Source organism: Saccharothrix sp. ST-888 (assembly GCF_000955975.1).
In the GTDB taxonomy this organism is placed as follows: domain Bacteria; phylum Actinomycetota; class Actinomycetes; order Streptomycetales; family Streptomycetaceae; genus Kitasatospora.
This window is the reverse complement of record NZ_JYJF01000005.1, coordinates 1-57,671: the sequence shown is the minus strand read 5'-3', so window position 1 is coordinate 57,671 and position 57,671 is coordinate 1. Positions and strand designations below refer to the sequence as shown.

At 71.6% G+C, this 57,671-nt stretch carries 44 protein-coding genes and 5 pseudogenes (1 of these 49 running past the window's edge); 23 read left to right on the top strand and 26 right to left on the bottom strand.

Annotation, left to right across the window (positions count from 1 at the left end):
* Positions 1 to 147 (bottom strand): annotated as a pseudogene (locus UK12_RS44930) (polysaccharide deacetylase family protein) (its annotated part extends 162 nt beyond the left edge of the window); the annotation flags it as partial.
* On the bottom strand, positions 144 to 776 hold the full coding sequence (locus UK12_RS42965) for an acetate uptake transporter (protein WP_045299610.1): 633 nt from the start codon (positions 774 to 776) through the stop codon (positions 144 to 146). The pseudogene UK12_RS44930 and the gene UK12_RS42965, both read right to left, overlap by 4 nt.
* A 524-nt stretch (positions 777 to 1,300) precedes the next feature.
* On the opposite strand from UK12_RS42965, the gene UK12_RS04180 reads away from it, so the two are divergent.
* Entirely contained in the window at positions 1,301 to 1,624 is a 324-nt protein-coding gene (locus UK12_RS04180) for a hypothetical protein (RefSeq protein ID WP_045299607.1), read from the top strand.
* Between the two features lie 69 nt (positions 1,625 to 1,693).
* On the opposite strand, the gene UK12_RS04175 is transcribed toward UK12_RS04180, so the two are convergent.
* The 3 genes and pseudogenes from UK12_RS04175 to UK12_RS42955 all read right to left on the bottom strand — a co-directional run.
* Positions 1,694 to 2,380 (bottom strand): methyltransferase domain-containing protein, encoded by a 687-nt coding sequence (locus UK12_RS04175; protein ID WP_045299605.1) that lies wholly within the window; start codon positions 2,378 to 2,380, stop codon positions 1,694 to 1,696.
* The gene (locus UK12_RS42960) at positions 2,380 to 3,090 is read right to left on the bottom strand and encodes a TIGR04282 family arsenosugar biosynthesis glycosyltransferase (RefSeq protein WP_231591038.1); all 711 of its coding nucleotides are present in this window, start codon (positions 3,088 to 3,090) and stop codon (positions 2,380 to 2,382) included. Before UK12_RS42960 ends, UK12_RS04175 begins: the two co-directional genes overlap by 1 nt.
* Positions 3,073 to 3,705, bottom strand: a pseudogene (locus tag UK12_RS42955) (glycosyltransferase family 2 protein); the annotation flags it as partial. The pseudogene UK12_RS42955 and the gene UK12_RS42960, both read right to left, overlap by 18 nt.
* Before the next feature lie 358 nt (positions 3,706 to 4,063).
* Between UK12_RS42955 and UK12_RS04165 the strand changes: the two are divergent.
* Both UK12_RS04165 and UK12_RS04160 read left to right on the top strand, forming a co-directional pair.
* Positions 4,064 to 4,768: pseudogene (locus tag UK12_RS04165) on the top strand (response regulator transcription factor); the annotation flags it as partial.
* Positions 4,769 to 4,851: 83 nt separating this feature from the next.
* Positions 4,852 to 6,003 carry a sensor histidine kinase gene (locus UK12_RS04160; RefSeq protein WP_045299603.1) on the top strand — a complete coding sequence of 384 codons (1,152 nt, stop codon included), beginning with the start codon at positions 4,852 to 4,854 and terminating at the stop codon, positions 6,001 to 6,003.
* A 60-nt stretch (positions 6,004 to 6,063) separates the two neighbouring features.
* Here the strand turns inward: UK12_RS04160 and UK12_RS04155 are convergent, their stop codons facing one another.
* From UK12_RS04155 to UK12_RS04145, 3 genes are all read right to left on the bottom strand, one after another.
* Positions 6,064 to 8,853: a penicillin acylase family protein gene (locus UK12_RS04155; protein ID WP_045299601.1), complete on the bottom strand. Its 2,790-nt coding sequence runs from the start codon at positions 8,851 to 8,853 to the stop codon at positions 6,064 to 6,066.
* A 144-nt stretch (positions 8,854 to 8,997) separates the two neighbouring features.
* On the bottom strand, positions 8,998 to 9,408 hold the full coding sequence (locus UK12_RS04150) for a ribosomal maturation YjgA family protein (RefSeq protein ID WP_045299599.1): 411 nt from the start codon (positions 9,406 to 9,408) through the stop codon (positions 8,998 to 9,000).
* Between the two features lie 75 nt (positions 9,409 to 9,483).
* The gene (locus UK12_RS04145; protein WP_045299597.1) at positions 9,484 to 10,218 is read right to left on the bottom strand and encodes a GNAT family N-acetyltransferase; all 735 of its coding nucleotides are present in this window, start codon (positions 10,216 to 10,218) and stop codon (positions 9,484 to 9,486) included.
* Here UK12_RS04145 and UK12_RS04140 point away from each other — a divergent pair.
* Both UK12_RS04140 and UK12_RS04135 read left to right on the top strand, forming a co-directional pair.
* Positions 10,217 to 10,504 carry a helix-turn-helix domain-containing protein gene (locus UK12_RS04140; protein ID WP_045299595.1) on the top strand — a complete coding sequence of 96 codons (288 nt, stop codon included), beginning with the start codon at positions 10,217 to 10,219 and terminating at the stop codon, positions 10,502 to 10,504. The two genes, UK12_RS04145 and UK12_RS04140, sit on opposite strands and share 2 nt — an antisense overlap.
* 352 nt (positions 10,505 to 10,856) lie before the next feature.
* On the top strand, positions 10,857 to 11,342 hold the full coding sequence (locus tag UK12_RS04135) for a CAP family protein (RefSeq protein WP_197084546.1): 486 nt from the start codon (positions 10,857 to 10,859) through the stop codon (positions 11,340 to 11,342).
* Positions 11,343 to 12,901: 1,559 nt separating this feature from the next.
* On the opposite strand, the gene UK12_RS04130 is transcribed toward UK12_RS04135, so the two are convergent.
* Together UK12_RS04130 and UK12_RS39365 are read right to left on the bottom strand one after the other, a co-directional pair.
* A complete protein-coding gene (locus tag UK12_RS04130) occupies positions 12,902 to 13,402 on the bottom strand; it encodes an IPT/TIG domain-containing protein (protein WP_052681513.1) in 501 nt (166 codons plus the stop codon).
* 187 nt (positions 13,403 to 13,589) lie between these two features.
* Positions 13,590 to 13,739 (bottom strand): hypothetical protein, encoded by a 150-nt coding sequence (locus UK12_RS39365; protein ID WP_156178523.1) that lies wholly within the window; start codon positions 13,737 to 13,739, stop codon positions 13,590 to 13,592.
* Positions 13,740 to 14,227: 488 nt separating this feature from the next.
* On the opposite strand from UK12_RS39365, the gene UK12_RS04125 reads away from it, so the two are divergent.
* The 6 genes from UK12_RS04125 (at position 14,228) to UK12_RS04105 (ending at position 25,510) form a co-directional block, all read left to right on the top strand.
* Positions 14,228 to 14,446, top strand: a complete 219-nt coding sequence (locus UK12_RS04125; RefSeq protein ID WP_156178522.1) for a DUF5988 family protein — start codon at positions 14,228 to 14,230, stop codon at positions 14,444 to 14,446.
* 393 nt (positions 14,447 to 14,839) lie between these two features.
* Entirely contained in the window at positions 14,840 to 16,126 is a 1,287-nt protein-coding gene (locus UK12_RS04120; protein WP_045299591.1) for a beta-ketoacyl synthase N-terminal-like domain-containing protein, read from the top strand.
* 247 nt (positions 16,127 to 16,373) lie between these two features.
* Positions 16,374 to 22,742 (top strand): type I polyketide synthase, encoded by a 6,369-nt coding sequence (locus UK12_RS04115; protein ID WP_197084544.1) that lies wholly within the window; start codon positions 16,374 to 16,376, stop codon positions 22,740 to 22,742.
* A gap of 148 nt (positions 22,743 to 22,890) precedes the next feature.
* Positions 22,891 to 23,520 (top strand): ATP-binding protein, encoded by a 630-nt coding sequence (locus tag UK12_RS44925; protein WP_082119279.1) that lies wholly within the window; start codon positions 22,891 to 22,893, stop codon positions 23,518 to 23,520.
* A gap of 140 nt (positions 23,521 to 23,660) precedes the next feature.
* Positions 23,661 to 24,959 (top strand): Mu transposase domain-containing protein, encoded by a 1,299-nt coding sequence (locus UK12_RS04110; protein ID WP_045299589.1) that lies wholly within the window; start codon positions 23,661 to 23,663, stop codon positions 24,957 to 24,959.
* Between the two features lie 329 nt (positions 24,960 to 25,288).
* Positions 25,289 to 25,510, top strand: coding sequence for a hypothetical protein (locus UK12_RS04105; RefSeq protein WP_197084542.1), 222 nt, complete (start codon positions 25,289 to 25,291; stop codon positions 25,508 to 25,510).
* A 10-nt stretch (positions 25,511 to 25,520) separates the two neighbouring features.
* Here the strand turns inward: UK12_RS04105 and UK12_RS04100 are convergent, their stop codons facing one another.
* The gene (locus tag UK12_RS04100) at positions 25,521 to 26,057 is read right to left on the bottom strand and encodes a hypothetical protein (protein ID WP_052681507.1); all 537 of its coding nucleotides are present in this window, start codon (positions 26,055 to 26,057) and stop codon (positions 25,521 to 25,523) included.
* Positions 26,058 to 26,316: 259 nt separating this feature from the next.
* Between UK12_RS04100 and UK12_RS04095 the strand changes: the two genes are divergently transcribed.
* The 3 genes from UK12_RS04095 to UK12_RS04085 all read left to right on the top strand — a co-directional run bounded on the left by UK12_RS04095 (position 26,317) and on the right by UK12_RS04085 (position 29,858).
* On the top strand, positions 26,317 to 27,750 hold the full coding sequence (locus UK12_RS04095) for an alkaline phosphatase family protein (protein WP_045299585.1): 1,434 nt from the start codon (positions 26,317 to 26,319) through the stop codon (positions 27,748 to 27,750).
* Positions 27,751 to 27,790: 40 nt separating this feature from the next.
* Positions 27,791 to 27,958 (top strand): hypothetical protein, encoded by a 168-nt coding sequence (locus UK12_RS39360; RefSeq protein ID WP_156178521.1) that lies wholly within the window; start codon positions 27,791 to 27,793, stop codon positions 27,956 to 27,958.
* A gap of 172 nt (positions 27,959 to 28,130) precedes the next feature.
* Entirely contained in the window at positions 28,131 to 29,858 is a 1,728-nt protein-coding gene (locus tag UK12_RS04085; RefSeq protein WP_045299582.1) for a GAF domain-containing sensor histidine kinase, read from the top strand.
* Positions 29,859 to 29,903: 45 nt separating this feature from the next.
* On the opposite strand, the gene UK12_RS04080 is transcribed toward UK12_RS04085, so the two are convergent.
* Together UK12_RS04080 and UK12_RS04075 are read right to left on the bottom strand one after the other, a co-directional pair.
* Positions 29,904 to 30,293, bottom strand: a complete 390-nt coding sequence (locus UK12_RS04080; protein WP_045299580.1) for a pyridoxamine 5'-phosphate oxidase family protein — start codon at positions 30,291 to 30,293, stop codon at positions 29,904 to 29,906.
* A 100-nt stretch (positions 30,294 to 30,393) separates the two neighbouring features.
* Positions 30,394 to 31,131 (bottom strand): response regulator, encoded by a 738-nt coding sequence (locus UK12_RS04075; protein ID WP_045299579.1) that lies wholly within the window; start codon positions 31,129 to 31,131, stop codon positions 30,394 to 30,396.
* Between the two features lie 761 nt (positions 31,132 to 31,892).
* Between UK12_RS04075 and UK12_RS04070 the strand changes: the two genes are divergently transcribed.
* A complete protein-coding gene (locus tag UK12_RS04070; RefSeq protein ID WP_045299577.1) occupies positions 31,893 to 33,863 on the top strand; it encodes an APC family permease in 1,971 nt (656 codons plus the stop codon).
* A 53-nt stretch (positions 33,864 to 33,916) separates the two neighbouring features.
* On the opposite strand, the gene UK12_RS04065 is transcribed toward UK12_RS04070, so the two are convergent.
* Together UK12_RS04065 and UK12_RS04060 are read right to left on the bottom strand one after the other, a co-directional pair.
* The gene (locus UK12_RS04065; RefSeq protein WP_197084541.1) at positions 33,917 to 35,017 is read right to left on the bottom strand and encodes a PP2C family protein-serine/threonine phosphatase; all 1,101 of its coding nucleotides are present in this window, start codon (positions 35,015 to 35,017) and stop codon (positions 33,917 to 33,919) included.
* A gap of 201 nt (positions 35,018 to 35,218) precedes the next feature.
* Positions 35,219 to 36,172, bottom strand: a complete 954-nt coding sequence (locus UK12_RS04060; protein ID WP_045299575.1) for a pseudouridine synthase — start codon at positions 36,170 to 36,172, stop codon at positions 35,219 to 35,221.
* Positions 36,173 to 36,351: 179 nt separating this feature from the next.
* Here UK12_RS04060 and UK12_RS04055 point away from each other — a divergent pair, with 179 nt between their 5' ends.
* Positions 36,352 to 36,828, top strand: coding sequence for a hypothetical protein (locus UK12_RS04055; protein ID WP_197084540.1), 477 nt, complete (start codon positions 36,352 to 36,354; stop codon positions 36,826 to 36,828).
* A 98-nt stretch (positions 36,829 to 36,926) separates the two neighbouring features.
* Here the strand turns inward: UK12_RS04055 and UK12_RS04050 are convergent, their stop codons facing one another.
* Complete coding sequence (locus UK12_RS04050) at positions 36,927 to 38,456, bottom strand: helix-turn-helix domain-containing protein (RefSeq protein ID WP_045299718.1); 1,530 nt, start codon at positions 38,454 to 38,456, stop codon at positions 36,927 to 36,929.
* 105 nt (positions 38,457 to 38,561) lie between these two features.
* On the opposite strand from UK12_RS04050, the gene UK12_RS04045 reads away from it, so the two are divergent.
* Together UK12_RS04045 and UK12_RS04040 are read left to right on the top strand one after the other, a co-directional pair.
* Complete coding sequence (locus UK12_RS04045; protein ID WP_045299570.1) at positions 38,562 to 39,767, top strand: cytochrome P450 family protein; 1,206 nt, start codon at positions 38,562 to 38,564, stop codon at positions 39,765 to 39,767.
* Between the two features lie 73 nt (positions 39,768 to 39,840).
* A complete protein-coding gene (locus UK12_RS04040; protein ID WP_045299568.1) occupies positions 39,841 to 40,533 on the top strand; it encodes a YoaK family protein in 693 nt (230 codons plus the stop codon).
* 257 nt (positions 40,534 to 40,790) lie between these two features.
* Here the strand turns inward: UK12_RS04040 and UK12_RS04035 are convergent, their stop codons facing one another.
* The 6 genes from UK12_RS04035 to UK12_RS04010 form a co-directional block, all read right to left on the bottom strand.
* Positions 40,791 to 41,771: a helix-turn-helix transcriptional regulator gene (locus tag UK12_RS04035; protein WP_231591031.1), complete on the bottom strand. Its 981-nt coding sequence runs from the start codon at positions 41,769 to 41,771 to the stop codon at positions 40,791 to 40,793.
* A 59-nt stretch (positions 41,772 to 41,830) separates the two neighbouring features.
* Positions 41,831 to 42,718: a YhjD/YihY/BrkB family envelope integrity protein gene (locus UK12_RS04030; RefSeq protein ID WP_156178520.1), complete on the bottom strand. Its 888-nt coding sequence runs from the start codon at positions 42,716 to 42,718 to the stop codon at positions 41,831 to 41,833.
* Positions 42,719 to 42,900: 182 nt separating this feature from the next.
* Positions 42,901 to 44,157, bottom strand: coding sequence for a threonine--tRNA ligase (thrS, locus tag UK12_RS04025; protein WP_269431988.1), 1,257 nt, complete (start codon positions 44,155 to 44,157; stop codon positions 42,901 to 42,903).
* A gap of 198 nt (positions 44,158 to 44,355) precedes the next feature.
* Complete coding sequence (locus tag UK12_RS04020; protein WP_045299564.1) at positions 44,356 to 45,870, bottom strand: YfcC family protein; 1,515 nt, start codon at positions 45,868 to 45,870, stop codon at positions 44,356 to 44,358.
* A 200-nt stretch (positions 45,871 to 46,070) separates the two neighbouring features.
* Positions 46,071 to 47,714, bottom strand: coding sequence for a S53 family peptidase (locus UK12_RS44290; protein ID WP_045299563.1), 1,644 nt, complete (start codon positions 47,712 to 47,714; stop codon positions 46,071 to 46,073).
* Between the two features lie 197 nt (positions 47,715 to 47,911).
* Positions 47,912 to 48,805 carry an N-acetylmuramic acid 6-phosphate etherase gene (locus tag UK12_RS04010; RefSeq protein ID WP_231591030.1) on the bottom strand — a complete coding sequence of 298 codons (894 nt, stop codon included), beginning with the start codon at positions 48,803 to 48,805 and terminating at the stop codon, positions 47,912 to 47,914.
* Between the two features lie 247 nt (positions 48,806 to 49,052).
* Here UK12_RS04010 and UK12_RS04005 point away from each other — a divergent pair, with 247 nt between their 5' ends.
* Complete coding sequence (locus tag UK12_RS04005; protein WP_045299559.1) at positions 49,053 to 50,255, top strand: M20 metallopeptidase family protein; 1,203 nt, start codon at positions 49,053 to 49,055, stop codon at positions 50,253 to 50,255.
* Positions 50,256 to 50,299: 44 nt separating this feature from the next.
* Here the strand turns inward: UK12_RS04005 and UK12_RS04000 are convergent, their stop codons facing one another.
* Positions 50,300 to 50,743 carry an ASCH domain-containing protein gene (locus tag UK12_RS04000; protein ID WP_045299556.1) on the bottom strand — a complete coding sequence of 148 codons (444 nt, stop codon included), beginning with the start codon at positions 50,741 to 50,743 and terminating at the stop codon, positions 50,300 to 50,302.
* A 152-nt stretch (positions 50,744 to 50,895) separates the two neighbouring features.
* Between UK12_RS04000 and UK12_RS03995 the strand changes: the two genes are divergently transcribed.
* The 3 genes from UK12_RS03995 to UK12_RS03985 all read left to right on the top strand — a co-directional run bounded on the left by UK12_RS03995 (position 50,896) and on the right by UK12_RS03985 (position 53,616).
* Positions 50,896 to 51,093: a hypothetical protein gene (locus tag UK12_RS03995; protein WP_045299554.1), complete on the top strand. Its 198-nt coding sequence runs from the start codon at positions 50,896 to 50,898 to the stop codon at positions 51,091 to 51,093.
* A 76-nt stretch (positions 51,094 to 51,169) separates the two neighbouring features.
* Positions 51,170 to 52,051 carry an NAD(P)-dependent oxidoreductase gene (locus tag UK12_RS03990; protein WP_045299552.1) on the top strand — a complete coding sequence of 294 codons (882 nt, stop codon included), beginning with the start codon at positions 51,170 to 51,172 and terminating at the stop codon, positions 52,049 to 52,051.
* A gap of 320 nt (positions 52,052 to 52,371) precedes the next feature.
* Positions 52,372 to 53,616, top strand: a complete 1,245-nt coding sequence (locus UK12_RS03985; protein WP_231591029.1) for a C39 family peptidase — start codon at positions 52,372 to 52,374, stop codon at positions 53,614 to 53,616.
* Between the two features lie 118 nt (positions 53,617 to 53,734).
* On the opposite strand, the pseudogene UK12_RS44920 reads toward UK12_RS03985, so the two are convergent.
* Both UK12_RS44920 and UK12_RS39355 read right to left on the bottom strand, forming a co-directional pair.
* Positions 53,735 to 53,872, bottom strand: a pseudogene (locus tag UK12_RS44920) (tyrosine-type recombinase/integrase); the annotation flags it as partial.
* Positions 53,812 to 54,696, bottom strand: coding sequence for a tyrosine-type recombinase/integrase (locus tag UK12_RS39355; RefSeq protein ID WP_156178519.1), 885 nt, complete (start codon positions 54,694 to 54,696; stop codon positions 53,812 to 53,814). The gene UK12_RS39355 and the pseudogene UK12_RS44920, both read right to left, overlap by 61 nt.
* A 225-nt stretch (positions 54,697 to 54,921) precedes the next feature.
* On the opposite strand from UK12_RS39355, the gene UK12_RS03975 reads away from it, so the two are divergent.
* On the top strand, positions 54,922 to 56,796 hold the full coding sequence (locus UK12_RS03975) for an IS4 family transposase (protein WP_082119278.1): 1,875 nt from the start codon (positions 54,922 to 54,924) through the stop codon (positions 56,794 to 56,796).
* Between the two features lie 34 nt (positions 56,797 to 56,830).
* On the opposite strand, the pseudogene UK12_RS03970 reads toward UK12_RS03975, so the two are convergent.
* Positions 56,831 to 57,671, bottom strand: a pseudogene (locus UK12_RS03970) (IS256 family transposase); the annotation flags it as partial.

The window sequence follows — 57,671 nt, the reverse complement described above, 5'->3', positions numbered from 1 at the left end:
GGTGTGGTTGCCCGGGGTGTGCCCGTCATCGGCGACCCGGCGTACGACGGAGGGGTACTTGGCGACATTGGTCTGGCGCCCCGTCCGGCAGCCCGTCGGCTCCGAAACGCGTACGGGCTGCCCGGTACGGGCCCGCCGGAGGGTCAGTCCAGTGGCCAGATCGGCAGCACCGTCCGCTTCCAGGTGTTGTTGGTGACCATGGCGAAGGCGGCGTACCAGGCGACCAGCGCCGTCACCAGGCCGACCCAGCCGCCGATCCTGGTCCAGGTCGTCGACTGCGTGAACGCGCTGATGGTCAGGAACAGGAAGGTCAGGGTCAGGGTGACGAAGACGCCGAGGACGGCGCCGTTGGTACGGGTTGCGGCCACCGTCATGTAGGCGGTGAAGAGGGTCCACGCCAGCAGGAACAGGCCGGTGGCCTGGTACAGCTGAGGCTCCAGCAGCAGGTGCGGCACCACGCCGCCGACGTACCCCCAGTACGCGAGCCAGAAGGCGCCGAGGGAGGCGAACGCGGTGGCGGCGAAGGTGTTGCCCCGGCGGAACTCCCACATTCCGGCGAGCACTTGCACGATTCCGCCGTAGAAGAAGGCCACCGGCAGCACCACGTAGCCGACCCGCTCGTTGATCAGCCCGGCGTTGAACCAGCTGAGCACGAAGGTGGTCATGGCGAGGGCCGCCAGGCCCAGGGAACCCGGATCCGCCGTGGCGGAGGGCGGGGCCGGGGCGGTGACCGGCGGGGCGACGGGCTCAGAACCCGTCCGGTCGGCGTCTGCCACGATGACTCCTTTCCGCAGCACGGACGCCCACTGCCCAGTCGGACCGTCGGCCGGTGTCGAGCTGGGGCGGACGCGGCGCTGAGGGCGATACGGAGGTCGGGCTTCGGCGGCCACCGGAGGTGGTGGACGCCGGCAGGACCACCGTCCTTCAGGGTAGATCGGACGATCGTGGACCGCTCGACGGACGACCGTGCGGCGCAGGACCGTTGAGCGCTGCTCGGGGGAAAGGCGGTCCGGCGGGAGGGGGATGACGCTGCGCGCGGGCACGGCCGCCACGGGCCGGGTGGTCGGCCGAGCGGTCCGGTCGCGGGTGAAGTCGACGTGCTGACAAAGCCGTTGACCGTGGAGCTCCGGGCCGCTGTGGACGGCCGCCGTTTCGGCCGCCGAGCGGGGGGAAACCCGCCATTCCGCCGGGGAGGGAATACCGCGCCGCACGGGGGCGGGCCAGCATGTGGACATGACAGGAAGTGCCGGTGCCGTCGGACAGGCGGTGTCGGTCCGTTCCGCCGGAAGGAGAACACGTCATGCTCAGCCTCGACAAGATCCTGGGGACGGCGACTGCGGCGCTGGTGCTCGCCGTCGTCCCGGCTCTCTCCGCCGTCGCCGCGCCCGCCGCCGGGACGGCGGACACCCGCCTTGCGGGCTGTATCACCTGGCTCGACAGTGCAGGTCCCGCCGGAGCCGGCCGGGGCCATGCGAAGTGTGCCGGGATGGGCGTCTACGTCAGGGCCACCGTGCACTGTGCGGACGGCAGTTCGGCCACCAGCGGATGGCGGTGGGAGTACAACAAGGCCGAGTGTCCCACCGCCGTGAAGGCGCGCAGCGTCTCCTACCAGACCAAGAAGTAGCCCGCCCGCCCCCGTCTCCGCCGTCACGGCCGAGCAGGTTGGGGGTTGGGGCCCGTCATTGGACTATCGTCATCGCGCCCGTCCGCGCCCATGGCCGGGGCCGTGGTCGCGGGCGAGTGTCAGGAAGCAGCGTCCGTGCGAGGTCCAGCGCTCCCGCTCGGTCAGGCCGGTGCGGGCTGCCCGGTGGGCGGTGGCGTCGGCGCCCAGGCGGGCCCAGGGGAAGGGCGGGCCGCACCGGCCGGCGGGTCCCTCCACCCGGACGGTCACCTGTTCGTCCACCGGCAGCGGCTCCACCTCGACCAGCAACCGGCCGCCGGGGGCCAGGAGTTGCAAGACCCGGTGGAGCAGGGCGTCCGGGTCGCCGCCGATGCCGAGATTGCCGTCGGCGAGCAGGACCGCGCCCCAGCGGCCCTCGGCGGGCAGCCGGTCGAACACCGAGCGGCAGAGCGCCGGACCGCCGAGACCGTGCGTGCGGTCGACGGCCGCCAGCGTCACGTCCACCCCCATCGCGGGCACGCCCAGCGCCAGCAGTTCCGCGACCAGCCGGCCGGGGCCGCAGCCGAGGTCCAGGACCGGAGTGCCGAGGCCGACGCAGCGCCGCAACAGGTCGTGGTCGGCCCCGGCGGCGGGGGCGCACCAGCGCTCGACCTCCAGCCGGATCCGCCCGCCGTCCGAGCGGCGCAGCCACAGCGGGCCCCGCCCGGCCCGGATCGCCTCGGCGAACGGGTCGTCGATCCAGGGCTGTGTACCGGCCATCAGCCCGCCGCCCCGGGCCGCCCCGACGACCCGCCCCGGACCGGCTCGGTGTGCTCGCCCGCGACGGACTGCCAGCGGCGGGCGAACTGCCCGGTGGGCGCGAGTACGGCGACCTCGGCGGCGTCCCTGGCGCTGTCCACGTCGGTCAGGACCGGAAGGTGGTGGACGGTCATGCCGTCCAGCCGGTCGAGCAGCGCCGCCCCGGTCCCTTCGCTGGACATCGGCACGTCGAGCAGCAGCCGGCGTGCCAGCGCGGCCGTCGGCCGGGCCAGGCCCAGCGCCCAGAAACCGCCGTCCGCCGCAGGCCCGAACCAGGCGTCCACCCCGGCGCGCCGCGCGGCCGACAGCGGTTCGGCCAGCATCCGTGCGGTGACCTGCGGAGTGTCCATCCCGACCAGCAGTGCGGGCGCGTCGGGAGCGGCGTGGGCGAAGGCCGCCGCCAGCCGCCGGTCCAGACCGCCCGCCGACTGCGGGACCACCTCCCAGCCGGGCGGCAGCCAGCGGCCCGGCGCGCCGTCCAGGACCAGCAGACGGCGCCCCGCCGGGACGGTCGACAGCGTGCGCAGGGTGTCCGCCAGCGCGGCCTCCGCGAGGGCGGCGGCCTGCTCGGGCGTGCAGGGCGGGGTCAGCCGGGTCTTGACCCGTCCGGGCAGCGGTTCCTTGGCGACGACCAGCAGGGTCGGCGGCGGCGCCGCGAGGACGGCCCGCATGTCCCGGATCGCCTGGCGGGTGCCGCGCAGGGTGCCGGTGACCTTCGAGCGGCCCGCGCGCGGCCGGTACTCCACCGGCCGTTCGGCGATCCGCATCCCGGCGGCCGCCGCGGCGAGCACCATCTCCAGCGGGTAGCCGGACCGGCGGTCGCCCAGGCCGAGGGCCAGCAGACGTTCGCGCCGGGCCGCCCGCATCGGGCCGAGGTCGTGCAGCGGGGCGCCGGTACGGGCGCGCAGGCGCCGGGAGAGTTCGGCGTTGGCCAGCCGGGCGTGCAGCGGCCAGGCACCGACGGAGGTCGGACGGCGGCGGCCCAGCACCAGGTCCGCGGCGCCGGTCAGGACCGGCTCGGTCACCCTGGGCAGCTGGGCCGGGTCGAGCGAGCCGTCGCAGTCGAGGAAGCACACGAGCTCGGCGGTGGCCGCCAGCAGACCGGCGTGGCAGGCCGCGCCGAAGCCCCGGCGCGCCTCGTGGACGACCGTGGCGCCCAGCGAGCGGGCCAGCTCGGCGGAGCCGTCCGTCGAGCCGTTGTCCACGACGATCGCGCGCCAGCCGGACGGGATCCGGCCGAGTACCCAGGGCAGCGCCGCCGCCTCGTCCAGGCAGGGCAGCACCACGTCGACAGGGGCTGCCGGGGTCGCCGGTTCGGCCGGTGGGGGAGGAGTGGTCACGCGCCTCACGCTACCCAGCGTGAGGCGGGCAGCGGCGGTACCGCGACCTTACGGAAGTCGTACGGAGCAGTCCGGCGGGGCGGGTCCGGACAGAGGGCTTTCTATCCTCGGAGGTGTGACAGAGAACTCCGCCACCTCGGCGGCATCCGTACCCGTGGCCGTGCCGCCCCCGGTGAAGCCCGCCAAGGACGATCGCGCACCCGCGCAGGACGGCCGCGCCCACAGCGCGCACGGCGCCCACCCCGGCGCGCCCGCGCAGGACGGGCGTGCGCAGGCCGTGAGCGCGTCCGAGCCGGTCGGTGCGGTGCCCCGGCCCGGACGGATCCTGGTGGTCGACGACGACCTCACGGTGGCCGAGGTCGTGGCCGGCTACCTGACGCGGGCCGGCCACCGGGTGGAGCGGGTCGCCGACGGCCACGCGGCGCTGGCCGCCGTGGCGGCGGCCCCGCCCGACCTGATCGTGCTCGACCTGATGCTTCCGGGCATCGACGGCCTGGAGGTCTGCCGCCGGCTGCGCGCGACCGGCCACGGGGCCGAGCTGCCGGTGGTGATGCTCACCGCCAAGGGCGACGAGGCCGACCGCATCCTCGGCCTCGAACTCGGTGCGGACGACTACGTCACCAAGCCGTTCAGCCCGCGCGAACTGACCCTGCGGGTCCAGTCGGTGCTGCGCCGCTCCCGGGCCGCCGCCGCACCGGCGCCGGTGGAGCCCGCCCGGGTCCTGACGGCGGGGGACCTGGTGCTCGACCCGCAGGCCCGCCGGGCCCGCCGGGGCGGCCGAGAACTCTCCCTCACCCTGCGCGAGTTCGACCTGCTCGCCTTCCTGATCCGGCACCCCGGCACCGCGTTCGGCCGGGAGGAGCTGATGCAGCGGGTCTGGGGCTGGGACTTCGGCGACCTGTCCACCGTCACCGTCCATGTCCGCCGACTGCGGGAGAAGGTCGAGGACGACCCGGCCGTGCCCGTCCTGATCAACACGGTCTGGGGGGTCGGATACCGCTTCGACCCGGCCGACCCCGGTGGACCGTTGGACCCCGGTGACCCGGCCGGACCGGGCCGGCCGGCCGACCGTACGGCGGGAGCGGACCGGCTGTGAAGGACCTGCTGCTGATCGCCGCCTACGCCGCCCTCGGCGCGGGCGCCTCCGCACTGCTCGGCTGGCCGGTGGTACGCCTGCTGCGGCGGCGCTCGCTCGCGCTCTCGCTGTTCTCGGTGGCCGTGGTGACCGTGCTCGCGATGACCGCCGGGACGCTGGCGGTGGCCCAGGCGATGTTCCTGTCCGACCACGACCTCGGTGTGGTGATAACGGTGCTGTGCATGGCGGCCGTGGTCTCGCTGGTCACGGCCGCGCTGCTCGGCCGCCAGGTGGTCGCGGGCAGCCGGGCGCTGGCCCGCGCGGCCCGTACCGTCGGCAGCGACAGCGGGTTCGCCGCGCCCGCTCAGCCGCTCGGCTCCGAACTGGCTGAGCTGAGCGCCGAGTTGGCCGCGACCAGCGCCCGGCTGGCCGAGTCCCGCCGGCGCGAGCAGGCCTTGGAGCACTCCCGCCGGGAGCTGATCGCCTGGATCTCGCACGACCTGCGCACCCCGCTCGCCGGGCTGCGCGCGATGGCCGAGGCGCTGGAGGACGGCGTCGCCGAGGACCCGGCCCGCTACCTGGTCGGGATCCGCACCGAGGTGGACCGGCTGACCGGAATGGTGGACGACCTCTTCGAGCTGTCCCGGATCCAGGCCGGTGCGCTGACCCTCTCGCTCGCCCGGGTCTCGGTCTACGACCTGGTCGGTGACGCCATCGCGGGCGCGTACCCGCTGGCGCGGCAGCGCGGGGTGCGGCTGGAGGGCGGGCAGGTGGCGGCCGAGCCGGTGGAGGTGGACGGCCGCGAGATCACCCGGGTGCTGGGCAACCTGCTGGTCAACGCCATCCGGGCCACTCCGGCCGACGGTGTCGTCGCGGTCGCGGCCCGCCGTGAGGCGGACGAGGTGGTGCTCTCGGTCACCGACAGCTGCGGCGGTATCCCCGAACAGGACCTGCCCCGGGTCTTCGACACCGGCTGGCGCGGCGTCACCGCCCGAACCCCGCGCGCCGTCGACGGCTCGCGGACCGAGCACGGTGACAGCGGCGCGGGGCTCGGGCTGGCGATCGTCCGAGGCATCGTCGAGGCCCACGCGGGCCGGGCGAGTGTCCACAACGTCCATGGCGGCTGCTGCTTCGAGATCGCCCTCCCGACCGCCGCCGCCCAGTCCTGAACGGCGGTGCAGCCAGCCCCGGTGGGCGGCCCCGCCCGCCCGCCGGGGTGCGGGCCGCTGTCAGCGGTGGTTCTGGAACTGCACCACCTGCTGGTAGGTCGGCCGGTTCTGCCAGGTGGTCTTGGCGTCGGTCACCCCGCCCAGCGGGCGCTGGATGATGGTGTCCGCACACCACTGGTCGCCGGCCGCGCAGTCGCCGTCACCGGGGTAGACCTGCGCCGGGGTCTGGGCCAGCGCACTCTTCAGGGTGTCGAGCAGGACCGTCCGGCAGGCCGACACGCTGCCGCCGCCGCAGTACGGCTGGGCCAGCGGGCCGGACACCTGACCGCCGAGGACACCGCGCAGGTCCTTGTCGAGGTAGCTCCACCACCCGTACTGGAAGGCCGAACCCTTGTGCGGGATGGACTCGTTGGCGCTCACCCCGCCACTGATCGGGCCGGTCTGCCCGCCGGACGGCGACTCGTTGATCTGCAACGCCCCGGTCAGCGCGGCGAACAGCCCGTCCCCGAGCCCCGGCCGGAACACTCCGTCGGCCAGCAGCGGCCACCAGGCGTCCATGGTGCGGATCGCATCCGCGTCGGCGTAGCCGTGGCTGCCCGCCGAGGTCTCCCGCCGCTGACCGCCGTCGGACCGCCAGGTGGTCAACTTCTGTACGGCGGCGGCCAGTGCGGGGTCGGTCACCGGTGCGGTGCCGATCACCTGCAGCAGCTCCGGCAGCACGTCCTCCGCTCGCAGGTCGGTCAGCGCGGCGCTTTCCATCGCCTGGGTGAGCGCGACCCGGGTGACCTTCTTCCCGCTGCCGATCAGGGACTTCACCCGGTCGTCCAGCAGGTTGGCCCGGTGCACCGAGCCGTTGCCGAACCCGGCGGTCGCGTAGTCGGTGGCCTGCTTGTTGTTCCAGGAGACGTAGTAGTCCTGGTCCACGGACTGCGGGTGCTCGGCGGGCGGGGTGTAGCGGGCGCTGTTGGTGGCGGGGTCGAAGCCGGCCCACTCGTAGGCGGGTTCGGCCTTCACCGGCAGCCCGGGGTCGACCCCGGGGGCCCGCACCGGGTTGCTGCCCGAGTTGTAGTACGCGGTGTCGCGGGAGTCGGCGTAGAACCAGTTGAAGGTGTAGTCGATGTTCTGCGCGGCCTGCTGGAAGCTCGCCGGATCGTGCACCACGCCCGGGTCGTTGAGCATCTGGAAGCCGATGATGGAGTCCACCTCGTGGCGGTAGGTGGAGCGCAGCGAGGTGAAGGCGACCGGTGCCCCGCCGACCGTGCCGCGCGCGGTCACCAGGCCGTAATTGGAGCGGTACATCACCAGCGAGTAGGAGCCCTTCGGGGTCGAGTCGGCGGTGGTGGGGGCCCACGCATCCTGCTGCTCCAGGCGCTCCAGCGGGAGGCACCGGCCGTGCCAGAGGTAGGAGTTGCTGACGAGCGTGGCGGGTGAGCCGTCGGTGGTGCAGAGCGGGACGGCATAGGTGTCGGTGATGTCCTGGCCGGCCGAGGTGGCGCTCCAGGCGTAGTCCTGGCCGCGTCCGAGCTCGACGTAGAAGCTCAGCCCGGCGAAGGCCGCGCCGCGCGCGCTGATACCGGGGCCCTGCAGCTCCTCCAGCATCAGCAACTGCGGTGCGAAGTAGCCGGTCTGCGGTCCGAAGACCGCGACGGGGTGCCCGTCGTCGGTGTAACGCCCGGACACCACGAGGGCGTTGGACATCCCGTGCTTCGCGGTGAGCAGGTTGCCCGGCAGCACGCCGGGGGCCCTGGTGGTGCTCTGCGTGGCCGAACCGGTGGCGTCGTAGATCAGCTGCTCCGGGACCACGGAACCGGCGTCGGGCATCGCCGCGCCCTGCGGGTCGGCCGGCGGCTGCGCGTACGGGAAGCGCTGGCCGTCGTGCAGGGTCTGGACGGCCTCGGGGTCGTTCGCCTCACGCAGCGAGCTCCACACCGCGTCCCCGGCGGACCTGCCGTACTGGGCCTCGGCCACCGCCTTGACCTGCGCGGACGCCAGTTCACCGCCGCCGCCGGAGCCGAACAGCGCGCCGATCACCGCGGCCAGCGCGACCAGGTCGGTCAGCTTGAAGGGCTCGATCCCGCCCGCGTTGGTGATCGGGTCGACATGGCCCGTCAGGTCGTACTCGCCCGGGAAGTACCGCCCCTGGTAGGACTCGTTGATGTACTGGTTGATCCCGTCGAGGTAGGCGCGCGCATCGGTGAGCGCCTGCTGCGCCCGGGGGCCCTGGGAGGCGATGGCGTCGATCTGCTGCTGGAGCTCCTGCTCGGTGTAGGGGGCGGCCTGCCAGAAGCTCTGCTCCAGCTGCCGGTTGGCCGCGGCGCCGCCCGCGAAGCCGGACAGCCGGCCGCGGCCCACGTGCCGGAAGAGGTCCATCACCCAGAGCCGGTCCTGCGCGGCGGCGTAGCCCGCGCCGAACTCGGTGCCGTAGCGGGTGGTTCCGGTGACGTGCGGCACCCCGGTCGCCTTGTCGCGGACGATGGTGACGTCCGAGCGGGGCGAACTGCTGGACGCCACCTGGTCGGCGGGGACACCGAACGAGGCGTCGTTGAAGAAGCTGCGCAGCGAACTGTCGGTCAGCCCGGGGTAGGCGGCCGCCAGGTTCGCGTACGGGGCCAGCTGGTCGTCGGTGTGGGCGGGGCGGGTGCCGAAGACCCGGTTGCCGAGTATGTCGGCCAGCGTGGCGTTGCCGTTCTCGCCCGGCGGCAGGATGTCCAGACAGTGGCCCCCGCAGAGGTCGCCCGCCACGGCCGGGGCGGGCCTGGGGGCGGGGACAGCGGCCAGGGTGAAGGCCGCGAGAAGCGCTGCCGTGAGGCCGGCCGCCTGGAGTCTGAGCGCGCGGATGCGTCGGTGCATGTGCCAGCTCCTCCGTTGAGGTACGGGGAGTTGACGGTAGGTCGGTTACCGGTCGGTTGCCTAGACTCCGTACGGCCTGTTGTGTCTGCCAGGACGGGTCGGCGGCTCCGCGGCGTGGGGCGCGCGGGCCCGTGGCGGAGCCGCTCAGCGAACGCCCGGCCGGCGGGGGCCGCCCACCCGGTGGACGGTCCAGGCGAACGCCGCGCCCACGGCGTACCAGAACAGGTCGGGCACGTTGAAGGTGGTCCCCAGCACCAGCCGGGCGACCACGCTCTGCCGCGACAGCTCGGCGGGTATCCCGCTGATCTGCAGGAACTCCACCGCCCAGCTGATCGCCAGGGCGACCGCGGCGGCCGTCACGGGCCTGATCCGGGGAGCGGCCAGGACGGCCAGGCAGTAGACGAGGACGGTGTAGAGGGCGTCCCCGGCGGACTTGGCGACGTCTCCCGGCAGCACGTGCCGGCTGCCCAGCCCGGCGACGACGGTCACCGCCGCCGCCGCGAGCGCCGGCAGACGGGCCTTCAGGGACCGGCCGTCCTGCGGAAGATCGTTCATACCGTTCACCCTAGGGCGCCTCGCCCTCGAACACGCAATCGCCGGACGGGCTGCGCCGCAGGCCCGGCCCGGCGGCTATCCCGGCTCCACGGAGAGCTGGGTGCCCAGTTCCCGGAAGCCCAGCGCCTGCGCCGCCCGGCGGGAGGCGGGCACCCGGGCCCGCCACTGCGGCAGCAGACCGGCCGCGAGCGCGTGTGCCACCGCCGCCGAGCCCGTGACCTTGGCCAGTCCCCGCCCCCGCTGTCCGGGGGCGGTCAGCACGCTGATGTGGGCGGTGCGGCTCGGCCAGGACCGGTAGCCGGCGGCGGCGACGACCGTGTCGCCCTCGCGGACCGCGAACCCGGGCGAGGTGATGGTGAACAGCCCGGCCTCCCGCATGTCCGGCTCGCCCGAGACCTGTTCCAGGGCCCGCAGGCCGCCGTGCCCGGCCGGCAGCTCCTCCAGCGTCAGACCCTCGGCCGACACGGGGCGGAACTCCGCCCGGGAGGTGTAGGCCAGCGCGGCGGGCCCGAGCACCCGGCCGACCGGCAGCACCTCGCGCAGCGCGGTCACCGCCTCCGCACTGGCCACGGCTTCGGCCGACAGGCCCGCCACCGCCCGGTGCACGGCCGCGGCCGCCTGCTCACTGGGCGCGGTCACCAGCGCCGAGCCGCCCAGCACCACGACACCCAGCCAACCGGGCGGGCTGAGCGTGGAGTTCGGTGCGACCACCACCGTGACACCGCCCGTGGGCGCGAACGAGGCTCCCGGCACCTCGGTCATGCCCTCCCACAGTCCACGGGCCCTGCTCAGCAGGCAATCCATCGGCATGGCCCGATCCTCCCAGCCGGAACGGGTGCTGCGCACCCGAAATGAACGCGGCGAACGCCTCGGCGCCCTGCTCCGGCAGGCCCGGGGCGAGCGGAGCATGGTCCAGATCGCTGCGGCGGCGAATCTGTCGGCCGAGACGCTTCGCAAGATCGAGACCGGCCGGGCCCCGACCCCGGCCTTCTTCACCGTGGCGGCCCTCGCCTCCGTCCTCGGCCTGTCCCTCGACGAGCTGGCCGAACTCTGTGCCCCGGTCGCCGAGGAGGGCCCGGACCTGCTGTCCGCGTGACCGGTGACCCGGAGCCGGGCGGTTACCGACTTCGGCGTTTCAGGGTGATGGCGGTGGGAGATCGAGAGAGACCGATAGCTGTACAGATCCTCCAAGGAGTGGCCCCTCACTCCGGTGAACTGCGGCCCGGGCGGCGGCGCCAGGCCCGGGCCGGGGCGCAGGATGACGCCGGCCAGGCACAGCGGGCTTGGCGGACGAGTGAACGTATCCAGGGCAGAAACCATGCGGGTGGATGATCGTTGGACAGGACATGAAGATGATCTCTGGTCTGTCCGCGGCCCTCAGGCGCGTGTCGGTCACTGCCTTGTCGGTCGTCGCTCTACTGCCGGCTGTGGCCGCTCCCGCTCATGCCGTGTCGGCCGACTCAGCCGCCGACCTGCAGACCTTCCGTGCCGAGGCTCTGGGTGCCCACAACACCTACCGGATGCGTCACGGCGTTCCCCGGCTCGCCCTCAGCGACCGGCTTAACGCCTACGCGCAGGAGTGGGCGGACAAGCTGGCGGCCAAGGACGAGTTCAAGCACCGGCCCGATGGCTCCTACGGCGAGAACCTGTACTACGCGTGGAACCCCTCCGCGAGCTTCAGAGTAAGCGGCAACGCACCCGTCAAGTCCTGGTACGACGGGGTCAAGGACTACGGCGGCATCTACGACCGCGACCCCACCGATCAGGAGTTCCCCAAGGTCGGATGCTTCACCCAGGTCGTCTGGATGAGCACGAGGCTGATGGGCATCGGATACGCCGTCAGCGCCAGCCACAGGCACTATGTTGTGGCCGACTACGATCCCACGGGGAACATGATGGGAGAGTTCGCCGCGAACGTCCCCCGGCCCAGGTAGCCGGACCCAGCCCACCGAAGGCGGGCGACCCCACAGCCCGGGCAGGCGCAGCAGTCGCCGGCCCGCCGAGCGGATGCTCAGCCGAAGGCCGCGATCGGCCGGGTGTAAACCCGGGCTGTTCGGAACCGGACGCGTCGCATGTCAATGGGCAGGCTTCTGGCCCGAGTCCAGGCGTACGAGCGCCATCGCAGTCGTGTGTCCCGCCCGTTGAGCAGCCGCTGTCGGCTGAGGGCCGGGCACTTGATGACGATGAGGTTTCGTGCATGCGCTGTTTGTTGAAGACCTGGCGTCCGGTGTGGCGGAAGTTGGTCAGAAAGCGGCTCTGGCTTCATCGTTGCCGGCCGGGGGCGTGCAGTCCGCAGCCCGCGCCCGATCGGCTTCGCTGCCGCGAGCAAGGGTGTCGTGGCTGGTGAGCAGGGTTGCGGTAGGAGTGGAAGGGGCTATTGCGGGCGGCTTCGAGCGGCTTGCATGTTGAGCCATCCGAGTGACTTGGTGTCGACAGTGTTGCTGGCATATTCGTGCCGATGCGTAACTATGACCATCCACACCGGTGGGCCGCCCATCCCTCTCCGGGGGAACGTCGCAGTCGGTGTGTCCGCTGGCTCTCCCTGCGCGCAGGGAAGTTGCGTCAAGGCCGTCATGTTGCGATGGGCACCCCCGTAGAGGATCTGGATCCACCAGCCGGTGCCGTTCGGGGCTGATGCGGCGGCTCACATTCGCCCTGGAGGTGCCATGCGAGCGATCGTCCCACTGCGGATCCTGATCGGTGCTGTGCCTGCAGTCCCCGCTGTGTACGCCGAGACAGCCTCGCCTGAGTCGACGACGCGCAGACATGGCAAGGGAACCAGTTCAGAGCTCTACCAGTCGCGGCACAGCCTCCGCTGTGGGGGCCTGTCCTGCCGGACCCGGTGCCTGACCGGCTGCAAGACCACCGCGCTCCACTCCGATACGGATCGGCTGGGCAGTCGCGCTTCCAGGCCGCAGACCGCGTTCGGGCTGCGGACGGCCTACGCGAGCCCCGTCCGAGCGGTACCGCCACACGAGCCCCGACCGGCATACTCCTGTCAGCCGGGGCTCACCCCGTCCTCACGGGGAGACCGCTACGACCTCCGCCTCGGCGGGCAATGTGAGCAGTCGTGCGTCGAGGTCCGCCGACACGTCGGCGACGCCGACGGGCGGTGGAATCGCAAGGGCTACGGCGGTGCGCTTCGGTGTTGCGCCCGCCGCTACATGGTCCCGTCCGCGGCCCAGGCCGCCGCTGTGGTGCCGACCGGGTCCGGGATCACGCAGCTCACCGCCTTCCGCTGCTGTGGTTCGCCTCGGCGTACCGCGTGTTGGTGAAGCGCATGGCAGACCAACCACGTTCCCGGCGGGGTGCGTTCCGTCGAGGCCGCGGTGAGGCGAGCTAGGGCATTCATGAGGCGAGCTCCGGTGGTGCCACGGCACCACCGGAGCTCGCCTCACGCGATTGCGGGGCGTTCATCCACTGTCCGTCGTGGATCATGTCTCACCGGACTGAGGTTCCCGCACCCGCGCGGGAGCGCCTATTTCCAGCAGTCCTACAGATAACGGTAGGCGCCGCCGTTGCTGGTACCCGCGCCCGTGACCACCGTGACCTGGACCGTGCCGGTTCCCGCCGGGGCGACGGCCACGATGGCGCCGTCGCTGAGGACAGTGAAGTTGGTGGCCGGGGTAGCGCCGAAGTTCACCGCCGTGGCGCCGGCCAGCTGAGCGCCGACGATGAGCACCGGGAGGCCGCCTGCCGCCGGACCGAACGGCGGCACCAGCGCGAGGATGACCGGCGGGACCGGGGCCTGGTACGTGTAGCTGGCAGGGTTGCTGGTGCCCGCGGCCGTGGTCACCGTGACCTGGACGGTGCCGGTTCCGGGCGGGGCGACGGCCGTGATGGCACCGTCGAACAGAACGGTGAAGCTGGTCGCGGGCGTGCTGCCGAACATGACCGCCGAGGCCCCGGACAGCCCGGTGCCGACGAGGGTGATGGTGTTGCCTCCGGTCGTCGGGCCCTGCGGGGGTACGAGCGCGAGCAGGATCGGTGCCATTGCTTTCCTCTTTCCGAGTTTGCGGGAGAGGCCGGGCGAGCCGCTTCGAGCGGTGTCGCCAAGGCGTTTGATTTCAAGCTAGATTTCCCGCTCGCCCATGGCAATGGGATGAATGCGTCCTGACGGAGCGTCAGCTTCACAAGCCGCTCGTGGTTTTTGTTTTGGGCTGCGCGGGCGTGCGCCGAAGTCACGCCGTGATGGCCACCGGCGACCGGATCGACCGAATTTCAATGCGTGATGATCTCACTTCGGTGGCCGGTGTGTCAGTTCCCTGATCCACCATGGAGATCGCTTTCTGGAAATATTGATCAACTCCTTCGGCCTTCTCGGGGTGCATCGGAATAAACCTCGGAGCGACATCTGGGTTCCTCTCTTGCCGGCAAGCCTGTGCGGCGCATGCTCCTCGGGCTGCCTGGACTTTCTTGACATGTCGGCCAGAATCCTGGCGAACGTGATGATGTTGCGCGGCCGGAAGGGCGTTGCATGAGCACACTCAGGGAGTATAGGGTGGCCCGGCAGTGGGGATCGGGTGAGCGTAGAGAATTTTCATATTCGCGTAAAAAGCCTCGTGAGCAGCTCCTGTGGATAGTATGATATTGCCCGGAGTGTGTGCTCATCAAGAATTTTCGAGTGTGCTCCTGGCGCTCATGGGGGCGCTTTGGGGTGTGCATTGCGACTTATCTGCGGCGCACGCCGTCACGATGCCTACTCTGCGCCTTTGGTGACTCTGCTTGCGCCCTTCCCGATGGCAGTCTTCTTGGCTATCTTCATCGTGTAGGAACGGATTTTCCCGAGAGGGTTCCGCCTTTCTGAAAGGTGGGATTATTGAGTGCCTTGCCGCATCCTGTGCTCGCACTTCTCAAGGGGGGGCCGGATGAAATCCCCAGAGTCCTGGAGATGTCGCCAGACTGGTCCGGAGAGCAAGTGAAGATCCCCCTCTGGAGCGGGTATGAGCATTTTGAGTTTTCCCAGGAATACGTCGACATCGGTGGCGGCCTAATGCCCGTCTACCGCTGGGCGTACCGCACGGCAATCGCCGAGTAGCGTCGCCACGGGGACGCGTGGGTGGGCCGCCCAGTGGTCCACGGTGAGGGTGGGTGTCTCCGGTCTCCGGTTGACGAACGCCGGCAGTCTGCGGCGGTCGCGGCAATCGTCGGCGTGATCAGGAACACGTCGGACCCGGCAGGTCTCGGCGCGCGCGTGGTGATCGCACAGTGCCCAACGGGCTCGGCCGCAGGTCCGGCGGGTGTCAGGGAAAGCGTCGGGTTCGTGCGGCAGGTCCATGAACCGGCTACCAACACGGAGGTGAGCACTGATGGGTGAGTTCTCCACCGCACAGATCGCCGTGGCGATCGTTCTCCCCGGCGCCCGAGGGGGTGTGTCGTGACCCGGCCGACCGCGATCGCGAGCCGCGGCGGCACTAGCGCGCGGGACGCCATGGTCACCGGCATGGGGTTCTGCCTGCCGGGTGACAGCCGACCGGTATTGACGGGGGAGGACGTATGGGACGTTGCCTCCCACGGGCGTTCGTGCCTCAAACACGACGGCGTCTACTACGGCGCGGTCAACCTGCCGCCCGCCGCGTTCGACGAACGCCTTCCGGACGTTCCGGGGATCTTCTCCCGGCACTACACCAACGCACACCGCTACGGCCTGGTGTCGTTGGTGGAGGCCTGCGCGGACGCCGGACTGGACATCCGTGCGGGGGATCTGGCGCGCGCGGCCATCCTGGTCGGTCGTGGGGGAATCGACGCCAACATCCCCAGCTATCTCGCCGTGCTGCAGGCCGACGCCGAGACGACGACGCCGCAGGAGGCGATGCAACTGTTCGTCAGGGGCCAGCAGGCTCTCACACCGTCCGATGTGGCCCTGGTGCAAGGGGCGCTCACCTGCACAACCGGCCCCTGTTTCACCGTGTCGTGCGGCTGTGCGTCCTCCGCCGTACAGATCGGCAACGCCCGCCGTATGATCGCAGACGGGTCGGTCGACCTCGCTGTCGTCACCGGGGTCGATGTCTTCGGCGTGGATGTCATCCAGAACGTCCAGCGTCTACTGCGTGGCGCCCAGCGCACGTACGAGTCGATCCGGGTGCCCGGAATGCCGGAGATGCTCCCGTCGTTCGACCGCCTCATGCGGCCTTACGACCGGCGTGCGGACTGCGTGAACCACGGCGAGGGATCCGCGACCCTGGTGCTGGAAAGCCGCGAGCGCGCGCAACGGCGCGGAGCCTACGCCCATGGGCAGATCCTCGCCCATGCCATGACCCGTGACGGGCTCTCGAACCCGCTGGCGAGCGACGAGGGTGGCGCCTCGCTGGTCGCCGCCGTCCGCGAGTGTCTCGGGAACCGTTGGGAGACCGGCCAGGTCTCCTACATCCACGGCGGCAGCGACGGCGACGTGGTGGTGACCGCCTTCGAGGCGAATGCAGTCAGACATCTGTATGGACCTGCGGCCCCCAGCATGCTGATGACGTCCCAGGAAGCATGCTTCGGCCACAACGGTGCCCCGGCCGGTGCCCTCGGCGTCGCACTGACGCTGCTCATGATGGAGCACGGCGAGGTGTGCCCCACCGCGAACTGCGAGCAGCCGGCAGACAACCTCACCTTCGACCCCGTGCCCGGCGTCCGCACCCGGCCTCTCGACTTCGACTACGCGCTGAGCTGCAACTACCAGATCGGAGGCGTCAAGAGCGTGATCCTGCTCGGCACCCCGGACGCCACCTGAACCCATCGGTCCGCACCGGCCGGACCGTGCCAACACCAGCCGCAGGCCGCCCTCCTGACATGTCATCGCTGCCCTGGTGGACAGCGGCAGGTCGAAACGCGGCGATCCGGCCGCCCTCACCCGGACCCACACGGCGCGGTGGACGGGGCGGCCCCGCGACACCTCAGGCCGCTGTGGTCGCATGCCGGTTGCGCACCTATCGCATCGCCCGCTGACTCCTGTCCGTTCAGCAAAGAAGGAGGACCCCGTGGTGGGGCGCGAAAACAAACCCGGTCACGCCGGCTCACTCATCGCGGTCGTCGGCATGGCATGCCGGCTTCCCGGCGATGTCGACTCGCCCGGCACCCTGTGGCGGCTGCTCGTGGAGGCGCGCGACGCTGTCGGGGAGCCCCCGGTCGGCCGAGCACGGTTGCAGACGCCGCACGGTCGGCAGAGCGTGGTCGAGCCTCTGCCCCAGTGGGGCGGGTATCTGCGTGATGTGTCCGGCTTCGACGCGGACTTCTTCGGGGTCTCCGGTAAGGAGGCAGACGTTCTGGATCCCCAGCACCGGCTGCTGCTGGAGGTGGCCTGGGAGGCGCTGGAGCACGCCGGACACGCGCCGGAGCGGCTGGCCGGGACGTCGACCGGACTGTTCGCGGGTCTGAGTTACACCGACTACATGGAAGGCCTCGCCGGGCAGCGCCGGGAACTGGAGGGCTCCATCCTCACGAACGGGCACTGCGTGGCGGCGGGCCGGATCTCTTACCTGCTGGGTCTGCACGGACCGTGCGTCGCCTTGGACACCGCTTGTTCCTCCTCCCTGGTGGCAGTGCACCTGGCGTGCCAGGCCCTGCGAGGCGAGGAGTGCGATCTCGCCCTGGCGGGTGGTGTCACGCTCAACCTCGGGTCCAGGACCACGATGTCGTTCGTCAGGATGGGGATGCTCTCACCCACGGGACGCTGTCGCACGTTCGACGCCGCGGCGGACGGGTTCGTGCGCGGTGAGGGCTGCGGCGTTGTCGTCCTCAAACGCCTCGCCGACGCGTTGCGCGACGGCGACCGCGTGCTCGCGGTGGTGCGCGGCACGGCGGTCAACCAGGACGGGCGCTCCGACGGTCTGGCTGCCCCGTCGGTCCTCGCGCAGCAGGCGCTGTACCGGCAGGCGCTCTCGAGGGCCGGAACCGATCCCCGCGAAGTGGGGATGATCGAGGCGCACGGGACCGGGACACCGGTCGGCGATCCGGTCGAGTTCTCCAGCCTGGCCGAGGTCTACGGTGTGGGCCAGGGCCGTTGCGCGCTCGGATCGGTCAAGACGAACATCGGACATCTGGAGCCGGCCGCCGGAGTTGTCGGGTTGATCAAGACGGTGCTCTGCCTCCAGTACGGGCTCATCCCACCGAATCTGCACTTCAACCGTTGGAACCCGGCCATCGTCGCACAGGGAACGCGCCTCTTCGTCCCCACCGAGCTGAGCAGCTGGCCCACGCAGACAGCCTCCCGGCTGGCTGCGGTCTCCTCCTTCGGGTTCTCCGGAACCAACGCTCACGTGGTGCTGGAGCAGGCGCCACCTGTGATCGCGAATCACCACGTCGGCGCGCTGGAGCGGCAGGTGTCCGTCGCCAACCGCCCGCGGGTGCCGGCGCAGCGCAGTGCCTCGTCCGAGGTCTTCCTCGTCCCAGCCGGATCGCCGAGGGTGCTGCCCGCCGCTGCCCGGCGGCTCGCGGACTGGCTCGAGGGCGACGGAGCCGCCGCCCCGCTGCGCGACATCGCCCACACGCTTGCCCTGCGACGCTCGCTCGGACGCGGCCGCCTCGGCGTGGTGGCGGACTCGCACCGCGACCTGATCCGCGCCCTGCGCTCGTTCGAGGCCGGACAGGCCCATCCGGGCGTGGTGTGCGGGGCGGTGGGAGCCGGGATCAGTCGTCGTCCGGTATGGGTGTTCTCCGGGCAGGGCTCGCAGTGGCCGGGTATGGGACGCGGTCTGCTGCGGCACGAGCCGGCTTTCGCCGCGGCGCTGGCCGAAGCCGACGCGCTGATCGCCGTCGAAGCCGGATTCTCCGTCCTCGACCTGATCCGCGCCGCAGAGCCGGTCGAGGGAAGCGGACGCGTACAGCCGGTGCTGTTCGCCCTGCAGACCGCGCTGGCTGCGACGTGGCGCGCCCATGGCGTCGAGCCGGCCGCCGTCGTCGGCCATTCCATGGGCGAGGTCGCGGCCTCGGTCGTAGCCGGGGCCCTGTCGCTGGCTGACGGAGTCCGCGTGATCTGCCGGCGATCCGCCCTGCTCACCCGGATCGCCGGGTCCGGCGCCATGGCGACGGTCGGCCTGGACCCCGCCACGGTGGAGCGCGAACTCTCCGACCTGGGCCTCGCCGGATCCGTGTGCGTCGCCGTCATGGCCGCACCGGGCTCGACGGTCGTCGCAGGCACCCCCGGTGAGGTCAGGCGGCTGGCCGCCGCCTGGCAGGCCCGCGGCATCCCCACGCACCTGATCGCCGTCGATGTCGCCTCGCACTGCTCCCAGGTGGACCCGCTGCTGGCCGACCTCACGACCGCCCTCGCAGACCTCGCCCCGCGCCGGCCCGTCGTCCCCTTCTACTCGACGGTCCTGGACGACCCACACAAGACTCCGCTCTTCGACGCCGCGTACTGGCGCGACAACCTGCGCCGCCCGGTCCGATTCGCCTCCGCCATCGCCGCCGCCGCGGCAGACCGGCACCAGGTCTACATCGAGGTCTCCCCCCACCCCGTGGTCACCCACGCCGTCTCGCAGGGCCTCGCCGGTCTCCTCCACGACCCGGTCGTGCTGCCCACCCTGCGTCGTGACGAGGACGAGCTGATCACCTTCCGGACCCAGCTCGCGGCCCTGCACTGCGCCGGAGTCGAGGTCGACTGGTCCCACCTCTACGCCGACGCGAACCTCGCTGACCTGCCCTCCCTCACCTTCAACCGCCGACACCACTGGGCGGAGAGCGCCGGGGCCACCCCTCGCGGCCCCGGCGCCTCCGGTACCGCCCTGCCCGGAGCGCACACCGAAGTACCGGGCGCACAGCTGCGCCACTCCTGGCAGGCGGACACCGGAACCACGGCCCTTCCGTGGATGGCCGACCACCGCGTCCACAACGGTGCGGTCCTTCCGGGGGCGGCGTACAGCGCCCTGGCGCTGACCGCCGCCTGCGAGGCCTTCCACGCCGCGCCGTACGAGGTCGAAGCCGTCGACATCCACTTCCGCGAGCTGATGTCCCTCGCCGACCACACCGACGTCCGTACGGTCGTCACCCAGCTCACTCCCGATCGCGCCGACTGCGCCATCTTCGGCCGCAGCGAGGACGGTGCCTGGGTACGCCATGCCGATGCAGTACTGCACCGCGTCACCGCGCTCCCGCCGGCGCCGACCGCGTCCGTGGCCGAACTGGCCGCGGAGCACCCGGTGATTCTCGATCCGGCCACGCTGTATGCGAGCCTGCGCACCCGGGGCCTGGAACACGGTCCCGCTTTCACAGGCATCACCGACCTGCACACCTCACCGCTAGGCGACAGCTTCTGGGCCCACGTCAGAGTTCCGGCGGCGGCGCAGACGGCGCCGCACTCCCTGCGGATCCATCCGGTCCTCCTCGACCTCTGCGCGCAGCTCGTGGTGGCCGGCTTGATCCGGGAACCGGGCCAGGGGCTGGTCCTGCCGGTACATGTGGACGGGGTGCGGATCCTCGCCGACCCGGCGACCGCAAGGTACGGCCACGCCCGTATCTCCCAGAGCGACGCGGACAGCATCGTCGGAGACGTGCTGCTGCTCGACCAGGACGGCAGGACCGCGGTCGCCGTCGACGCCCTCCGGTTCCTCCGGCGCCGCGCGGACGCCGCCGGCGACCGGTGGTTCCTCGAGACCGGCTGGCACTCCCTCCCCCGTCAGGAGAGGACGAGCCCGACCGCCGCAGGGAACTGGCTCGTCATCGGTGAGGCGGACGGCTCCGCCCGGAAACTCGCCGACGCCCTGCACTCCGAGGGAGCGACCGCCGACGTCCTGGACGCCCCGGTCAGCGCCGCCCCTCTCGAACGGCTCAGGAAATCCCTCGCTCGGCGATGGGCCGCCCCGGTGCCGCCGCCCCGGGCCGTGGTCCTGGTCTGCGCACCACCCAGGCCCGGACAGGCCCCCGACATGACCGCGTTTCGACGCGCCCGGCGGTTGCTCGCTCTCGCCCAGGCCGCCGCCGTCCACTCCGAGCCCCCACGCCTGTACGCGGTCACCCGCGCCGCCCGGAGCCTTGAACCGGGTCAGCCGCCCGATCTGGCCCAGAGCGCTCTGCGTGGACTCGTCCGTGTCCTGGCGCACGAACACCCGGACCTGCGAGCCACGCTGGTGGACGCCGATCCGGCCGACGCCGGACTGCGCGGCGTCGCGCGCGAGCTCCTCGCCGGGGCTCCCGAGGACGAGGTCGCCCTGCGCGACGCCACCCGCCACATCGCCCGCCTGGCCTACGCCCCGCTGTCGGACGGCGAACGTGCGACGGTCACCACCCGCACCGTCAGCTACGGTGCCGACCGGTTCCAGCTGCGGGCCGCCCGCCTCGGCGACCTCGATGCACTGGAACTGTCCGCGACCCCCCGACACGCCCCGGGACCAGGTGAAGTGGAAGTGCGGGTACAGGCCGCAGGCGTGAACTTCCGCGACGTGCTCACCACCATGGGTCTGCTGTCCACCGACGAGGAGGCCGGGTACCGCATCGGATTCGAGTGCGCGGGCGTGGTCACCGCAGTCGGGCCCGAAGTCCGGCACGTCCGTCCCGGGGACACCGTGCTTGCCGCAGACCTGCGCGGCGGCGCCTTCGCCTCGTACACCACCGTGCCGGCGGCCGCCGTCGCACCGATCCCCGCTGGGGTCGACCCGACCGCGGCGGCAGGGCTGCCCACTGCGTTTCTCACGGCCTGGTACGCCCTACGACACGTCGGCCGGCTCAGCGCAGGGGAACGGGTCCTGATCCACAGCGCCACCGGAGGAACCGGTCTGGCGGCCATCGCGGTCGCGGCCCGCCTGGGTGCCGAGGTGTTCGCCACTGCCGGCAGCGACGAGAAGCGCCAGTACCTGCGTGACATGGGAATCCAGCACGTGATGGACTCCCGGACACTGAACTTCACCGAACAGATCCGGGCCGCCACCGCCGGACAGGGTGTTGACGTCGTCCTCAACTCGCTGTCCGGCCAGGCGATCCGGGCCGGGCTGGAGACCCTGCGGCCCTTCGGCCGGTTCGTCGAGCTGGGAGTGCGGGACATCCTCTCCGACGCACCGCTCGGACTGGCGCCGCTGCGGCACAACATCACCATGAGCACGGTCGACCTCATCGAATTGCAGCACGCCCGACCCGGCACCTTCGCCACGGTGCTGCGAGAAGTCCTCGACGAGTTCGACCGGGGCCGCCTGGCGCCGCTGCCATACCGGACCTACCCGCTTGCCCGGGCCGCCGACGCGTTCCGCCTCATGGCCGGAGCCGGCCATATCGGAAAGCTGGTGCTGACCGTCCCGGAGGACGGAGAGACCACCGCGACGCTCCGAGAGGCGCCCTCCCCGGTCCAACCGGACAGCGCCTACCTCATCACCGGCGGCCTGCGCGGCGTCGGCCTCGCCACCGCCGAATGGTTGGCCCGGCAAGGCGCGCACCATCTGGTCCTCAACGGCCGTACACCGCCCTCCGCAGTCGCCGAGCAGATGCTCACCCGGCTGCGCCAGAGCGGCACTCGGATTACCGTCGTGCTCGGCGACATCGCGGAGCAGGGCACCGCCGACCGCCTCGTGGCCGCCGCCACCGACGACGGCCTGCCGTTGCGCGGCCTCGTCCACGGCGCCATGGTCCTCGACGACGCCGCGATCACCAACATCACCGACGGCCAACTCGAACGAGTGTGGCGGCCGAAGGTCACCGGAGCATGGCGCCTGCACGAAGCCACCGCCGGACTGGCACTGGACTGGTTCGTCCTGTACTCCTCCATGGCGTCCCTGCTCGGCAACCCCGGCCAAGGCGCCTACGCCGCCGCCAACGCCTGGCTCGACGAATTCGCCGCCTGGCGTACCGTTCGCGGTCTGCCCACACTCGCCGTCAACTGGGGCCCTTGGGGCGAGACCGGCGTAGCCACCGGCTTCGCCGCCCGTGGCTACCGGACCATCCCCACCGAAGCGGGCTTCCAGGCCCTCGCCACACTGCTGGTTCACCACCGCGTACGCACCGGCGTCATCCCCGGCGAACCCGACACCTGGATCCCCCCAGCCGGGCGGCGGTCCTCCTTCTTCGACCTTCTCACGCACCACGGACAAGGCGAAGGGGGCGAACGAGCCGTCACCCGGGACATCCAGGCCGAGCTCAGATCCATCGAACCCGGACTCGCCCGCAGTACCGCCCTGGAGCACTACCTGGCCGAGCACATCCGCGTCGTGCTCCGGCTCGGCAGCACCACCCTCGACCCCCAGACCCCCCTGAAGGCACTCGGGTTCGACTCGCTGCTCAGGATCGAACTGCGCACACGCCTGGAATCCGACCTGGGCATCAAACTCGCGAGCGACTTCGTGCAGCAGCACCCGACCCTGGCAGCGCTGGCCGCCGGCCTTGCCGAGCACATGGGGCTGCAGCTCCACACCAACGACAGCCCGTAGCTCTCCGGTGACCGGCGACCCGGGCGTCCCCGAGGCGCGCGGTACGCACCCTCACCCACCCGAAGGGCACTCGCAGGCCCGGGAGAGGCGACCACAGAGACACCTCTCGGGACACTCCACCGACCAGAACGGCGACCAGGCAGGGACCATGAACATGAGTCAGAATCGCCCTCATCCCGATCAGAGTCGGCCTGTCCCCACGCGACTGATTTCGGCCGCAGTCCCCCCGGAAAGGCCGGACACCCCGATTGTCGCCGCGGACCAACCCGGCACCGGGAACTGCGATGGCGAGCGGCGACGCACCGTGACCTTCATCCCGCAGCCCGAGCACGTTTGCCGGACACGCCACATGGTGACGGCAGTGCTGCGGAACTGGCGACTGGACCACCTCCGACACACTGCCGAGCTCGCGGTGAGCGAGTTGGTGACCAACGCGATCCAGCATGCCTCCAATCAGAGTCCGATCACCGTCACGGTCGAACACGACGAGCAGTGGCTGTCGATAGCCGTGAGGGACCACTCCGTCGGCCTGCCCCGGACCCGCCGCGCGGCCCGTCATCACGAGAACGGGCGCGGCCTGCTTCTTGTCGGACTCCTTGCTGATTCATGGCGCTGCGAAGCCCACTCCGATGGAACCAAGACCGTCTCGTGCCGACTGCATATAAGCAGTCCCGACCGGGCGGAACCTTGCGTCCCGCCGCGACGCCAGAGCCAAACGACCCACACCGGCGACCGCCACTGCCATCCGCCCCGTGGCGGCCCCCCGTGCTCCGCATAGCCTTCAGCGGGGGACGGCCACGCAGGCGGTGGGGGACAGGACCCCTTCGGATCGGCCAGTGACTTCGTGCGGATGATCCGTCAGCTCGAGGACCGGATCGCTGCGTAGCGCGGCACCGATGGACTCTTGAGGGAGCTTGGATGTTCGCCAGAGAGGAATACCTGGAGGCGTGCGCCTTGCGCCGTCAGGGGTGGTCCATCTCGGCGATCGCCCGAAACCTGGGACGCGACCGCAAAACGGTGAGGTCCTACCTCAGCGGCGAGCGCTTTGTAGGCGTCCGAGGCTCCGGCAGGGTCGAGTTTCTGTGGTTCTTGCCATACTGCCGACAACGCCTCGCGGATGATGCGCACCTGCCAGCGACCGTGCTGTTCAACGAGATCGTCGAGCTGGGCTACGCGGGCAGCTACCCGACCTTCACCCGTGCTCTGCGCAAGAACCAAGTGCGGCCGCTTTGCGTGCGATGCCACCGTAACCCCCGCAGGGACGGCACGGCTACCCCGCACCCGGCAGGCGAAGAACTGCGGTTCAACTGGATCAGGCTTCCCGACCCACCCACGGAGTGGGGCTGCAGGAGCCACGCCCACCTGCTGGCGGGCTCGCTCACGCACGCGGGCCGCTGGCGTGGAGTGCTGGCGGAGAACGAGGAGTTCCCGCAGCTCGTGGAAGCCGTGGACAGACTGCTCAGGCAGCTGGGCGGCAGCTGCGGACTCTGGCACTTCGATCGGACGCCGGTGGTATGCCGTCCGGCAAACGGCGGGGTGACGCCGAGGTTCGCCGACGTCGCCAAGTACTACGGTGCCAGTGTCGGATGCCCACCGGACCGAGGCGATCCGAACGACTCGGTGGACGAGGCCTGCCGCTCGGCCATCCACGACTGGTGGCGCACGGTGGGCGAGGACACCCGCGTCCAAGTCGCGCAGAACAGCCTCGACAGGCTCGCGGTGTCGATGGACGGTAGCCATCCGGAAGCCCGCGACACGACCGGCGCGGCCACCCGTCCGAAGGGGCTGCTGGATCTGCCGGTCACGCCCTACCCCGCCCTGGTCCGTGCCATCCGCACGGTCAACGCCGAGGGGCTGGTCTCCTTTCGCGGCAACGTCTACGCGGTCTCGCCCAGCTTGTCCGGCGCTGTCGTGGAAGTTCGTCGGCGCCTCGACGATCCGTACCTGTCGATCGCCACGACGCGCGGAGCGGTCATAGTCCGCCACGCCCTGGCACCGCGAGGGGCTGGACTGACGGTGACCGGACCCGGCCACGACATCGTCCTGGAGCGTCCGACACACGCGGTTCGTGCTGACACCACGCCCTGTCAGTGGAAAGCTCACCGTCCGCCCTCTCCGGCGGCCTTGGCGATAGCCGCCGCCCTGCGCTTCGTTACCAGCTCCTCCGCCACCGGCATCAACCGCCGGGCCCACCCACCAGTCCCGCCACCCGTGTGATCTTCCCCCGCCGAGCGGCAGGTGCTGATTACTGAGGGTTTCGTCCTGTTGAGCGGCGGGCCGCCGGGGTCTCGAGGGATCCGGCGGCGGTGATCACGCGGTGTCAGACGGTTCGCAGGGCGATGGTGAAGGACAGCCGGTCGGGGTCGACCCCTGACTCAGGGCGTGTCCTGGCCTTTTGGGTTGAGACGCTGCTCCAGGCAGAACAGGTGCGCGACTGACACCAGGGTGGCGTTTGGTGGAATCCGTCGTAGCTCCGGCCCTCGTAGTCGCCCAGGCCCAGAGCCTGCTCCATCTCCCGGTAGTCGGTCTCGGTGTGCCAGCGGCTGGTGGCGTTCGTGCTGCCCGCATACGCACCCGAGCTGAACGCGGTCGAGCACCTGTGGGCCAACGTCAAACGCAGTCTGGCGAACCTCGCCAGCATCGCCCTTGACCGGCTCGAGGCCCTCGTCCGTAGCCGCCTCAAGCAACTGCAGTACCACTCCGACGTCCCCGACGGCTTCCTCATCGGGGCCGGTCTCTCTCTCGATCTCCCACCGCCATCACCCTGAAGCGCCGAGGTCAGTACTCTTCGTTGTCCTCGTCCTGGTAGGACTCGAACTGCCACCAGAGGTCGAGGCGGTACGTCTCCAGGACCTCCTGGTGGGCGGCCAGGACGGCCTGACCGTCCCCGGGCCCGTCGGCCAGGGCGCGGAGCAGCGCCGCCTGCTGCGCGGCGGCGAGCCCGCGGCCCCGCCAGGACACCCGGACCGCGTACACCCCGGTGCGGGGCAGGTCCAGCACGCCCGCGATCTCCGGACTGGAGGCGCGGACCACGAGCATGCCGGTCGGGCTGTCGAGCAGCGAGGCGGTCTGCCCCTCCGGTGCCCAGTCCGCCTCGGTCGCGGGCGCGGGCCCGTCCCACACCCGCAGGACGAGTTCCACCGGTGACGTCCGCTGCCGGCTGTGCAGGTACAGCTGCGGCCCGCTGCTCGCGGCGACGGTCTCGCGGGCCCGTTCGGCGGCGATGCCGTCCGGCAGGTAGGCGTCGGAGTCGTAGATCTGGACGAGTCCGTGGTCGGGCGTCGCCGTGGTGCGGAACTCCTGTGCGGGCGTCATCGGTCGGCCTCCTCGGTGCGGTTCGGCGAGCGGGGGTCCCCGCATGGCACGGGTCCCGGCCGAACCGGTCTGCTCCCTTTCGAACTACCCGGTGGGAAACCAGGTCTGACGGGCGGTCCGGTGTCGGCAGGCCCCCGGCATTGGCCGGCTGTTCACCCGACGCCCCCAGCGCGAGGAACACCCGTACGGCAGAGTCGTACCCGATCTGACTCAGCCGGACCTCAAGGCACTGTTGTGCGTGTGACAGAGGGAGGAACTGATGTCCGGAATGACCCGACGCAGGCTGCTGGGCTCGGTGGCCGGGGTGGCGGGCGGAGCGGCGGCGATGAGCCTGCTGCCGCCGAGTGTCCAGCGGGCGGTGGCGGCCGGGGTGCCCCGGCGCGGCTCGCTGCGGGACGTCGAACACGTCGTCATGCTGATGCAGGAGAACCGTTCCTTCGATCACTACTTCGGGACGCTGTCCGGGGTCCGCGGCTTCGCGGACCCCGACGCGCTGCGGCTCGACAACGGCCGTCCGGTCTTCTACCAGCCGGACAGTGTCAACCCGGACGGCTACCTGCTGCCGTTCCACCTCGACACCCGTACCACCAGCGCACAGGCGATCCCGTCCACCAGCCACGCCTGGTCGGTCCAGCACCGGGCCTGGAACGGCGGGAAGATGGACCAGTGGCTGCCCGCACACCGCGCGGCCGACGGCGTCAACGGCCCGTATGTGATGGGGTACTACACCCGCGACGACATCCCGTTCCAGTTCGCGCTGGCGGACGCCTTCACCATCTGCGACAACTACTTCTGCTCGGTGCAGGGCCCGACCTGGCCCAACCGGCTGTACTGGATGACCGGTTCGATCGACGCCGACGGCACCTGCGGCGGCCCGATCATCCAGAACGCCGCCCCCAAGCCGCTGACCTGGAGCACCTACGCCGAGCAGCTGGAGACGGCGGGCGTCAGCTGGCGGGTCTACCAGGAGACCGACAACTACGGCACCGACATGCTGTCGCTGTTCGAGAACTTCCAGCAGGCCGGGCCGGGCGATCCGCTCCACGACAAGGGCCTGACCGCGCAGCCGGCCGGGACCTTCGAGGACGACGCCCGGGGCGACCGGCTGCCGGCGGTCTCCTGGATCCTGCCGACCAGCTACCAGTCCGAGCACCCGGACTACCTGCCGGCCGCGGGCGCCGACTACGTCGCCGCCAAGATCGAGGCGGTCGCGTCGAATCCGAAGGTCTGGGCGAAGACCGTCTTCATCCTCAACTACGACGAGAACGACGGCCTCTTCGACCACGTTCCGCCGCCGGTGCCCGAGGCAGGTACACCGGGCGAGTTCGTCGGCGGACTGCCGGTCGGCGGCGGCTTCCGGGTGCCGTGCATCGTCATCTCGCCCTGGACGGTGGGCGGTTGGGTCGCCACCGAGGCCTTCGACCACACCTCGGTGCTGCGGTTCCTGGAGTGCTTCACCGGCGTCCGGGCGGCCAACATCACCGACTGGCGCCGCGCGACCTTCGGCGACCTGACCTCGGCCTTCCAGTTCCACCACGCCGCCCAGCAGGCCCCGCGGCTGCCCGGCACCGCCGATCAACTCGCCCTGGCCGAACGGGAGGTGGCGACCCTGCCGCCGCCCGTGCTGCCGGGCGCGGGGCAGCACTTCCCGCACCAGGAGCGGGGCCACCGCCCGCGCCGTCCGGGGAGGTGAGCGGCCGGGCCCCGGCGGGCCCGGCTACGACCGCGCGCGGGTGACCGCGACGAGCAGGACGACCAGCGAGCACCCGACCGAGCCGCAGGCGGTCGTGGCCGGCGCCGGGCCGGTCGGGGTGTCCGCGCGGGCCGACGGCACCAGGGAGGCCGCGGCGACGGAGGAGGCGGAGACTCCGGCCACCAGCCAGGCCGGCACGACGACCTGAGGCCGCCGGCGGTCGCCCACCGGAGCTGACGCGGCGTCATGACCGCACGGCCGCCGCCCGGTCCGGGCATCCGCGCACGTGAACCGGCCACCCGGGGCGCTCGCGAGGGGATCCGGCCGATACCGTTGGACGGGTACGGCCGCGTCGGCCGGGGCGGACCTGGGAGGAACACGTGGGCGGGAACGGGATGCCCTCGCGGCTTCCGCAGCTTCGACTGGACGAACTGCTGGCGGAGTTGCAGGCCCGTATCGACGACGTCCGCGGCACCCGCGACCGGGTGCACGGCCTGCTGGAGGCGGTGCTCTCGGTCGGCCGGGAGCTGGACCTCACCCAGGTGCTGCGCCGCATCGTCGAGGCGGCCGGGGTGCTGTCCGACGCCCGCTACGCCGCGCTCGGTGTGATCGGACCCGACGGGCACACGCTGTCGCAGTTCCTGACGGTCGGTCTGTCGGAGGAGGAGATCTCCGAGATCGGCCCGTACCCGAGCGGCAAGGGGCTGCTGGGCGAGCTGATCCGCCACCCCGAACTGCTGCGGCTGACCGACCTCTCCGCCCACCCCGTCTCGTACGGCTGCCCGGCGCACCACCCCGAGATGCGCACCTTCCTGGGCGTCCCGGTCCGGGTCCGCGAGGAGGTCTTCGGCAACCTCTACCTCACCGACAAGCGCGGCGGCCAGGAGTTCGACGCCGACGACGAGGCGCTGATCTCGGCCCTGGCCGTCGCGGCGGGTGTGGCGATCGACAACGCCCGGCTGTACGAGGAGGCGCAGCGCCAGCAGCGGTGGCTGCGGGCGAGCGCGGAGATCACCCGCAGCCTGCTCTCCGGTGCGCCCCGCCAGGAGGTGCTGGCGCTGATCGCCGAGCGGGCCAGGGAGATCACCGGCGCGGAGCTGGCGGATCTCACGGTCCCGGCCGGGACGGGGGAGCTGCGGGTCGAACTGGCCGTCGGCGGCGGCAGTGCCGGACGGCTCGGGCTGACCGTTCCGGTGGACGGCACGCTCTCCGGCGGGGCCTTCACGGCGGGCTCCCCGGTGACCACCGGGGACCTGGCCGGTGACCCGAGGTACGCGGCGGGGCCGCGCAGCTCCGACGGCCTGAGCCGGTTCACGGGGCTGGGCCCGGCGGTGGCGGTGCCGCTGGGCACCGCGACGGGCAGGGTCCAGGGCGTACTGCTGCTGGCCAGGCCAGCCGGCCGGCTGCCGTTCGGCACCGAGGAGATCGGTGCCCTGCTGGGCTTCGCCGACCAGGCCGCGCTCGCCCTCGAGCTCGCCGAACGCCGCCGGGACGCCGAGCAGTTGGCGCTCTTCGAGGACCGTGACCGGATCGGCCGCGATCTGCACGACCTGGCGATCCAGCGGCTGTTCGCCACCGGTATGACGCTGCAGGGTGCCGCGCGGCTGATCGAGCAGCCGGGCGCCTCGGAGCGGGTCGTCCGGGCGGTGCAGGACCTGGACGAGACCATCAAGATCATCCGATCGACGATCTTCGGCCTGCGGGCCAGGGACGGCGAGGACCGAGGGCTGCGGGCCCGGGCGGCCCGCGCGGTCGCCGAGGCCAGGTCCACCCTGGGGTTCGCGCCCCGGCTGAGCATGGAGGGACTGCTGGACACCGATGTGCCGCCGGCGGTCGCCGACCAGGTGATGGCGGTCATGGCCGAGGCACTCAGCAATGCGGCCCGGCACGCCCGCGCCACCCGGGTGGAGGTCACCCTGCAGGCCGTCGGCGGCGCGGTGGTCCTCTCGGTCGCCGACAACGGCGTCGGCCTCGCGGCGGACGGTCACCGCAGCGGTCTGCGCAACCTCGGCGAACGCGCGGACCGACTCGGCGGCACCTTCACCCTCGACACCCCGGCCGACGGCGGCACCCGGCTCCGCTGGTCCGCACCGCTCACCCGGCCCTGAGCCGCCCGCCGGGCACCCCGGCCGGCCGGCTGCCGCACCTTGCCCTCAAGGGGTTCGCGAGCCGTGCAGGGTACGGCCGGTGACCAGTTCCGGGTGGATGCGGATCACGACCTGGCCCGAGTGCCCCGTACGCTCCGCCGGCCCGCCGCCCGGTTGCGCGATCACCCGGGCCGGACCGAGCACGGTGACGGACCATCCGCTGCCGTCCACCGCACTGACCTCGTCCGCCTCGAACGCGACCAGCGAGCCGTCCACGGCCCGCACCAGCGCCGCGCCCCCGTCGGCCCGCAGGGTCACCCCGTGCTCGTCCAGCCGGAACCGGGCCGGGAGCACGGCCGGCAGCGCGCCGACCGTGTAGACCACGCGTCCCACCGACGTGCTTTCCAGCAGGGCGAGGCACCGCTGCTCGCCCAGCCATGGGAGTTCGGGTTTCATGGGTTCGATCCTCGGTGGGCGAAGGGCGTACGGCCCGGGGCGGTTCCCTCGCCGGACGGGCGCCGGAAGCCTCACCCGCGACACTTGAGCGGGCCGAGGGTCAGCGGCGGGCAAAGCTCCCGGCCGGCGCGGGGCGGGAAGGACGTTCCTGGAGACCTCGTCCGGTGGCGGACCGGGCCTGGCCGGCGATCACGGCGGCCTGGACCCGCCGCTCCACACCCAACTTGGCGAGCAGCCGGGAGATGTGGTTCTTGACGGTCTTCTCGGCGAGGTGGAGCCGCTCACCGATCTGACGGTTCGTCAGCCCCTCGCCGACCAGGGCGAGAATCTCCTGCTCCCGGTCGGTCAGTGCGGGCAGCACCGGCTGCCGGGGAGCCGGGCTCTCGCCGCGCAGCCGGGCCATCAGCCGGGTGGCCGCGCCCGGGTCGAGCAGGGATTGGCCGGACGCCACGGTCCGTACGGCGGAGACCAGATCCGTGCCGCTGATCTGCTTGAGCACGTAACCGGCGGCCCCGGCCATGATCGCGTCCAGCAGGGCCTCCTCGTCGTCGAAGGAGGTGAGCATCAGACAGGCCAGGTCCGGCATGGTCGAACGCAGCTCCCGGCACACGCTGACGCCGTCACTGTCGGGCAGTCGGACGTCGAGCACCGCGACGTCCGGGCGCAGCGCGGGCACCCGGGCCAGCGCCTGCTCCGCCGTGGCGGCCTCCCCGACGACGGTGAGTCCGGGCTCGGCGTCCAGGAGGTCCTGCACGCCTCGGCGCACCACCTCGTGGTCGTCGAGCAGAAAGACCCGTACGGGCCTCTCGGCGCCAGTCCGCTCAGTGCCGTCCGACATGGCCCAACTCCGTTCCCTGCGTGCGCCCGCCCTGGTGGGGGCCACTGCATTGTCTCCGGCGCCGGATCCCGTCACCAGGGCCGGACGGCCCTACTCGACCCCGATCCGTCGCCTGGCGTGTCCGGCCTCCTCCCTCGGCGGTGCGCCACGGAGTTCGCCCCGGACATCGGGGGCGGGCCTGCTCGGCAGACCGGCCATCAGAGATCCTCCTCGGTTGAGCGCCAGGCTGACCGACCGCAGTCCGCGAACCGAGGGCCGAACGGCCCCCACCCGTCGAGTCCTTCGCCCCCGGCAGGAGGCCGGCGGGAGCGACACCCGGCCCGGTGCACCGGGGCGGTCTTCCTGGCGCGCAGCCTGGTCATGGGACAACTGCCTTGGGGCAATGGCCTGTTCGCCGCTGAGTAGCAGGGCCGACCGGCCCTTGACACCGGTCGGGACGGCGCCCGGCGGTCCAGCGGAGTCGACGGGTCGGCGGGATCGAGGCGGATCGACGGGGGATCGACGGGGGTGACTGTGATCAACTCGTGAGAATCCGGCGGACCGTCCGGGCGCCCGGCTGTCCTGCGACCCGCCAGCCTGGGTGGCCCCGGCAGGGCGGGGAACGGTCGTTCGGGTACCGACGCTGCCCGCGCAGGGTTCCGGCATCCGCTCGGTGATTCCGTCGGCCGGAGTTTCGACTACCGGGGACCGACCGGCGGTCGCATACTCTCACCTGACCGTCTGCCCGGCGGGAAGATCTTTCACAGCTACGGGAGTACGCGATGGTCACCCCAGCCCCGGTCGATCCCGGCCCCACGCTCTCGGCGCGGGCGCGTCTGCGCGCCTGGATGCTGGAGGGCCTGTCCGACATGGCCAAGCACCACCCGGGGCCGCACGCCCAGGCGCCCGCCGCCCACCAGGGGCAGCGGTGGTGGAAGGTCATGTGCCTGACCGGGCTGGACTACTTCTCGACGCTCGGGTACCAGCCGGGCATCGCCGCGCTGGCGGCCGGCGTGCTGTCCCCGGTGGCGACCATCGTCCTGGTGGCGGTCACCCTCCTCGGTGCACTTCCGGTGTACCGGCGGGTGGCGCAGGAGAGCCCGCACGGTGAGGGCTCGATCGCCATGCTGGAGCGGCTGCTGTCGTTCTGGAAGGGCAAGCTGTTCGTCCTGACGCTGCTCGGCTTCGCCGCGACCGACTTCCTGATCACCATCACGCTCTCGGCGGCCGACGCCACCGCCCACCTGGTGGAGAACCCGCACCTGACCGGCACCCTGCACGGCCACCAGGTGATCATCACGCTGTTCCTGGTCGCCCTGCTCGGCGCCGTGTTCCTCAAGGGCTTCACCGAGGCCATCGGACTGGCGGTGGTCCTCGTCGCGGTCTATCTGGCGCTGAACGTCGTCGTCGTGGTGGTGGGGCTGTGGCACGTTCTCGCCTCACCGCACGTGATCACGGACTGGTCGAGCGCGCTGACCGCCCAGCACGGCAACCCGGTGCTGATGATCGGGGTGGCCCTGGTGGTCTTCCCGAAGCTGGCCCTGGGCCTGTCCGGCTTCGAGACCGGTGTGGCGGTCATGCCGCACATCCAGGGTGACCCCGACGACACCGCGGAGCGCCCCGCCGGGCGGATCCGCGGTGCCCGGAAGCTGCTGACCACGGCTGCGGCGATCATGAGCGTCTTCCTGATCGCCACCAGCTTCATCACCACCCTGCTCATCCCGGCCCAGGAGTTCCAGAACGGCGGGAAGGCCAACGGGCGCGCCCTGGCCTACCTGGCCCACCAGTATCTCGGCGGGGCGTTCGGCAGCGTCTACGACCTCTCCACCATCCTCATCCTCTGGTTCGCCGGGGCCTCGGCCATGGCCGGCCTGCTCAACCTGATGCCCCGCTACCTCCCGCGCTACGGCATGGCACCGCACTGGGCCCGCGCGGTGCGCCCGATGGTGCTGGTCCTCACCGCCGTGGCCTTCCTGGTGACCTGGCTCTTCGACGCCAACGTGGACGCCCAGGGCGGCGCCTACGCCACCGGTGTCCTGGTGCTCATCAGCTCGGCGGCGATCGCCGTGACCATCGCCGCCAGACGGGCCGGGCAGCGCCGCTGGACCGCGGCCTTCGCGGCGATCTCGGTGGTCTTCCTCTACACGACGGCGGTGAACGTCGCCGAGCGCCCCGACGGCGTGAAGATCGGTGCCTGCTTCATCGCCGGGATCATCCTGGTCTCGCTGATGTCCCGGCTCGCCCGCGCCTTCGAGCTCCGGGTCACCGCCGTGGACTTCGACGAGACGGCCGAGCGCTTCGTACGGGACTGCTCGCACCGGACGATCCGGCTGATCGCCAACGAGCCCAACAACCGCGACCTGGCGGAGTACCGCGACAAGCTCCGGCAGATCCTCGCGGACAACGACATCCCGGCCGACGACGACCTGGTCTTCGTGGAGGTCACCGTCAGGGACCCGTCCGACTTCGAGGCCGAGCTGCAGGTGCGCGGAGAGGTGCTGCACGGCCGCTACCGCGTGCTCGCCCTGGAGAGCTCCAGCGTCCCGAACGCGCTGGCGGCCCTGCTGCTGCACATCCGGGACCTGACCGGCCAGCGGCCGCACATCTACTTCGAGTGGACCGAGGGAAACCCGTTCGCCCAGTTCCTGCGGTTCTTCCTGTTCGGCCAGGGCGAGGTGGCACCCGTCACCCGTGAGGTGCTCCGCGAGGCCGAATCGGACCGCGACCGCCGCCCCCGCGTCCACGTCGGCTGATCCGCCGCCGGCCCGCCCGGGTCCCGCTCGGGGCGGCCGGCCGACGTGGCCGGTCAGCCCGCGCGATGGATCGCCAGCAGGGCCGCGTCGTCGTCGAGCCCGGAGCCGGCGTAGGCGTGCACGTCCGCGATGAGGTGGTCCAGCAGGGCCCCGGGATCCCGTTCCGGCAGCTGGGCCAGCCGCTCGGCCACCGGATAGAACCGGCCGGCCCGGTCGCGGGCCTCGGAGATGCCGTCGGTGTGGATCAGCAGCAGGTCGCCGCCGCCGAAGGGCACACTCCGGGCCCGGTAGCATCCGCCGGTCAGGCCCAGCAGGGCCAGCGGCGGGGCGTCGGCGGGCGGCCGCACCTCGCTGACCCCGGCGGCCGTCCGGAGCAGCGGCGGCGGGTGGCCGCAGTTGACCACCAGGGCGGGCCCCGGTCCCTGCGGTACGTCGAGCAGCACGGCCGTGACGAAGTCCTCGGTGCCCAGGTCCCGTGTCAGGGCCGAGTCCAGCCGGGCCGCGACCCGGGTCAGGTCGGGCTCGGCCCTGGCCGCCTCGCGGAACACCCCGAGGACGTCGGAGGCCGTCTCCACGGCGGTCAGCCCCTTGCCCCGGACGTCGCCCAGCAGCACCCGGATCCCCTGCGCGGTACGGACCACCTCGTACAGGTCGCCACCGATCCGCGCCTCGGCGGCCGCCGCGAGATACCGCACGGCGATCTCCAGCGAGCCCACCCGGGCCGGTACGGGACGCAGCAGCGCCCGCTGGGCGGTCTCGGAGACGGTGCGGACCTGGACCAGCTCCCGTTCGCGCGCGGCGACCAGGGCGACGTTCGCACTGCTGATCAGCGCGACGGCGAGAACCGCACCGGCGGCCGTGGCATGGATGACCGGGGACACCAGCGGATTGACGAAGATCAGGACCAGCACCACCATGGCGCTGAGCACCCCGGCCAGCAGCGGCACCAGGGCCCGCCGGGTGCCCACCCCGGCCAGGACCGGGACGGCCGTCAGCACGGGGGAGAAGGTGGACTTCGGTCCGGTCACGAGGTCTATCGCGACGGTCGCGGCCGTCAGCAGGGACCCGCCCAGCACCATCCAGCGGAAGCTCGCGGGCAGGAGCGACGCGGCGTGCGGACGCCGGCCGCCGGAGCCCCCGGAGTCGTCGGACACCGCGGCTGCCCTTCTCCTGAACGGCCCCACCTGCCGGAACCGTTGCCTTCCTCCTACTGTTCACCACCTGCCGCCGCTCTGCGACAGGGCGCACGAGGCCCGCAGCGGCCCGGCGGACGGGCCCGGCCGCACCGGGCCCGCCGGGGACCCGTCAGTGCGTTCCGGCCGGCGCGGCTGCCCGGCAGCCCCTCGTCCGCCGCGCTAGACGGCCGCGAGGCCGGCTGCGGCACCGGAGCCCGTCGGCCAGCGCTCCAGTGTGCGCCCGCTGCGGAAGCTGCGCCGCTCCCCGGTCAGCGGGTCGGTGAACTCCAGCTTCCTGGCCAGCAGTTGCAGCGGATCGCGGAAGTCGTCCAGGGCGGTGCCGGGCAGGACCTCGGGGTAGAGCGGGTCCGCCAGGATCGGAACGCCCAGGCTGCACATGTGGAGCCGCAGCTGGTGGGTCCGGCCGGTCACCGGGGTGAGGCGGTAGCGGCCCAACGCGCCCCGGGTCTCGGCCAGTTCGATCCGGCTCTCGCTGTTGGGCGGACCCGGCACCTCCTGAGCGGCCAGGACGCCGTGCTCCTTGACGATCCGGCTGCTCACCGTGCGCGGCAGGTCGAGTGCCGGATCGTACGGGGCGAGGGCCTCGTACTCCTTGCGGACCAGGCGGTCCTGGAACAGCCCCTGGTACGCGGCGCGGTGCTCGGGCCGGATGACGAACATCGCGAGCCCGGCGGTCAGCCGGTCGAGCCGGTGGGCGGGGCTGAGCGTGGGCAGGTCGAGTTCGCGGCGCAGCCGGGCGAGCGCGGTCTGGGTGATGTGCTGCCCGCGCGGCGCCATCGCCATGAAGTGTGGTTTGTCCGCGATCACAATATTCTCGTCGCGGTGCACCACCGTGATCGGGAAGGGCACCGTGGCTTCCTCGGGAAAATCGCGGTGGTACCAGAGGAACGCGCCCGGGACGTACGGCGCATCGAGTGCGAGCGGCCCGTCCGTTCCGACCACGGCACCCTCGCCGAGCAGGTCGTCGACGGCCGACGCGGGCACCGGCAGCCGGTCCACCAGGTGGTCGCGCACCGTCGTCCACGGCCCGTCCATGGGCAGGCGCAGCCGGACCGGGTCGATTCCCAGCCGCTGCGGCAGCGGTGCGGGCGGCACCTTGGTCTTGCGTCTCATCGCGGGTCAGCGTAGCGCCCGGCCGGGCCGGCAGGCGAACCCATTCCCATTGGCCGACTGATCGCATGCTTACCGATGAATGCAAATAATACTATTCCTGGAAATCTTGGAATCTATTGCACTGTTGATCCCGGCGGATATTTAATTGTCTCGCCCTGCTTCTCATGGAAGGAAACACGGTGTCCAAGTTCAGGAATTACTTCTCCGTTGCGCTCGCGACCACGGCGCTGGCCGTCGGCGGAGTGCTGGCGGGCAGCGCCCACGCCGCTGCCCCGTCCGCCACCACCGGCCACAGTGCGCGAGGCGCTGCGGGCGTCAGGAGCGATTCCCACTTCTATCCGCCGGCCACACTGCACAAGAACCACGCCTGGGTCTCGGGCAACGGCCGGGCGGTCCTGCGGGTCCAGGAGGACGGCAACTTCGTGCTCTACAAGGACAACCACGCGGCCTGGCAGGCTCCCGGCGCCTGGCCCAACGCCGACTACGCGGTGATGCAGGAGGACGGCAACTTCGTGCTCTACAACCACGCGGGCCAGCCGATCTGGGCAGCGGGCACCTGGCACAAGGGCGCCTACCTCGCCGTGCAGGACGACGGCAACGTGGTCGTCTACGACCGCAACAACCGTCCGGTCTGGGCCACCAACACCGGAGACTGAGACGCCGTCGCGGGCCTGAGGCGGTGATCCGGCGTCGGCCTTCGCCCCCTGGTGCTCAGGGGGCGAAGGCCGACGCGGCCGTGTCCGGGTCGGAGCGCTCAGATGTCGCGGAAGGTCTCGATCTTGGCGCCGATCGAGTTCAGCCGCTCGGCGAGGTCCTCGTAACCGCGGTTGATGACATACACGTTGCGCAGCACCGACGTGCCCTCGGCGGCCAGCATCGCGAGCAGGATCACCACCGCGGGGCGGAGCGCGGGCGGGCACATCATCTCGGCCGCCCGCCAGCGGGTCGGGCCCTGGACGAGCACCCGGTGCGGGTCGAGCAGCTTGACGTCGGCGCCGAGCCGGCCCAGCTCGGTGAGGTAGACGGCCCGGTTGTCGTAGACCCAGTCGTGGATCAGCGTGGTGCCGTGCGCGGCGGCGGCGATCACCGCGAAGAACGGGATGTTGTCGATGTTGATGCCAGGGAAGGGCATCGGGTGGATCTTGTCGATCGGCGCCGTGAGCTTGGAGGGGCGCACGGTCAGATCCACCAGCCGGGTGCGGCCGTTGAGCGCCGGGTACTCGGTGCTGTGGTCGTAGTCCAGGCCCATCTGCTCCAGCACGGCGAGTTCGATCTCCAGGAACTCGATCGGCACCCGGCGGATCGTCAGCTCGGAGGAGGTCACGACGGCCGCGGCCAGCAGGCTCATCGCCTCGACCGGGTCCTCGGCGGGCGCGTAGTCGACGTCACAGGTGATCTCGGACTTGCCGTGCACGGTGAGCGTGGTGGTGCCGATGCCCTCGATCCGCACGCCGAGCCGCTCCAGGAAGAAGCACAGGTCCTGGACCATGTAGTTCGGGCTGGCGTTGCGGATCACGCTCACCCCGTCGTGGCGGGCGGCGGCCAGCAGGGCGTTCTCGGTCACGGTGTCGCCGCGCTCGGTCAGCACGATCGGCCGGTCCGGCGAGACCTCGGGCGAGACGCTGGCGTGGTAGCTGCCGCCGGTGGTCGCCACGTCCAGGCCGAAGCGGCGCAGCGCACTCAGGTGCGGCTCGACCGTACGGGTACCGAGCTCGCAGCCGCCGGCGTACGGGATCTCGAAGTGCTCGGCGCGGTGCATCAGCGGGCCGAGGAACATCAGCACGCTGCGGGTCCGGCGGGCGGCCGCGACGTCCATCGCGGCGAGGTTCAGCTCGGCGGGCGGGGTGAGCTCCAGGTCGCGGCCGTCGTTCAGCCAGCGGACCTTGACGCCGATGCTGGTCAGAACGTCAAGGATGCGATACACCTCCTCGATCCTGGCGACCTGTCGGAGGGTGGTCCGACCGGTGGTCAGCAGGGAGGCGCAGAGCAGCGCGACGCAGGCGTTCTTGCTGGTGCGGACATCGATGGCGCCGGAGAGGCGGGTGCCGCCGGCCACCCGCAGGTGCATCGGGCCCGCATAGCCGAGCGAGACGATCTCGCTGTCCAGGGCCTCGCCGATGCGGGCGATCATCTCCAGGCTGATGTTCTGCTTGCCCTGCTCGATCCGGTTCACCGCACTCTGGCTGGTGCCCAGGGCCTCGCCGAGCTGGGCCTGCGTCAGGCCCCGGTGCTGGCGGGCGTCACGGATGAGCTTGCCGATACGCATGAGGTAGTCGTCGGTCACGGGCCAGACCATATCTCATATCTGAGATAGAGAAGGATTCGTGCTGGTCAAGCGCCGACCCCGGGGCCGCCCCGCCGGGCTTCCCGCAGGCCCTACGCTGGCCCCATGGCGACCACCCTTCCCGAGCCCGCTCCTGCCACCGTCGGCGCGGCCGAACTGCTCCAGGACCTGTACGGCGGCTACGCCGCGCTCCGCGCGACCGCACCCGTACAGCGGATCACCGGCCCCGACGGGCTGCCGTTCTGGCTGGTCACCAGGTACCAGGACGTCAGAGAGCTGCTCACCGACCCGAGGCTCTCGCTCGACAGGCGCAACGCCGTCCCCGGCAACTACCGCGGCCTCGCCCTCCCGCCGGCCCTCGACGCCAACCTGCTCAACATGGACCCGCCCGACCACACCCGGATCCGCCGGCTGGTCTCCCAGGCGTTCACCCCCCGGCGCATCGAGCAGCTGCGCGCCCCCATCCAGCGGACCGCCGACGAGCTGCTCGACCGGATCGAACCCCTCGGCCGCGCCGACCTCGTCGCCGACTACGCCGGCCCCTTCCCGATCGCCGTCATCTGCGACCTGCTCGGCGTCGCCGCCGAGGACCGGCGGGACTTCCGCGCCTGGACCGACGCCATCATCACCCCGGACCCGGCACAGCCCCAGCAGGCCAAGGCGGCCGTCGCGGGCATGCTGGAGTTCTTCGCCCGGCTCATCGCGCGCAAGCGCGCCGAACCCGGCGACGACCTGCTGGCCGCGATGATCACCGCCCGGGACGAGGGCGACCGCCTCAGCGAGGACGAACTCACCTCGCTCGCCTTCCTGATCCTCTTCGCGGGCTACGAGAACACTGTCCAGCTCATCGGCAACAGCGTCCTCGCCCTGCTCGACCACCCCGAACAGCTCGCCGAACTGCGCTGCGACCCCGCACTGCTGCCCGCCGCCGTCGAGGAGCTCACCCGCTACGACACCCCCGCGCCGCTCGCGATCCGCCGCTTCCCGCTGGAGGACGTCACCGTCGGCGAGGTCACCATCCCCGCCGGGGAGACCGTCCTGCTGGCCCTCGGCTCCGCCAACCGCGACCCCGGCCACTACGACCGGCCCGACCGCCTGGACCTGCACCGCCAGGACAGCGCCCACCTGTCCCTCGGCCACGGGATCCACTACTGCATCGGCGCGCCGCTCGCCCGGATGGAGACCGGCATCGCCCTCGCCGCCCTGCTGCGCCGCTTCCCCGGCCTGGCCCTGGACGTCCCGCGCGACTCCCTGCGTTGGCGCCCCTCGATCCGGGCCCGGGGGCTGCTCGCGCTCCCGGTGCGGTTCTAGAGGGGCGGCTCCTCGACACGCCCGCTCGGCGGCGGGGCGCCCAACCGGTCCGGGGCGCTGAGATGATGGCCGGATGGGCGAGCAGGGGATCGGTGCCCGGGAGCGTCTGCCGGTCGTACTGATGGTCCTGACCGTGGTCAGCGGCTTTCTCGACGCGGTCAGCTTCCTGGGGCTGGGCAGGGTCTTCACGGCCAACATGACCGGCAACGTGGTCGTGGTCGGCTTCGCCGCAGCGGGCGCCCCCGGCTTCTCGGCCGTTGCCTCACTGACCTCGCTGGCGGGCTTCCTCGTCGGGGCCGTGGTGGCCGGGCGGTTCGCGGTGGCGATGAAGTCGCGCCCCGCACACCGCTGGTTCGGCGGCGCGCTGGTGGCGGAGGCGGCCCTGACCGGCCTGGCCGCCGCCGTCGCCTCCCTCGTCCAGGGCACGGCGGGCCGCTTGGCGGTGATCGCGGTACTCGCGCTGGCCATGGGCATCCGCAACGCCTCCGTCCGCCGGGCGGGGGTCGCCGACCTGACCACCACCGTGCTGACCATGACCCTGACCGGCCTGGCCGCCGACTCGCCGCTGGCCGGCGGCGCCGGTCCGCGCGCCGGGCGCCGCGCCGGTGCGGCGGTCGCGATGGCGGCCGGAGCCTTCGTCGGCGCCTGGTTCCAACTGCACCACGGGGTGGTCCGCTCCCTGGCGCTCTGCGCCATCGGGGTCGCGCTGGTCGCCGCCGTCCTCCTCGCCCACGCCGAACTCGCCGCCCGCCGGTCCGCCCGCTAGGGCCGGGCGGGAGCGCCGTACTCTCCGGACGCTCCAGGGTGCGCGGGGAGCAGCGCGGGCGCGGCTCCCGCCAGGGTTGTCGTCGCTCCGGTCGTTGTCGTGAGGGGCCATCGCAGCTCCAGGAAGGGGTGGGAGCGCCGCACGGTGGCCATTACATGACAATCACACAGAGGTGCGTGGGGGGTGGTGACCGAGCATGGCAGGCGGCCGCCGTGCGGCGCGCGGGGACGGGCCGTCGGGGATCACTGCGGCCAAACCTACGCCGCGCCGGGCGCGGAGGCGATGGACTCGATTCGGGGATCGTGGTGGTTTCCTCCGCCCCCGCTGCGGTACTCGCCCGGTGAGACCCCGGTCTCGCGGCGGAAGAACCGGCAGAAGTACGCAGGATCGGCGAATCCGGCCTCTCTGGAGATCTGCCGTACCGTCAGATCGGTCCGCAGCAGCAGTCGTTGTGCCTCCAGGGTCTGGCTCCGCCGGATCAGGGCGCCCGGGGTGACACCGAGAGCCGCCTTCACCACCTCGCTCAGATAGCCCGCCGACACCCCCAACTCCCGTGCGTAGGAGCGGACCGAGCGCTCGGTCCGGCCCGGCAGCGCGATCAGCCGGGTGAACTCGGCCACCAGCTCGCCCGGTCGGCCGGGGAGCCGCTCCTCGACGGCCGGGACGCCGTCCGCACCGCCCATCGCCCGCAGCGCCCACACCGACAGCACGTGCAGCTGCGAACGCAGCACCCCGACGTACCCGGCCTCGGCCTCCCGGTACTCCCGGGCCATCTCCCCGACCAGCCCGCCGAACCGCCGCGCCGCCCGGTCGTCCAGGCTCAGCCACGGGCGGCTGCTCACCTCGCGCAGCGCCCCGCCGTCCTCGGGGTGCGCGAGCAGGAACTCCTCGTTGAACAGCATCACCCAGCCGCTGACGTCGCCCGCGTCCTCCCAGTGGTGCACCTGGCCGGGGGCGATCACGCACAGGTGCGGCGGCCGCAGCGGGCGGCTGGCCAGATCCACCACATGGCAGCCGGACCCGCCGGTGACGTAGGCGATCTCGTAGAAGGAGTGCCGATGCGGAAAGGCCGCCCGCGACATCGGCCCGATCGAGTCGAAGGACCCGATCGCGAACGGCAGCACGTGCGGGAGCGGGACCTCCAGCACGTGCAGCGGGACCGCGAGGTCCCGCACCCCGCTCTCGCCCGCCCCGCTGCTCCAGGCTTCCTGCGTCCGCTGCCCCACCGAATGCCCCATCGCAGCAGTCTGCGGGCCACCGCCGAAGGGCGTCCACCCCGCCCGAAGGGGGGTGTCCCTCAGGATTCGGCGTCGTCCCGCCCGGCGTGGTGCAGCCGGTGCTCCCAGAAGGCGTGGCCGGCCAGGGCGCCCGCGAAGACCGTGAAGCCGACCCCGACCAGCCAGGACTGCACCACCAGCACCGTCCCGATCACGCCGTAGGAGAGTGCGTTGGAGATGATCAGCGGGCGGAAGACCAGCTGTGAGAAGAGCCGCAGTCCGACCAGGGCCAGCACGGTGGCCAGCGAACCGGGGAAGAGCGCCCGCCACGGCACCCGGCCGCCCAGCAGCAGCCACTGGGTCCACCAGAAGAACAGCACCCCGCCGCCGAGCGCGGTCAGCAGCCTGATCGCGGGCTGGGCCGGGCTGGCCTGCCAGGGCACCCCGGCCCAGGAGGCGACGAGCAGGAAGCCCACCAGCCCGGCCAGTCCGATCGTCTGCCGCCAGACGGTGTGCCAGGCCGCCGGGACGAGCCGCCAGACCCGTTCGTAACCGGTCTGGACGGCCGCCATGAACGAGATGCCGAAGACGCTGGCGACCGCGAGGCTGAGCGCCGTGGTGGCGCTGAGCGCCTGGGTCGGTGAGGCGAACAGGTCCTGGACCTCCTGCGCGGAACGGCCGGAGAGGCCCAGGCCGTCCACCACCCAGCCGGCGAAGCCGGCGCCGTGCACGGGGGACGCGGCGGCGACCACGATCAGCAGCGGGACCAGGGTGACGAAGCCGAGGGCCGCGAAGCCCATGGCCCGGTGCATCAGCTCCAGCTCGCGCCCGTGGCGCCAGATCCGGTGGACCGCGATCCGGACCCGTCCGTGCTCGGGCAGCGGTCCGGTGAGTGCGCTCGCCCCCGTCCGTCGGCTGCCCTGCGGGCCGGCTCCCGGCCCGGTCGGGCCCCCGGGTGCTCCGGACATGGTCACCGATCACCTCCGCTCCCAGACTCTCATCCGGCACCCGCGCCCGCCCCGACACGACCCGCCGACCGCCGGGGCCCCGGGCGGTCAGCCCTCGGCACGCGACGCCGCCCCCATCTGGCGACCGGTCTTAACTCACTCAGCTCCATCCGCGTCACCGTAGGCCCGCCGTCCACGGTGCGTCACCACAGGTCGATACTGTGACGGCCGGTCAACTCGCCGATCCGGTGCAGGACTTCGGAGGCGGCGAGCGGATCGAGCCGGCGGCCGTCCCGCAGGCGCAGGGCGACCTGCCCGGCGGCGGCCTCACGGGAGCCGATGACGGCCTGGTAGGGGACGAGCCGCGCGGTGCGGATCCTGGCGCCCAGGGTGCCCTGTTCGGGATCGGCCAGCTCGGCGCGCAGCCCCCGGTCCAGGCAGCGCTCCACGAAGGCGGCGGCCACCGGGACCTCCGCCGCCGAGATAGGCACCGCGACCAGCTGGACCGGGGCGAGCCAGGCCGGGAAGGCGCCGCCGTGCAGCTCGATCAGGTGGGCGACGGCCCGCTCGACGCTGCCGATGATCGCCCGGTGGACCATCACCGGACGGTGCCGTGAGCCGTCCGGGCCGATGTAGCCCAGGTCGAACTGCTCCGGCTGGTGGAAGTCGACCTGGATGGTGGACAGGGTCGCCTCCCGGCCGGCCCCGTCCGCGATCTGCACGTCGATCTTCGGGCCGTAGAAGGCGGCTTCGCCCGCCACCGCCTCGTACTCCAGCCCGGAGCCGTCCAGCACCTCGATCAGCAGCGCGGCCGAGCGCTCCCACAGCTCGGGCGCGGCGACGTACTTCCCGCCCTCGCCCGGCAGTGAGAGCCGGATCCGCGACGGGGTGATCCCCAGTGCCCGGTACGCCTGCCGGATCAGGTCCAGCGCCGCCCGTGCCTCGTCGGCGACCTGGTCGAGGGTGCAGAAGACGTGCGCGTCGTTCAGCTGGATCGCCCGCACCCGGGTCAGCCCGCCCAGTACCCCGGACAGCTCGGATCGGTACATCCCGCCCAACTCGGCCATTCTCAACGGAAGTTCGCGGTAGCTGTGGGAGCGGGAGCGGAAGATCAGCGCATGGTGCGGACACAGGCTGGGCCGCAGCACCACCTGCTCGCCGCCCAGGTCCATCGGCGGGAACATGTCGTCGCTGTAGTGCGCCCAGTGGCCCGAGATCTCGTACAGCTCGCGTTTGCCGAGCACGGGCGAGTACACGTGGCGGTAGCCCGCCCGGCGCTCCACCTCGCGGATGTACTCCTCCAGGCTGTGCCGGACGGCCGCGCCCGAGGGCAGCCAGTACGGCAGGCCGGAGCCGATCAGCGGGTCGGTGTCGAAGAGGTCGAGCTCGCGGCCGAGCCTGCGGTGGTCGTGCATGGCGGTCTCCCTTGGTCGGGTGGGGCGGGCGACCGGGGGACCCACACGACGAAGCCCCGGGGCACTCGCCCCGGGGCTTCGCGAAAGAACACGGTTCAGCGCGCCGGGACACTCCTCGGCGTCGTCGTCATCATCGCAGCGCGCTTCATGTCATCGACGCTAGCAGCGACCTGGGCACTCGCACAACGTCCTTTCGCCCGAGGGGGCTTTCGGCGGTCGCCGCTCGCGCAGCGGCCCTCGGGCTCAGCCGACGGCTGCGCCGAAGCCGACGAACAGACAGATCAGCACGGACAGCAGCGCCAGCAGCGGCCAGATGAACCGCAGGTACTGGTCGTAGCGGACCTTGGCCAGCGAGACGCCCCCGATGGTGACGGCCGTGGTCGGCACCCAGAGGTTCATCCAGCCGCTCGCCGACTGCCATGCGGTGACGACCACGGCCCGTGAGACCCCGGCGAAGTCGGCGAGCGGTGCGAGGATCGGCATGGCCAGCGTGGCATGACCCGAGGTGGACGGGATCAGGAAGGCCAGCGGCAGGTTCACCACGAAGACGATGATCCCGAACAGGGCGGAGGGAGAGCCCGCGACCACGCCCTCGATGGAGTGCAGCACGGTGTCGGTCACCCTGGCGTTGTTCATGATCACGGTGACCCCGCGGGCCAGCACGATGACCAGCGCGGGCGCGATGAAGTCGGCCGCGCCCTGCACGATGGTGGAGCTGAGCCGCTGTTCGCCCAGCCGGCCGACCAGCCCGACCAGGACGGCCGCCACCAGGAAGAGCGCCGCCAGCTCGGCGAAGGACCAGTCCAGCTCCCAGGCGTAGGCGGCCGCGTCGGCCTTCCCGCTGAGCGCGCTGGACCAGGGCACCACCGAGAAGATCATGAACGCGAAGACCAGGACGACCAGGGCCAGCACCGCCCGGTGCAGCCGGGTCAGCTCCGGAGCCGCGCCCGCCTCGCCGGTGACGTGCTCCCGGTCGCCCGGCAGGAAGCCGACGAGGGAACGGTCCGGGTCCCGCTGCACCCGCCGGCCGTAGCCGATCACGTACCCGACCGTGACGGCCGTGAGCACGATCCACATCGCGAACCGGAGCGCGATGCCGTCGCCGAGCGAGATGTCGGCGGCGGAGGAGGCGACGCCGGTGGCGAACGGGTTGACGGTCGAGCAGAGCACGCCGATGCCCGCGCCGAGGATGATCGTGCCGGTCGCCACCATCCGGTCGTAGCCGAGCGCCAGCATCAGCGGCACGATCAGGCCGTAGAAGCCGAGCGTCTCCTCGGCGAAGCCCTCCACCGTGCCGAGCACGGAGAAGACCACCATGATCCCGGCGATCAGCAGCGCGCCCCGATTGCGCAGGGCGTGCGCCAGGCGCTCGATGCCCCGGTCGAGTGCGCCGGTGGCGAAGACCACCGTGATGAAGGCGCCGATGGCGAGGACGAAGAGGAAGACGCCCGCGCTGCCGTAGAGGGCCCCGGCGAGCGTCGGGCCGACCTGGCCGGTCTTCAGGTCCCTGATGCCGTAGAGACCGTTGACGGGGGAGAGGAACAGGTCCTTCAGGCGGCCGGTGAAGCTCAGCCCCGAGGACACCCGGTGGTACGTCCCCCGGATCGGGGCGCCGTTCGGGGTGCGGTCGTACTGTCCGGGCGGGATCAGGAAGGCCAGCGCCCAGACCGCGACGGTGACCAGTGCCAGTACGGTGATCGCACTCGGAAAGGTGAACCGGTGCTTCGTCGGCGGCTGCCCCTGGCCCGGAGGTCCCATCGCCCGCTCCTCGCTCTCGCTCGCTCCCCGGTCGCGGGGCTGCTCTCACAGCACCATGCGCAGCGCGGCGGCCGCGGCGCTGCCGCTGCTGGGCCGTACGGGCGGAGCGGTGACCGGGGCCGGACCACGGCGGAGGGGCCAGCTGCAGGCGAAGGGGCCGGGCGCGGGCCCGACCCCTTCGCCGTGCCGGCCGCCGTTCGTCAGCCGAGTTTGGCCTTGAGGAAGCCCGCCCCGTTGTAGGAGCCCCAGCCGGTCACCTTGTCGTAGCCCTTGGCCGCCTTGTAGGCGCCGTTGGAGCCGCTGGTCACGTCGTGGAAGGCGGCACCGTAGTTGGCCGAGGAGGCCAGCGAGTAGATGGTGCTGTTCGCGAAGCCGAAGGCGGGCTTCGACTTGGCCGCGGCCTCGCTGTTGTAGACGGCGGTGAACGCGGCCCAGTTGGGTGCCGCCGCGCTGGTACCGCCGTAGGTGTACCAGGCGCCCGCGGTGTAGACGGCCCAGCCGGTGGCGGGGTCGGCGACCGCCGCGACGTCCGGCACCGCGCGCTTGGCGCCGGTGTTCACCTTCGTCTGGTAGCTCGGGGTGGCGAAGACCGACGACACGCCGCCGCCGCTGCCGCTCCAGGTGGTCTCCTTGCTCCAGCCGCCCGACGAGCTGGTGGACAGCGTGGTGCCGCCGGTCCCGGTGACGTACGGGTCGGCCGCCGGGAAGTCCACCGAGGTGCCGCCGTTGCCGGCGTCGTCGGAGCCGCTGTCGCCCGAGGCGGCGTAGACCGACTGGCCCTGGGCGGCGGCCTCCTTGAAGTCGGCGTCGACCGCGACCCGGTTGGACGCGGTCTCGCCCGACTCGTAGATACCCCAACTGATCGAGATGACGGGCACCTTGTCGCTGACCAGCTTGCTGTAGAGGGCGACCTCCCCGGCATCGCTGTTCGGCGCCTCGTAGACCTTCACGTTGGCGCCGGGCGCCAGCGCGTGGATCACCTCGATGTCCAGCTCGACCTCGCCCTGGCCCGACAGGTCGGTGGTGCCGCCACCGGCGTTGACGACCGTCGGAGTGGGCGGGGTGAGGCCGTAGTACTTGTCGTACGCCGCGATGTTCGACTGCTGGAACGCGGAGAACTCCGCCACCGCGACGCTCTGCCCCTTGCCGGTGTAACCGGCGCTGAGGGCGGAGTTGAGGTTGTACGCGGTCCGGGCCTTGGTCGGGCTCAGGCCGGACGGGGCGCGGGTGGCGACCTCGGGCGACAGCTTGCCGGTGCTGAAGTGCCGGTACTTCGCGTAGTCGTTGAGCCCGGAGACGTCGGTCACCGCGGCGGCGATCTCGGCGGGCAGCACCGGCGCCGTGGTGTTGGCGTAGAAGTCGCGGTCGGTCGTGCTGTCGTGGAAGGTCGAAAGTCTGGTGCCGAAGGCCTGCTGAACCTGGGCGGCGGTGCCGCTGGCCTCAAGGGTGAGGTGGTTGGCCGTCACCGCGCCGACCTTCAGGCCCTGGGCCTTCAGGTACGCGGTCACCTTGGCCACCGTCGCCTCGGTCGCGCCGAACCGCTGGGCGAACTGATCAACCGTCAGGTAGTGCTGGTAGCCGGGCGACTTCGGGTCGGTCACCTGGGCCAGGAAGGTCTCCAGGCCCGCCGTGTCCCGCTGGCTGAGGCTGACGGCGACGGTTATCGCCCGGTCCGCCGCGACCTCTCCGGTCCGGGTCGAGTGGCTCACGGCCGGAACGACGTTCCCGTTCAGGGCGACCGGCTGTGCTGCGGCCGATGCCGCGAAGGCCGGCGCGGCGGCGAGCGCGATGATCGGCAGCGGTGCGGCGAGCAGTCCGATGAGGGGCTTGAGGCGGGACTTCACTGAGGTCCTCCTGAGGCGACGGGGACGCCGGACCGCCCTCGCCGGGACGGCGGGGACGGTGCTGCGCAGTGGATGACCTCAACGGTAGGAGTGCGGAAGCTCCATCAAAAGGGGTACGACCCTTGCCAGTTCTGTGATCTGCCGGTGCCCCTGGTTGTCCGGTCCGGCCTCTGGCGGAGCGGGGGGGAGGGGTCGCGCTACGGGCGGAGCTTGTCGAGCGCTGCTCTGACCACGCCGTCGGCGGAGTGCAGCGCGGCGCGGGCGGCCGCCGGGGTGGTACCGGTGAGCAGCAGGACCAGCGCGGGCTTCAACTCGCCCTCGGTGGACCGCAGGGCGGCACGGCAGGTGTCCGGGTCCGCACCGGTGGCCTGGGTCAGGATGGTCAGCTTCCGGCCGACCAGCTTGGCGTTGGTCGCGGCGACCTCCGTCATCAGGTTCGACCAGGTCCGGCCCAGCCGGACCATGACTGCGGTGGAGAAGCCGTGCAGTACCAGCTTCTGCGCGCTGCCCGCCTTCATCCGGGTCGAGCCGGTCACCACCTCGGGCCCGGTGTCGGTGCAGACGTGCAGGTCGGCCAGGTCGGCGAGCGGTGCCTGCGGATTGCAGCTCACCAGCACGGCCTTCGCCCCGACCTCCCGCGCGGCCGCCAGCGCGCCCGCCACGTACGGGGTCCGGCCGCTCGCCGCGAGCCCGAGGACGACGTCGCCCGGCCTCAGCCCGGCCACCGCCTCCCGCCCGGCGGGTTCACTGTCCTCCGCGCCCTCGACCGCCTGTGCCAACGCGGCTGGGCCGCCGGCGAGATGAGCGGTGATGCGGCCGGGTTCCAGCCCGTAGGTGGGTGCGAGCTCGGCGGCGTCCAGGACGGCGTAGCGCCCCGAGGAGCCGGCACCCACGTAGTGCACCCGCCCGCCGCCGCGCAGGGCCGCCACCGCCGCGTCCACCGCCTCGGCCAGGACCGGCAGGGCGCGCGCGACGGCGGCGGGCACCTCGGCGTCGGCCGCGTTGACGGCGCGCAGCAGGTCCAGCGTGGGCAGCAGGTCGATGTCGGTGGTGGCCGGATTGCGGCGCTCGGTGGGCGGCAGGGCGGTCACGGGGCCTCCGTAGCTGGGCGGCGGTCGAGTGGGTCGCACGATACTGCCCCGACCCGGTCGTACCCAGGGGCCGCGGGGATCGGTGGGAACAACTCTCCGTGGCGGTGGGCGCGGTGGGTTCCCGGCGTCTACTGGGCAATCGGCGCTCCAAGGCTTCATCCTGGGGCGGTCCGCGGCGCCGAGCACCCCTGACGCGCCGTCGGACGCCCGACCGAACGGACGCACCGACGAGAGGCGGAGGACAACCATGTCGACAGTCGAACGGGCAGCGGAGCTCCAGGGCGAACTGGCCGAACTGCGCCGGGCACTGCACCGCGACCCCGAGCTCGGACTGCACCTCCCGAGAACCCAGGAGAAGGTGCTGGCCGCCTTGGACGGGCTGCCGCTGGAGATCGGCACCGGACGCTCGCTCAGCTCCGTCACGGCCGTGCTGCGCGGTACCGGCGGCCCCGGCGGAGCGGTGCTGCTGCGCGGCGACATGGACGCGCTGCCGGTCCAGGAGCGCACCGGTGCCGAGTTCGCCTCCCGGACCGAGGGAGTGATGCACGCCTGCGGCCACGACCTGCACACCGCCGGCCTGGTGGGCGCGGCCAGGCTGCTCTGCGACCGGCGCGAGCGGCTGGGCGGCGACGTGGTCTTCATGTTCCAGCCGGGGGAGGAGGGGTTCAACGGCGCGGGCGCGATGATCGACGAGGGCGTACTGGACGCCGCGGGCAAGCCGCTCGACGCCGCGTACGCGCTCCATGTGACCGCCGGCCAGCTCCCCGGCGGGCTGGTGACCGGCCGTCCGGGCCCGATGATGAGCGCCAGCGACGAGCTCCGGGTGACCGTCAGCGGCCAGGGCGGCCACGGCTCGGCCCCGCACCGGGCCAAGGACCCGGTGCCCGCCGTCTGCGAGATGGTCACCGCCCTGCAGACCTTCGTGACCCGCACCTTCGACGTCTTCGACCCGGTGGTCGTCTCGGTCGGCCGGCTGAGCGCGGGGACGCAGAGCAACATCATCCCCGAGACCGCGGCCTTCGAGGCCACCGTCCGCAGCTTCTCGGCCCGGAACCGGGACCTGCTCCGCACCGGACTCCCGGCCCTGGTCAAGGGGATCGCCCAGGCCCACGGGCTGGACGTCGAGGCGGAGTACGCGGAGATGTACCCGGTGACGGTCAACACCCCCGACGAGACCGGCTTCGCCCTGGACACCGCCCGGGAACTCTTCGGCCCCGAGCAGGCCGTGGTCACCCCCAACCCGGTCAGCGGCTCGGAGGACTTCTCGCTCGTCCTGGAGCGGGTCCCCGGGGCCATGCTCTTCCTCGGCGCCACGCCCCCGGACCGCGACCCGAGCACGGCGCCGATGAACCACGCACCGTCCGCGGCCTTCGACGACACCGTTCTCTCCCGCCAGGCCGCCCTGCTGGCCGACCTGGCCACCCGCCGCCTCGCGGCCACCGCAGGCTGACCGGACTGCCAGGTGCCGTGCCGTCGGGGCGCGGCGCGGGGCCGTCAGAGTGCGGTGACGAGCCGGAAGCGTTCCAGGACCGCCACGGTGGAGTCGTCCACGGTGAACCCGGGATCGTCCAGCGCCGCCCGGTAGTCCGCGCTGTGCCAGTACTCCTCGTGGTCCGCCCGCCACTGCGCGACCGTGGTGTGGCCCTCGCCCTCGTCCACCGCGTGCGCCAGGTCGACCTCGGCCAGCGGGACCACGCGCACCTCCGTCACCTCGATCACGGCCACCGGACGGTCTGCGGAGTCGACCACGGCGGAGCGGGTGCCCGGCAGCGGCAGGGGCTCGTCCTCGAACTCGTACTCGACCAGCAGGCCGGTGGTGGAGGTCTTCGAGCCGTCCAGGATCGCCGCGACGAGGCGGTCGCGGAGCGGCCCCGGGAAGGCGAAGTACGCCCTGGGCAGCGCGAGGTGGTCCGGTGGCGGGGTGTGGTCGGTCGTCATGCGGGTCACGGTAGCCGCGCGGGAGGTGCCGGTCCGAACGGTTTTCCGCACGGCCGTCGGCTCGGGCCGCCCGCTCGGGGAGACCCGTCGACGGCACTGTCCGGCGGAGCTTCTCGGCGTGACTCCTCGTCGGCCGACTCGTTGGGGAGGGCATGAAGAAGCGCAGCATGCTCGCCGTCGCGTCCCTCGCCGTCGGGGTGGTCGCCTCACTGACCGCTCCCGGCGCCCACGCGGCCCCGGCCGACGCCGGCACCTCCGGCGTTCGCGGTACCGGCGTCACCGCTCCGGACAGCGTTCCGCTTCCGGAGCCGATCGCGGACAGCGAGGCCGCAGATGGCGTCGGGCGCTGACCAGCAAGGCGGCACCGCAATGGACTTGACGTACAGTCGGGCCGTACGGATGTCGATGACGGCGAGGAGAGAGACGATGACGGCACTCACGGTCGGCTTCGTCGGACTCGGTTCGATGGGGCGTGGCATGGCCGCCAACCTGGTCCGGGCGGGCTTCTCCGTGCAGGTGTGGAACCGCTCGCCCGGGCCGGTGAAGGCACTGGTCGAGCAGGGGGCGCTGGCCGCCGCCGACCTGACCGAGGCCTTCGACAACGACATCGTCGTGTCGATGCTCGCGGACGACAAGGCGGTCGAGTCGAATCTGCACGATCCGGCGCTGCTCGCGAACGCCCGGGCGTGGCTGCACATCAACATGGCCACCGTCTCGCTCCCGCTGGCCCGCCGCGCCACCGAACTGCACGCCGAGCACCGGATCGGCTACCTCGCCGCCCCCGTCCTGGGCCGGGCCGAGGTGGCCGAGGCCGGTCGGCTCAACATCCTGGCGGCGGGCCCCGAGGCACTGCTGGACCGGGCCGAGCCCCTGTTCGCCGCGCTGGGGCAGCGCACCTGGCGCCTCGGCAGCGAGCCGTACCAGGCCAACGCCGCCAAGATCAGCACCAACTTCCTGCTCGCCTGCGCCATCGAGTCCATGGCCGAGGCGACCAGCCTCGCCGAGGCCAACGGCGTCAAGGCGACCGACCTGGTCGAGCTGCTCACCAACACCGTCTTCCCCGGCCCGGTCTACTCCGGCTACGGCGCGATGGTCGCCGAACGGCGGTACGAGCCCGTCGGGTTCCGGCTCGTCCTCGGCCTCAAGGACGTCAACCTCGCCCTGGAGGCGGGCGCCGAGCAGCACGTACCGCTGCCCTTCGGCGGAGTCCTGCGCGACGCCTTCCTGGACGCCGTCGCCCACGGCGACGCGGACCGCGACTGGGCGGCGGTCGCCGAGGTGGCCCGTCGCCGGGCCGGCCTGGACTGACCCGCCCGTGCCGGCCGGGGCCGGATGTCCGGTGCGGCGCCGCGAGTCGGGCGAGCGGGGGCGCCGAGGCCCTGGTAGGACTGGCAGGCAGGACAGCGCAACGAGCGGGGCTGCGGCAGTCTTGAGCGGCCACCCGGGAGTAATCGGAGGCCGATACGGTGAACGGCTTTGCGTCACGGCGAACCATTCTGACGGCCGCGCTCGCCACAGCGGCCGATACCGTCGCCGCACCGGCCCACGGCTCACCCGCACCTCCACCCGACGGGGCGGTGCCTGCCGGTCCCGCGCTGCGCCCTGCGCCGGCCGATCCGAACGCCCGGGTGGAGTACCACGCGTGGACCACCGCCGCCGACTGGAGCCTGGGGGACCACCAGGGGACCGGGATGGCGGGCGGCAAAAAACTCCCGGGGGTGGCCATCGCGATCCCGGTCGGCACCATCGACTACCTCGACCCGCACAGCGGCCGGAGCACCACCTGGGAGTTCGCCAGCTGGACCTCCCCGGTGCGGGAGGCGGCGACTCCCGCCACCGAGCTGGTCGTCTCCTGGAACGCGCACACTCCCGTCGGCACCTGGCTCGCCGTCGAACTGCGCGGCACCTACAGCGACGGCGGATCGACGCCCTGGTACGTCATGGGCCGTTGGGCCGCGTCCGACCAGGACATCCTCCGTACCTCCGTGGGCGGCCAGCGGGACGGCAGGAGCAGTATCGCCACCGACACCTTCGCCATCGACGCTCCGGAGAGCGCTCTGCGCCTGGCCTCGTACACGCTCCGGCTGACCCTGTACCGCAAGCCCGGCTCGGAACTCACCCCCACCGTCCGGCGCCTGGGCGCGGTGGGCTCGGACCTCCCGGGCCGCTTCGAGGTGCCCGCCTCCGTACCCCTCTCCGGACCCTTGTCCGGCCGGGGCCGCGAGCTGGCCGTCCCCCGGTACTCGCAGGAGATCCACCGGGGGCAGTACCCGGAGTACGACAACGGGGGAGAGGCCTGGTGCAGCCCCACCTCCTCCCAGATGGTCATCGAGTACTGGGGCCGCAGGCCCACCGCCGTGGACCTGGCCTGGGTCGACACCTCCTACGCGGACCGCCAGGTCTGCCACGCCGCCCGGTCCACCTACGACCACCAGTACCGGGGCTGCGGCAACTGGCCCTTCAACGCCGCCTACGCCGCGACCTACCAGGACCTGCAGGCCGTCATCACCCGCCTCGGCTCCCTCACCGACGTCGAGCGGCTGATCGGCGCGGGTATCCCGGTCATCACCTCCCAGTCCTTCCTCAGGACCGAACTGGACGGCGCGGGCTACGGCACCGACGGCCACCTGATGGCCGTCATCGGCTTCACCGACGACGGCGACGTCATTGCCAACGACCCCGCCTCGGCCGGCGACGACCAGGTCAGGCGGGTCTACCGGCGGCGCCAGTTCGAGAACATCTGGCTGCGCACCAGGCGCTACGACGCAAACGGGCAGGTCAGAGCCGGTTCGGGCGGCGTGTGTTACGTCTACTGGCCCGTCAACTCAGCACCAAGTCAGCACCAGGCACTGCGGGAGGTCGGGATCAGCTGACGAGGTGTCGGCCCACCGCCGTCTCGACGACCCGGCGGCAGCAGTCGCCGCCGTCTCGGGTCAGGTGGCCGTACCGGTCCACGGTGACCGTGATGGACCTGTGCCCCATCCAGCGGGAGACCTCGTGAATGGGAACACCGTTGCTCAAGGCCACGGTGGCCCATTTGTGGCGCAGGTCGTGAGGTGTGAAGTTCTTCAGGCCACGTCGCTGAGTGGCGCGGCCCCAGGATTTCCGGACGAGCTCCGGGTAGGGCATCCCTCCGGCCTCATTTGTGATCGGAAGGCGCTCACGAGTGATTCGACGAATCGAGGCACCGGGACGTTGCGCCACTCTCCTTCCTTTCGATGCTTGAGAGGGGCGTAGGGCGCCATGTATTTCCCTGTTCCGCCTTTGATGCGGACAACTTGTCGCCTGAGGCGAAGTGTGCCGCCGTGGATATCTTCGGGGAAGATTCCCAGGGATTCGCCTATGCGCAGCCCGCAGCAAGCCATGAGCCAGATCGACGGCTCCAGGCGTGGGCCGATTCCGCGAGCCAGTGCGGCTATCTCTTCGTATTCGGGAAGGCTCCTCTCGTCCACACGGATAACAGGACTGTGCGGCCTTTCAGCCTGCTGGACCGGGCTTTTGATGGTGCGCTTGTGTCGAACGGCATGGGAGAACAGGCCGGACACGGCGATGTGTCGTGTCTCGATGGTGTTGGGTGCCGCTCCAGCCCTGCGCCACCGGGCGTAGAGCTCTTCGATGTCGGCCGTGGTGACCTGCGACAGGCTCTTGCGGCCCAGGTACGGGATCACGTGCAGGCGCATGATGCGCTCGCAGGACTCCGTGGTGCCAGCGGACATGCTCTTCGCGTTCAGCCACTCGGCAGCGTAACGGTGCAACGGCACCTTGCCGGCGGTCGGGTCGACGTAGACGTTCTCACGCTTGTCGTTCTCGACTTTGATGGCGAAGTCCGTTGCGTCCTTCTTCCGATCGAAGGACTTCTCTCGCTGCCGAGCGGTGCGGCCGCCGGGCTCCCGGTAGCGCACGGTCCAGCGCTTGCCACTGAAGCCAGGCCCGTGATCGGTGATCGTAGCCAAGTTCCACCTTTCTGTTCGTGCGTCGACACGTCACAGTCGTCGCCGAAGTGCAGTAGTGGTTGATGTTATGGATTTTGACGGCCGCACCAAATCGGTCGCCGAGCTCCGGGTTGGTGGACGTTGCAGGGAGGAACTCGCGTGCAGAGTCGGTGTCCGAATTGCGGCGCGAGGGGCAACCTGGAGCGAAAGGGAGATTGGGGTTCAATGGGATGATGGTCAGCTAGGATGTGCGGTCCAGTGCCCGCTCCGGCAGGGGCACACGACGATACTGGCTGCCGCGCTGCCGCTGGCCGGGCGGCTGGCGATCGAGCGGGCGCTGCTTACCTGCGAGGATACGAACACCACGTCGCCACGCGTGATCAAGAGCGATGGCCGGTGGTACATCGACCGATTGGGAAGCAAGCGAAGGTACCGGGGGGCGACTGCATGCTGACCGTACGAATGAACGACCGCGCGGCGGGGCTGTTGCGCCCGCCATTCGGGGTGGACTTGGCGCCAGAGCTGAGGCAGTTGGCCCGACGCGGAATCGTCCAACGAGCAGGCGCGGTGAGGTCATGTCCCCCTTCGTGCAACACCGTTGCGTTTGGCCGTCTGACTTCTTGTCAAGTTGATGAACGAGAGGACGGGACCCCTGGTAGATCCCTGTGGTGTCGAGCCCAGAGATCGTTCGCACCGGAGGTCCCGTTGGCACGGAATACTGCCACGCTGCCACCCATGGCTCCAGGCCATGATGTCTATGCACCTGGCCACTTGGGAGAGTTGACACAGGTCATCGATCCACAGCTGGTCGACGCGATCCTCGAGGAGACCGGTGCCCGCGAACGTCGCCTGCGGCTCCTGCCTGCGCGTGTCGTGGTGTACTACGTGCTCGCCCTGGCTGTCTTCGAGCGCTCGTCCTACCAGGCGGTCTGGAACAAGCTCATCGCCGGACTGAATGGGATCGCGGTGGCACGGCCTGCTTCCTCTTCCCTGTCGCGGGCCCGGTGCCGCCTGGGCAGCGCCCCGCTGCGCCGCCTATTCGAGGTCCTCGCCGGCCCAGTGGCTACGAGGGCACAGACCGGGACCTTCTACCAGGGGCTGCGGGTGGTCGCGGTGGACGGCACCACCCTGTGCGTCCCGGACGAGGAGGCGGTGACCTGGCGATACCCCAAGCACGCCGGGGAGATCCTCGAGTTCGGCTACCCCCTCCTACGCCTGGTGGCCCTGGTCGAGTGCGGCACCCGCGCACTCCTCGGCGCGGCCTTCGGCCCGGACGCGACCGGTGAACTCGGCTATGCACGACAGCTGTTGGACCGGCTGGACGCGTCGATGGTGCTGCTGGCCGACGCCTACTACGACGCCGTGGACTTCCTGGAGGCGGTCACGGGCACCGGCGCCTCCTTCCTGCTGCGCTCGACCCGTAAGCGGCGGCCCTCAGTGCGCCATCCGCTCCCGGACGGCTCCTACCTGACCAGCATCTGCGCCGGGAAGTACCGGGCCGGGCGCGGCTACGGCCGCCTCGAGGTGCGAATGATCGAGGCATGGATGACCGTCACCCTGGCCGACGGCACCCGCCGCACCGAGTTGTGCCGGCTGATGACCAGCCTCTTGGACGCCGAGCGCCACCCCGCCCACGAGCTGATCGAGCTCTACCACCGAAGGTGGCAGGTGGAGACCTGCTACTTCTCGCTGAAGTCGACCATCCTCGATGGGCGGGTTCTCCGCTCGCGGACGGTGCCCGGTCTCGACCAGGAGGTCTACGCACTGCTGACGGTCTACCAGGCACTGGTCCGCGTCGCGGGCGACCTCACGGTCACACAGCCCAACCTGCCCGCAGAACGGATCAGCCTGACCGTGCTGCTGAGCACCGCAGGCGACCAGATCGTGGCCGCCTGCGGCGTCCGCCCCACAGACCCCGTGCTCCTGGTCGGTGCGATCGGCCGCGCGGCCCTGGCCAGCCTCCTACCAGCAGGACGGCGCTGGAGGCTGAAGGCGCGGGTACGCAAGCGCAGCAGCAAGTACCAGTTCAACTCCGGCAAGCACCCGCGGACGTCCCAGGCGTACACCATCGACATCCAGATGATCAAAGACGAGAGCATTGACAACCCCAACAGGACTTAAACGCAACGGTGTTGCCCCTTCGTGGTGTAGCCGATCAATCGGTGGGCTCGGTGGTGGTGTTGGGTAGCGCGGGGGCGCTTTCGGAGAGCTCGGTGGGGTAGATCCGGTCCATGCTGCCCTCGGGCAGGTAGCGGCGGGGGAAGGCGATCCATTCGTCGTGCAGCTCGAAGAGCACGGCGGTGACCAGCCGCAGGAGCGCGTCGTCGTTCGGGAAGACCTGAACGACGTCGGTGCGGCGCTTGACCTCGCGGTTGATCCGCTCCAGAGGGTTCGTTGATTGGATCTTCTTCCAATGTCGTTCCGGGAAGACCGCGAAGGCGGTCAGGTCGTCTTCGCCTCCAGCAGCATCGCCTTGACCTTCGGGAACTGGGTGCCGAGCATGTCGGCGACGGTGTCGAGCTGGGTGCGGACCGCATCGGCGGTGGGCTGGGCGAAGATCGTGCGGATCGTCGCGGCGACCATCTCCGCGGCCTCTTTGTTGATCACGCCGAAGACGTTGCGCAGGAAGTGAACGCGACAGCGCTGGTAGGCGGCCCCGAGCATGACCTTCCGGATGGCCTTGACCAGGCCCAAGTGGTGGTCACCGATTACGAGCCGAGCCCCGGCAAGGCCGCGTTCGCGCAAGGAGCGCAGGAACTGGGTCCAGAACACTTCGGTCTCGCTGTCGCCGACCATCACCCCCAGGACCTCGCGGCCGCCGTCCTCGGTGATCCCGGTGGCGATGACCACGGCTCGGGAGACGATCTGGTGCTCGACCCTGGCCTTGCAGTAGGTCGCGTCGAGGTAGATGTACGGGAAGCGGACGTGGTCCAGGGGGCGGCTGCGGAACGCGGTCAGTTGGCCATCCAGGTCCTGGCAGATCCGGGAGACCTCGC

Coding starts and splice junctions, on each gene's coding strand:
- UK12_RS04180 (WP_045299607.1), top strand. CDS start 1,301: ATGCTCAGCCTCGACAAGATCCTGGGGACGGCGACTGCGGCGCTGGTG.
- UK12_RS04175 (WP_045299605.1), bottom strand. CDS start 2,380: ATGGCCGGTACACAGCCCTGGATCGACGACCCGTTCGCCGAGGCGATC.
- UK12_RS42960 (WP_231591038.1), bottom strand. CDS start 3,090: ATGCGGGCCGTCCTCGCGGCGCCGCCGCCGACCCTGCTGGTCGTCGCC.
- UK12_RS04155 (WP_045299601.1), bottom strand. CDS start 8,853: ATGCACCGACGCATCCGCGCGCTCAGACTCCAGGCGGCCGGCCTCACG.
- UK12_RS04150 (WP_045299599.1), bottom strand. CDS start 9,408: ATGAACGATCTTCCGCAGGACGGCCGGTCCCTGAAGGCCCGTCTGCCG.
- UK12_RS04140 (WP_045299595.1), top strand. CDS start 10,217: ATGGCCCGATCCTCCCAGCCGGAACGGGTGCTGCGCACCCGAAATGAA.
- UK12_RS04145 (WP_045299597.1), bottom strand. CDS start 10,218: ATGCCGATGGATTGCCTGCTGAGCAGGGCCCGTGGACTGTGGGAGGGC.
- UK12_RS04130 (WP_052681513.1), bottom strand. CDS start 13,402: ATGGCACCGATCCTGCTCGCGCTCGTACCCCCGCAGGGCCCGACGACC.
- UK12_RS39365 (WP_156178523.1), bottom strand. CDS start 13,739: ATGCACCCCGAGAAGGCCGAAGGAGTTGATCAATATTTCCAGAAAGCG.
- UK12_RS04120 (WP_045299591.1), top strand. CDS start 14,840: ATGGTCACCGGCATGGGGTTCTGCCTGCCGGGTGACAGCCGACCGGTA.
- UK12_RS44925 (WP_082119279.1), top strand. CDS start 22,891: ATGAACATGAGTCAGAATCGCCCTCATCCCGATCAGAGTCGGCCTGTC.
- UK12_RS04110 (WP_045299589.1), top strand. CDS start 23,661: ATGTTCGCCAGAGAGGAATACCTGGAGGCGTGCGCCTTGCGCCGTCAG.
- UK12_RS04100 (WP_052681507.1), bottom strand. CDS start 26,057: ATGACGCCCGCACAGGAGTTCCGCACCACGGCGACGCCCGACCACGGA.
- UK12_RS04095 (WP_045299585.1), top strand. CDS start 26,317: ATGTCCGGAATGACCCGACGCAGGCTGCTGGGCTCGGTGGCCGGGGTG.
- UK12_RS04080 (WP_045299580.1), bottom strand. CDS start 30,293: ATGAAACCCGAACTCCCATGGCTGGGCGAGCAGCGGTGCCTCGCCCTG.
- UK12_RS04075 (WP_045299579.1), bottom strand. CDS start 31,131: ATGTCGGACGGCACTGAGCGGACTGGCGCCGAGAGGCCCGTACGGGTC.
- UK12_RS04070 (WP_045299577.1), top strand. CDS start 31,893: ATGGTCACCCCAGCCCCGGTCGATCCCGGCCCCACGCTCTCGGCGCGG.
- UK12_RS04060 (WP_045299575.1), bottom strand. CDS start 36,172: ATGAGACGCAAGACCAAGGTGCCGCCCGCACCGCTGCCGCAGCGGCTG.
- UK12_RS04045 (WP_045299570.1), top strand. CDS start 38,562: ATGGCGACCACCCTTCCCGAGCCCGCTCCTGCCACCGTCGGCGCGGCC.
- UK12_RS04040 (WP_045299568.1), top strand. CDS start 39,841: ATGGGCGAGCAGGGGATCGGTGCCCGGGAGCGTCTGCCGGTCGTACTG.
- UK12_RS04035 (WP_231591031.1), bottom strand. CDS start 41,771: ATGGGGCATTCGGTGGGGCAGCGGACGCAGGAAGCCTGGAGCAGCGGG.
- UK12_RS04030 (WP_156178520.1), bottom strand. CDS start 42,718: ATGTCCGGAGCACCCGGGGGCCCGACCGGGCCGGGAGCCGGCCCGCAG.
- UK12_RS04020 (WP_045299564.1), bottom strand. CDS start 45,870: ATGGGACCTCCGGGCCAGGGGCAGCCGCCGACGAAGCACCGGTTCACC.
- UK12_RS04005 (WP_045299559.1), top strand. CDS start 49,053: ATGTCGACAGTCGAACGGGCAGCGGAGCTCCAGGGCGAACTGGCCGAA.
- UK12_RS04000 (WP_045299556.1), bottom strand. CDS start 50,743: ATGACGACCGACCACACCCCGCCACCGGACCACCTCGCGCTGCCCAGG.
- UK12_RS03995 (WP_045299554.1), top strand. CDS start 50,896: ATGAAGAAGCGCAGCATGCTCGCCGTCGCGTCCCTCGCCGTCGGGGTG.
- UK12_RS03990 (WP_045299552.1), top strand. CDS start 51,170: ATGACGGCACTCACGGTCGGCTTCGTCGGACTCGGTTCGATGGGGCGT.
- UK12_RS03975 (WP_082119278.1), top strand. CDS start 54,922: ATGTGCGGTCCAGTGCCCGCTCCGGCAGGGGCACACGACGATACTGGC.